This window comes from Chlamydiota bacterium, assembly GCA_016178055.1.
GTDB lineage: Bacteria > Auribacterota > JACPWU01 > JACPWU01 > JACPWU01 > JACOUC01.
In genome coordinates, this window is record JACOUC010000048.1 from 1 (window position 1) to 57,671 (window position 57,671).

A 57,671-nucleotide genomic window follows, 5' to 3' on the forward strand; every position below is an offset into this window, starting at 1 on the left:
CATGGCGCTATAAAGTGAATTTGGGCGATAGAGGACTCGCCCTATCATTCGACAGGGCGCCCTGATGAATATCAGGGCGAACCTCTGGAATGATTCATGGCGCTATAAAGTGAATTTGGGCGATAGAGGACTCGAACCTCTGACATCCACGGTGTAAACGTGGCGCTCTACCCGCTTGAGCTAATCGCCCATTAAAAATCTATTATTTTTGTCCAGACCCCACGGGCAACATTAGTCGCTCTACCCGCTTGAGCTAATCGCCCTTCATTTTGCACTTTTAATTTTCTTTTTAATAATGGGCTACGAACATAATGTTTTTCACGCATGATGTTCAAGTAAATAGTTTGTTTCTGGGTTAAAGATCAATTGGAGCATGATACAATTAAAAGGTTATGCAATCAAATAACATATCTTCCAACAATCATGCTTGTTGCCAAACCACTCCTAAAAAATGGGTCTGGTACAGGGATCAATTGATCATCTCTTTGGTCTTTTTGGCTGTTTTTTTATCCTTAGGGCGTTTCGTTTCGCTGCTCAACCCCTTTCAACTTGCGTTCTGGCATTTTGTTCGAATGATTTGGTGGGCCGTTCTGGCTGGGATGATTTTGGGTGGGTTGATTGATTATTATATTCCTAAAATTTACATCTCAAAATATTTGGCTCGTCGTCGAAAGCAAACCATTTTTTATTCGGTGGGACTCGGTTTTTTAATGAGTGCTTGCAGCCATGGTATTTTGGCCCTTGCGATGGAGCTTCATAAAAAGGGGGCTGGGGGCCCCGCGGTAGTGAGTTTCCTTTTGGCCAGTCCCTGGGCCAATCTACCTGTGACATTCCTTCTTGTAGGATTTTTTGGGATCAAAGGGGTTCTCATTATTTTTTGTGCTTTGGTTGTGGCGATTGTGACGGGGCTCATTTTTCAAAAATTGGAGGCCAGAGGTCTCATAGAGAAAAATATTCATGAAATTTCAGTGGATGAAGATTTTTCGATTTTGGAGGATGTGAAACATCGCTGGCAAGCCTACCCTTTCAGTTCAAAAGCTCTTTGGAAAGATGCCCTAGGCATTGTTCGGGGGATGTGGGAACTTTCAGAGATGATCCTGGGTTGGATTTTAATCGGGTCTATTTTAGCAAGCCTCGTTTCTGCGTATGTTCCCTCCCATTTTTTTCATCATTTTCTAGGATCTTCTTTCATGGGGTTGGGCGTAACGCTTGCCTTTTCAGCTCTTCTGGAAGTATGCTCCGAAGGGACAGCTCCGTTGGCTTTTGAAATTTACAAACAAACAGGGGCCTTAGGAAATAGCCTCGTTTTTCTAATGGCGGGAGTAGCGACAGACTATACAGAAATCGGACTCATTTGGACAAATCTTGGAAAAAAAACAGCGCTTTGGATGATGGGGATTTCTATTCCTCAGATATTATTTTTGGGATGGTTATTAAATCTATTAAGGGTTTAAGAGCTGCTCTTTTTCCTCAGATAAATTTCTCTTAGTTCAGATTCAAGAATTTCAGTGAGTCGATCAAGTTTTTTTCCTAAATCAAAGGTTTCTAATATTTCTTGTTTGGCATGAAAATCAATATTTGAAGTATGGGCTACAATGCTGGAGAGTTCTTCCGAATCGGTCATTTTTTCAAGGGTACGTAGTTCATCTTCGTGACCCTTTTTTGTTCTTAACACTTTTTCAATGAAGAGCTTTAAGAGTTTCTTCGTTTTTGTGACAATCTCTTTAGATTCTGCGGACGTCTCTTCAATGGGATTCACCTTTGCAATTGGATAAGGTTCCCACTGAAGATATTCAGAAATTTTTGCACGGGTAATCCCTTTTAAAATGATGTTGGAATTCCCTTCTGTATTTTGAATCGAGAGTTTGACATATCCAACACCGACCACATCATAAGCCGGAAATGGCTCTTGATAAGCCTCCCATCCTTTTTTGAGAAGAGAAATAGCCATCAGGGAATTCCCCTTCATACAGTCCTCTAGCATTTGTTGGTAACGTGGCTCAAAGATATAGAGCGGTAATTCTACATGGGGAAAGAGAATGGCATTGGGTAGGGGAAAAACAGGAACCTTCTCCCCTGCATGTACTTTTAATCTTTCAACAACCTGAGATTTCATAGTTATAATCTAACCTGATTTGGTAAGATATTCAAGGGAGGATTAAATAAAATTTAGCCTAACCTTCTATTAAGTCCATAACAAAAAGTATGTTTATTTCTTGCAAATTGGTAAAATGAACCCTTGTCTCCAGTTTCCTGTCGACAGGCAACCGTAACTGGTGACCGGTGACTTTTTTGTACTAGAAAGGGGGTTAGAATGAAAACCTTGATGCAAATTTTAGTAGGGATGATCGTTCTCTTTAGCATTTTATTTGTGACAGCCCAAATCGTTATCAACCGCCCTTTCTTTTGTGAAAAAATAACGCATGCTTTAAGTGAAAAGCTTCATCGCCAGGTTTCTCTCGAAGGATTAAGTTTAAGTGTCTTTCCTTCCATCGGCCTCCACTTGAAGGAATTCAAGATTTTAGAGAAAAATAAAAGTGATGTTTTTGCCCGGTTGGGTGATTTACAAATTCGGGCAAAATTCTTTCCTTTATTCAAAAAGCAGGTGATCGTCAATGACATCATTATAGAAGAGCCCGAAATGAATATTGTTAAAGAAAGTCAGGGAATTTTTAATTTTAGTGATTTGGTTTCTTCATCTCCAGCTCCTTCCACTCCTTCTACTCCTGCGAAAGGGATTTTAGAGAGATCTTCTAGTCCTCGTACGGTCTCCGTTGGGAAAATACACATCAACAATGCCAAATTTTCTTACAAAGAAGTTCTTCCTTCAGGGGAAACCCAACTTTTTGAGATCAAAGGTTTAGATATTCATATCGACCATTTTTCTCTAACAGATCCTGTTCAAGTTCGTGCGGTTTCATCCTCAGGAAAAGCCTCTCTTAAAGGGATCGGTTTAAGTCGGTATGATCTAGAAAAAACCCTTACGGGTCATGCTAAACTTGAATCGAAAGAGGGAAAAATTCTTGGCAAAAATATAACACAGGAAATTTTGTCTAAAATGAATCAACCTATTTTAATAAAATTTTTGCCTGGGCTTGCCAAATTGATTCAGGAGAGAGATCAAGTTCTTCCGGAAACTCGATTTACCGATTTTGTTGTCGATCTCGATATTGGAAATGGAAAGATCAATCTCGAAAAAGCAGGTCTTACGACAGCAGATCTTTCTTTAAGGGCCAGTGGCCCCATTGATTTTTCCTTTCAAGCTAATCTCGGTGCCCATATTGTTTTTTCAAAAGAACTCACAGAAAAAATGACACAAGGACAGGACCTTTCCAATAAGCTTCCTTATGAAAATGGAGGTCTTCATATCCCTGTTAGAATTACAGGACCGCTCTCCAAACCGGTTATTGTCCCTGATTTGGGGGTCATTTTAAGTACTCTGACCAAGGGTGAGCTTTCAGACAAAATAGGGGGTTTTTTAAGAGGTGGAAAAGGAAAGAAATGACAATCAATCAGTTCTTAAGCTTTTTCAATTATTCTATTCTTAACTCATTATAAGAAAATGAGTTAAGAAATTTTAAAATGATAATTTTAAGAATATATCGTTCAATATTGAACGATATATTCTTCTTAAGAGTAAAAAAATAAAACTTTACAGCTCTGGGGAGTGTCTATATAAGTGAAAGCTTAAAAAGGAGGCTACCCAAACAAGATGAAAATAACCCAAAGGATTCTAGTATTTGTTACAGCGATGATTTTTTTATATGACATCAGTGCTTCGGCTATTACCACGAATTTTACCTTTAAGAAAAAGGAGATTCAAAGTCACATCAATGTTGCAAATTTTGGCAAATTGAGTGAAGCCGTGGATTATTTCTTAGAGGCTTCTTGCGGGGATAAAATTGATCCAGCCTCTCGTCAGGAATTTGGAGTTCTCTTTGAAACAGAAGCTGTTGAAATGCATCTTTATGGAAAAATTGTTTTTAACGAATTAAATCTTTTGAAAAGCCGTGAAGAACGATTGTCCGTTCGGTACCAACTTTGCAAAAAGATTTTTATTTCCCTCTGGAAAAAAACACACGACAATCCTAGAATGAGAGAGCTTTTTAAAATCCTTAGGGCCTCTCAGAATGCGAAAAGGTAATTTAGATTTGGATGTAAAAATAAAATTTTCTTGTTCGACGCTTTTTTTTCTATTCGCTTTTCTATATTTTAACTGTTTTGGGATAGAGGGGAGCCCCTCGCAAAATGATTACAAAATCTATATCGTAAAGAAAGGGGACACCCTTTTTTCCATTAGCCACAGATGGGGTATTCAATTAACAAGATTAATGGAAGTGAATCATCTTCAAAATCCTAACAAGATTCATCAGGGTCAGAGTCTTATGATTCCTGTTGTTGTGAAAGAGATGGTAAAACCTCCTTTAAAAGTCGATTTATCTCCAAAAAAGGTTGTTGCACCTCTCCCCTCTATTGCCCCTCCTCTTTCTAAAGATGAATTGGATTTAGATCCTTCTATTTCTCCAGAGAAGGACGCCTTGTCTCAAAAAGGAGTACCTGCCTCTCCCAAAATGGATCATTTTGGGGTCGGTTTTGGATGGTGGTTTGGTTTTCTGGATGCGAAGGCCAAGGTTTCTGTCACAGGACTTGAGGGAACGGAGATTGATTTGGCAGATGATTTAGGTGTCGATGATTCTGTGGGGCTTCCCGTGGTGAATTTCTGGCTTCAACCTTTGCCGTACTTGCGTTTTTCAGGTGAGTATATGGAGTTAGGAATGGAGGGCGCGGCCACGATTGATGAGAAAATTGTTTTTGATGGAGAAACGTATTCTATTTCAGATGAAGTCAGTGGAAAGTTAGACATTCAGAGATTCAGTGGTTGGGTTGAAATCAATCCTTTTCGCGGTTCTTGGGGATATGTAGGAGGGATGATTGGAGGAGAATATGTTCAGCTTGATGCAGAGCTTTCATCCCAGTTGGTAGGAAGTGCAAGTCACAGTCTTGATGCTGTAACACTCACATTAGGAGCCCAAATGCGTTTAGATATGACTTCGCATTGGGCTATTGATGGACGGATTCGAGGGATGAGTTTTGAATTTGATAATGCCCAAGTTGATGTTTTTGACGGCCAAATGGGTCTTGTGTGGAGTCCGATCGAACCTTTAGAATTTTCACTGGCCTATCGCTTCCTCTTTTTTGATTGGGTTCAAACAGAGGATTCGGGGGATTTAACCTTACAGGGGCCGGTCATCAGTGGTTTAGTAAAGTTTTAATTTAGCCTTCCATTTTCTTTCAGTAAAGTAGACATTAATCCTAGGAGCGCAGAAAAGATTTTGATCATTTTCTTTGTATTTTGGGTTGGAAGTGTTAAATGGAGAATTTGAGAACGTTCAATGGATTTTTCAATAATATCGTTGATCCCTGTAAGATGTTTAGAAGAACGTTTGGAGGGATGAAGGGTTTGGCGAATAAGACGAGCTTTATTTTTTTCTAAGAATTCGGCCGCAGTCCTTTTCCCACGCGAAATTGAAGAGGGCATTGAAAAAACTTCTTTGAGATGATGATCCAGAAAACCAGTTGCTTTTTGGCGGAAGGACTCAAGATCAAAGGCTCCAAAATATTTTCTAAAAAAAAATTCTAAGGTCTCTTTCATTTCACTTTGAGGTTTGTGAAGATCTTGAGAGGAGGGATGCGGCTTTTTTCGGGCATAGCGATGAGCTATTTTCTCGATGAACTTCAATTTTTTTAGGGCATTTCCTTGGTAGGAAGAGTGATCTTCATGAGGGTCTAACCAGGCTGCAAAGGTATCAGAAAAATCCTCTTCAGGGTGCGTTCTTGAATAGCCCATGGATGCGGCTCCCCAGCGCTCAAGATAATTCACGTAATTTGTAGTCAGGGGGTCAACTTCGCTCAAAGGAATGCGTTTAGAATTGAAACGTCCAAATAGTTTCCGAGCAGTTTTATTTTTCCCAAGGTTATAAGCGTAGAAAAGGGCATGGCCGCATTCATGCCGTAAAAGGGCTTTGATTTGGTGATCTTCTAAAGTCTCCCGCCGCTCACTTCCAACCCATCGATTTAATTCTACCAGTTCGGGACGAGCGAGATAAAAAGGGATTCCAATATTAACGGTATCTTGGACGCATCCAAATTCATCTGAAAGATAGAAAAAAGGTTTATAGATTAAATCATGTTTTTTGAGTTCTTGGCGAATATTTTTAATGAGGGGTTCGTATCTTGAGCCGGCAATTTTTAAGGGAAGAAGAAAAAGGGGGGTCATCAGAAACTCATACTGCAACGTTTCTTTGCTGTAGAGGGTCTTTTGTATGCTCACGTCTTCTATTTTGATCTAAGTTGTAGAAATCGGCAATTAAAAAGAGCACCCTTTTTAAATTTAAAATTCAAAAGTCAAAATGCAAAATGACAACCTAAAATCCAAAATTTATAATGCTATTGCAGGGGAGACATTTTAAGTTTTACATTGTCCGACAAGATTTTTGATGTTTGATTTTTGGATTAGCCCGGATTTCTCATCAGATTTCTTGAGCTCGACCGCCCGAGTCCGCTTTGGATGCTAGGAAGACGCTCCGTGCCGTGTGAGGCGTACTTTACAGTACGTTGAGCAAGGCCGACCTCTCTTGCGAAGCAGACGAGGCGGAATTGGCAAAGAGCAGTAGAAAGGTGACATTTCTAAATTGGCTTTACACAGCCCTATTAGGACTTGAGTTTTAAAATTCATTTTGCTATATTCTTTCCTGTTATTCTCTTGGGGGGATAACGGAATAATATAAAGTGGTGTACCCTAATCGAGGAGGTATGTTTTACATGAAATCTTATCGTAGTTTATTGACAGTGGCCTTGGGGCTTTTATTAGGTTTTTCCGTAATGAGCAGCTATGCGGGTATGACGTGTCCTGCTTGTAAAGCTTCCATGCCGGCTTCTAGTAAGCCCGTTTTGGAGATGCTGAAGGAAGATGCGAAATGCTCCATGTGCAGCGCTGAATTAAAGGTAGGGACCGAAGTGAGCAAGATGACTTGCCCGGCTTGCAAAGCTGAGATGATTGTTTGTTCAACGTGTGCAAAAGCAAACCAAGAGTCCTAAGAATATTTTCTTAGATTCTTCAAGACACCCCTGGGATAAAATCCCGGGGGTGTTTTTTTATGCATTTTCATGTTTCTTAAAGATATTCATCTTGACATTCTTATAATTTTAATTAATACTGAGACTCAATCTCAATGGATAACGCGATACTTTCGCAACAGGATTATAGGATTAAGTTAAAAGAAAGCGGTTTAAAGCCGACGCAGGCGAGATTATTGATTTTTAAAGAGGTTCTTAAAATGCCACATCACTTCAATGCGGATGATTTGGCTTTGCGAGTACGGAGTCAAAACGAAAGGGTTTCTCGGGCAACGGTATATCGGGCGCTTCCTATTCTGGTTGAATTTGGAATTTTAAGGGAAGTCGTTTTTAGTGAAAAACATCATAATTATGAATGCATGCTGGGAAGGAAACATCACGAGCATTTGATTTGTCTTAAATGTGGGACGATTATAGAGTTTTCAGATGAGAGAATGGAAATTCCTCTGGATGAAGCTTGTGAGAAGTATCATTTTAAGGCGGTGGCCCATAAGACGGAAGTGACAGGGTATTGCAGAAAGTGTCAGTGATGAAGAGGAGTTTTTCAGTAAATTTTCTTTACAGCAAAATCATTTCAGTTATTTTGTTATTCTTATTTGAGATTGAGTCTCAATATCTTTTAGATATGATGAACAGGAAGCGGCCTTATTGTGTAAAAAGACAGCTCTTTTGATTGGATTTTCTTAAATGAACAAGCAAAGTTTTGTGGAGAGTATGAAACCCTTTTTAAGTGAAAAATTTGTGTATTCAGAAGAGTTATTCGGCAAGGAAAAAGTTGTTTATATTCAGCATGAAAATTTAGTTTATCGGTTAATGAGGACACGAAACGGAAAATTAATTTTGAATAAGTGATGATTTTACACCGGCACTTAAACAGAGCAAGGGATGGCCGGTAGAAATATCATAAAAAGTACCTAGCTAAAATTGAAAATTTAAGGAGGTTCATATGTTGTGGAAGAAGGGATTTTTAGTCTTTGTTTTTGCCGGAATTTTGGGCGGGCTTGTGCAAGCTGATGAGCGGCATTTTACCTATAGCTATGAGGCGGATTCGATTTTGCCCAAGGGGCATTGGGAATTGGAGCAGTGGGTGACGTTGAAAGAGGGAAAAGATGAGGGGAAGTTTCATCGCTGGGATTTCCGTGAAGAGATTGAATATGGTTTGACGGATCGGCTGACAACAGCCTTGTATCTCAATTTCAGAGATACGACGGTGGATCTTAAAGAGGATGGGAACGATTCAGAGGCCTTTGAATTTAGGGGCGTTTCTTCAGAATGGAAATATATGTTGTTCAGTCCGCATCTTTGTCCCATCGGTGTCCTCTTCTATTTTGAGACACGTTATGATGGTGAGGAGTTGGAACTTGAGGAAAAGCTTATTTTAGAGCATATCTTTTTCGAGAAATGGATCGGGGTCGTTAACGTTGTGGGTGAAGAGGAGTGGGAGTTTGAGGAAGAGGAAACCAAGACGGAAGGTGCGTTGGAGTTTGATTTAGGACTTTCTTATCTGATCAATGGACATTGGTCTGTCGGGGTGGAGGCGAGAAATCATCGTGAGTATCCCGAGTTTGAGGAAGAAGAACATTCTGCGTGGTTTGTGGGACCCAATATTCATTATGGGAGCTCAAAATGGTGGGCAACCTTCACGGTGCTCCCTCAGGTGACGGATGTCCTTGATGAGCATGAGGAGGTTGAAGTGAGGTTTATTGCGGGAGTATTATTTTAAGGATAGAATATTTTTAGTTTTCTTTGCGCAAGGTGCTTTCTCTGGCTATATGAGGGATGGCCCTTGCGTTGTCCATGGTAAATTTTTAGGCTAATGCAGAAGATTCTAGAGAAGAGCCAGATAAAGGGTAACAGGTATGTTTGAGTCTTTAATCATTATGTTGCGAGAGGGGATTGAGGCCTCTCTTGTGATTGGAATTCTTTTGGGGAGTTTAAGAAAAATGGGGCGGATGGACCTTGCCCCTTTTGTTTATTATGGTTTAGGGTTGGCTCTTTTTGGGAGCATACTGGGTGCCGTGCTTCTTCAATTTTTTGTCGTGAGTGAAGAGATTTATGAAGGTTTTCTTTATCTTGGCGCTGCATTATTTGTTTCGACCATGCTTTATTGGATGCTTCAGCATTCAAAGAAATTGAAGGGAGAGATTGAGCAAGCGGTTGAAAGAGCTACACAGGAAAAGGGGGCTCGATCTCAAAAGTGGGGACTTTTTGCGTTTACTTTTTTTATGGTCTTTAGAGAGGGGATTGAGGCCGTTCTTTTTTTAAGTGCGGTGGGCTTAACGACTGAAAAACTTTTATCATTGATCGGAGGTCTTTTAGGATTAGCTCTTGCCATTCTTTTTTGCGTCGCATTTGTCAAGGGAACGGTTAAAGTCGATTTAAATCGATTTTTCAAGGTTAGCACCGTTGTTTTGGTTATTTTCATTGTTCAGCTTTTAATCAATGGATTTCATGAATTATCGGAAGCTCAGATTTTACCCGCAAGCCAGTGGGAAATGGCACTGATAGGTCCTGTGGTTAGAAATAATGCCTTGTTTATTTTGGCCATTTTAAGTATTCCAATTCTCATTTTTTTATTTCCCTCGCGTAAAAAAGAGGAAATTTCTGCTGATTTAGAGGGTCCTCAAAGACGACTTCTTTTAGCCAAATTAAAAGGACAAAAAAAATGGCGTTGGTTTTGGGCTTTTACTTCTATCACGATTATGATTCTTTTAGGAACTCATGCGGTCTATTCAGGGCGTGGTCAGACGCTTGATCCACCTCTTTTGGTGAATGCAATGGGGGAAGAGATTCGCATTCCTTTTGAGGAGGTTTCGGATGAAAAGCTTCATCGATTTGCCTTTAAAGATGGAGAGACTCTGATTCGCTTTCTGGTTATCAAAACCGAAAAAGATCACTATCGAACGGCTTTTGATCTTTGTGAGATTTGTGGTGATTATGGTTACGTTCAAGAAGGGGAGAACGTGATTTGCCTTAATTGCACAGCAGCAATCTATCCGCCTACGATTGGGGTTCCCGGAGGCTGCAATCCTATTCCCCTTAAGTCAATTTTAGAGGGAGAGCAAATTGTGATTCGTAAAAGTGATTTGCGAGAGATGTCGGGTCGTTTTAAACAGAAAATGCTTCCACAAGTCGAATGTGAAATTTGCCGCATGAAACTTCATCTAGAAGAGGCTCATTCAATCGAAATTCAGGGTCGAACATTTTATTTATGCTCGATGGACTCGTGCAGGAAGGAGTTTGAGCGTCGTGCTTCTCAGAATACTCCGTGAGTCTTTTCTTCGGCGAAAACGTCGTAAGACCATTGGAATTTTAGCGGTTGCCTTGGGATCTAGTCTTGCAACGGCCCTCATCGGTATTTCCATTGAGATGGGGGATAAAATAGAGCAGCAATTAAAAGTTTATGGGTCCAATATCCGAGTTCATGCCGTCGAGCCCCCTCTAAAAAGGGAGTGGGGTCCTTCCCTGAAGGAAGCTTATCTTTCCCAGAAGGATCTTCCTAGAATCAAAGAAATTTTTTGGACGAATAATATTATTGATTTTGCACCTTTTTTATCACTTCCTGTGGATTGTCAAGGGAAACGCATCTTTTTATATGGAACTTGGTTTTCAAAAGAACTTTCTAATCAGCAAAAAATGAAAACAGGAATTCAATCCCTATTCAAATTTTGGAAGGTTGAAGGAGCGTGGCCTCAAGATGATCAGGTTTTTCCCCAAGCCCTGATGGGAAAAGATTTGGCACGGGTTTTAAATATTCATGTGGGTGATCCCCTTTCTTTGAAGTATGAGGGAAAAGAACTGAGCGTTAAAGTGGTAGGCCTTCTGGATTCAGGGGAAGAATTTGATACGGCTATTTTGGTTGATTTGACTCAAGTTCAGGTCTTAACAGGTCTTACGAATGCCATCCATGAAATTTTTGTGAGTGCACTGACGATTCCCTCAGATTCTCTTGAAAAGACTTTTCGAAAGAGCCCGACAGCACTTTCTCCCCAAGAATACGAACGTTGGTCTTGTTCCCCTTATGTTTCAAGTATTGCCCGTCAAATCCAAGAGGTTTTTCCTCATTCTGTGGCAGAGCCCATTTTAACAGTGGTTCAAAGGGAGGGGTTGATCTTGAGCAAATTGAAGTTTCTCTTTATTTATATTTGCTTATCGGCTCTTCTAACGGCGGGCATTGGTTTTGCAAGCACCTTAATGGCCACAGTGGTAGAGAGACGTCAAGAAGTGGGCCTCTTACGTGCATTAGGGGCAAGTGTATGGAGTATTCTCCTCATTTTCCTTTCAGAAATGTTGGTGATTGCCATTGTAGGATCCACTTTGGGGGGAATTTTAGGATATCTTTTAGGTCAAATGATTTCTTTTAGAATTTTTGAGACAGGTATTCATCCAAATCTTATTGTAGTTTTTGTGGTCGGGGGAGTGACTTTATTGATTTCCATTCTAGGAGGACTTTTTCCGTTAAGGACTTCTCTTAAATTAGATCCTGCGAGAGTGCTTCATGAAAATTAAGATGTTTATGAGGTTATGCTTTAAGGCCATGCTGCGTGGGAGAAACAAAACACTTTTACTCATGGGAGTTTCAATGATGGCGGTTGCCGTGAGTACAAGCCTTCTTGGACTTATTGATGATATTCGTCTTCAGATGGAAAATGAATTAAAAGTTTTCGGGCCCAATTTTGTGATTCGTCCCTCTTTGGGATATGATCAAGAAGGAATTTCTCGAGGATGTTTTCCTTTTTTAAAGCGAAAGTTAAAGGAGGCCGAGGCGATCTATTCTCCTTGTCTTTTGGGAACGATGCAATTCAAAGGAGAACTTGTGGGGGTCATGGGATTGGAAATTGAATCCTATCAGAAATTTTCCCAAAGTTTTGATCTGGAGGGAAGATGGATTCTCCAACCTCGGGAAGCAATGATTGGGCAGGGCGTTGCTCAAAAATTCGAATTAAAATTAGGGGAACCATTTCAATGGGATGAATATGCTTCTTCTTTTCATGTCTGTGGAATTTTTCAATCAGGAGGGAAAGAAGATGAACAGATTATTTTAAGACTTTCAGAGGCTCAAGAGGTGATGGGTCAAAAAAATAAAGTATCCTCATTCTTAGCTCGGATTCCAGGCTCTTTAAAAGAATTAGAAGAGTTAGCGAGAAAAATTGAAGGGCGTTTTCCTTCTCTTAAGGCAAGTCCTATTCGAAAAGTAGCTCTTTCTGAAGGAGAGATTCTAGATCGGATTGAAGGGCTTGTTTGGATGGTGACTTTGCTGATCTTTATCATGACAGGACTCACGCTGATGGCAACTTCCAATGCACTGGTTTCAGAGCGCCGTCAAGAATTTGGGTTGTCTCGGGTTTTAGGTGCTTCTGGATTTCATTTGAGCCTTCTTTTTTATGTGCAAGCTCTTTTATCAAGTTGGACAGCTGCCCTGCCCGGATTTTTTCTTGGATTCTGGAGTTTAGACCAATTAGTTCAGAATCTTTTTTCAGTTCATGCCTCTTTTCGTTGGGAATTGGTTCCCGTGATTTTAGTGTTTATGCTGGTTGTTGTTCTTTTTGGGGGAAGTGTTGCTGTGAGAAGAATCATTAAGATTGAGCCTGCTATGGTTTTAAAAGGGGAGTAAAATAAATTAAAAATCAAAACGCAAAAATCAAAATGACAAATTAAAATTCAAAAAAATAAATAGCTTTAAAAGTTTTTCATAAATCTCTACCATAATTTTGATTTTTGATGTTTGATTTTTGGATTTTCTTATGAACACACTTATTCATGCAAGGAAATTGACGCGGCGCTATGGGGATCAGGTTTTGGCCCTGGATCAAGTGGATCTTACTATTCATCAGGGGGAATGGCTGGCGATGATGGGGCCTTCAGGATCAGGGAAAACGACCTTGCTTAATTTGCTAGGCTGTTTGGATCAACCTACGGATGGAGAAATCTGGTTTGAGGGTAAGCTTACGACAGCTTTAGATCGAACAGAGCTTACCCGTTTTCGAAGAGAAAATGTGGGGTTTGTTTTTCAGCAATTTCATCTGGTGGATTATCTAACTGCTTTAGAAAATGTGATGGTGGCCCAGTATTATCACAGCATGGTGGATGAAGAAGAAGCAAAAAGGGCCTTAACTGAGGTAGGATTGTCTGAGCGTCTTCATCATTATCCCTGTCAACTTTCTGGAGGAGAACAGCAAAGGGCCTGTATTGCCAGAGCTTTGATTAATCGTCCCAAACTGATTTTGGCTGATGAGCCTACGGGAAACCTGGATGAGAAGAGTGAAGAGGTGGTGCTGGACCTTTTTAGAAGTTTGCATAGAGAAGGTCATACCATTTTGATGGTGACCCACGATATCACCGTCGGTAAAATGGCCGATCGCCAAATCCAGCTTGAACATGGTAAAATCATTGGTTCTTATCTCACTTCTCTTCAAGCCGAAGAGGATATCGAGAATCTCTTAAAAAAATTATGGGAATTAAAAGAGGAGGGCAAACTCTCTTATCAATATTTAGAGAATGCTGATTTTCTGGATCATGCGGGAACATTAAAATATATGGGAATAAAAGGTCTGCTAGAGTTTTCCCCGGGGAAGGTTGCATTGACCGATGAGGGAGAGCGTCGAATGAAAGATGTGATTCGAAGACATCGACTGGCAGAGATCCTTTTTTCTCAAACCTTGCGGATGGATAAGGATCGCTCGGATAAGGAGGCGTGTCAATTCGAACATCTTCTTGATCCTGAAATGACGGAGAAGATTTGCTCTTTTCTTGAGCATCCGAAATTCTGTCCCCATGGCCGTTTGATTCCACCGGGGGAATGCTGTAAAAAATAAATCAAAAATCAAAATGCAAATGTCAAAATGACAAATTAAAGTTCAAAAATCAAATGGTTTCGGAAGTTTTTCATAAATCTCTACCATAATTTTGATTTTGATATTTAACTTTTGGATTTGTTTCTAGATAGAAAGGTCAATATGAAAAAAATGGAAAACGTCTATCAGAAATTATGGACTCAGGCCCAATCGCTTATGCCGGGTGGGGTCAGCAGCCCGGTTCGCGCATTTCGTTCTGTTGGATTGGACCCTTTGATTGTTTCTCATGCAAAGGGATGTAAAATCTATGATGTAGAAGGGCGATGTTTTATCGATCTTGTGATGTCTTGGGGTCCGTTGATGTTGGGACATGCGGATCCAGAAGTGGTGCGTGAGGTTCAGAATGCCGTTCGTGAGGGCTCCACTTTTGGAGCTTTGTCAGAGAGAGAAATTAAACTTGCCCAGAAAATAAAAGAGGCGATACCTTCCATTGAGAAAATCAGGTTTGTTAATTCTGGGACCGAAGCGGCGATGACCGTGATTCGCTTGGCTCGTGCTTTTACGGGGCGATCTAAAATCATTAAGTTTGAAGGTTGTTATCATGGACACTCTGATTTTCTTTTGGCCAAGGCAGGTTCAGGGCTTGCGACTTACAGCCTGCCGGGAAGTTCAGGGGTTCCTGAAGAGGTTCTAAAATCGACATTGGTACTTGCTTACAATGATTTAGAAGCCCTCGAACGATCCTTCCATCGATTCCCAAATCAAATTGCAGCTGTTTTAGTCGAACCTATTGCAGCCAATATGGGGGTTGTTCCTCCTCGAGAGGGTTTTTTACAGGGTCTGCGCAGCTTGTGCAAACGATTTGGATGCCTGCTTATTTTTGACGAAGTGATTACAGGATTTCGTGTCAGTTTTGGTGGGGCTCAGGGGCTTTACAAAGTTCAACCCGATTTGACCATTCTCGGTAAAATTATTGGAGGTGGGTTTCCTGTTGGCGCTGTGGGAGGGCGTGCAAAAATGATGGATCAATTAGCTCCCTCGGGTCCTGTTTATCAGGCAGGAACCCTTTCAGGAAATCCAGTGGCCATGGCAGCAGGCCTCCAAACACTTGAAATGTTACAGGGACAAAATCCTTACCGGAAGTTGGAGCACTTAGGGAGAGAATTGGAAGATGGGCTTTCTAAAATTCTTCAAATGAAGAAAATTCCATTCCGTCTCCATCGAATCGGTTCTTTGATGACACTCTTTTTCACAAGTCATGAGATTGAAAATTATGAGGATGTTTTGAAATCCGATTCTCAAAGGTTCAAACAATTTTTTAAAGAAATGTTCGAACAAGGTGTATTTCTTCCCCCTTCTCCTTTCGAAGCCTGGTTTTTGAGTCTGGCTCATTCTAAGTCAGATATTCAGAAGATTTTAAAAGCGGCTTCAAAAGCGTTGAATTTTAAGCCAAATTCATAAGTTGTTCGTATTTGGACGATTATTTTCAGGATAATTCAACAATAAAAATTGTAAAAATTATTCGTAACATCCCTCTTATTAATACTTTAAAAAATCGTTATTTTTTTAATATTTTTTTTTATCTTTTGCTTATAAAGGGGGTCTATATCTATGGAGGGTGGGAGATAGGATGAGGAAGCCATGTCAACCCGAGAATATATTTTGAACCAGGTAGAGATGATGAGAAAAGAATGTAAGAAGCTTCATATTACCCCTGAAGAGTGGGTCATTCGATATGCCGAAAAATATCATGATGAGCATGTTTCAGAAGTTGCTTTATCATAAACTAATGATCTATTTAAGAAGTTTCTTGTAAAGGGATCTTAAACTTTGGGTTAGGGGGCCGGGTTTTCCACTTCCAATCTTCTTTCCGTTGGATTCAACCCAGGGGACAATTCCCATGAGGGCATTGGTAAGAAAGGCTTCATTGGCTTGAATAATCTCATCAGGGTGAATGGATCTTATCTCAGGTTTAAGATCCAAAGAGGGACATCGTTCTAAAATAATTTTTCGTGTAATGCCACCCAAAATACCATCTTCCTGAGGAGGGGTGATCAGTTTCTTTCCTTGGATTAAGAAGAGATTACTGGCTGTTCCTTCGGTGACACCATTTTTTGTATTGAGGAAAATTCCTTCATCCACTTCTTTTTCGAGGGCCTCCATTCTTCCTAAAATATTATCGAGATAATTAAGCGATTTAATTTGTGAGAGGGGTGAAGTCTCATTTCTGCGGATGGGAAGTGTGAGGGTGCGATAGCCTCGTTCGTAAATTTCTTCACGAAAGGGGAGAAATTTCCTACTAATAATGATGAGGTTAGGTTTCCCTGAAACGATAGGGGGGATAGACCCCATCCATTTTCCGCGTGTGACGCTTAGACGAATGTAACAATCATCCAGTCCACTTTCCAAAACGGTTTTATTAATCAGAGAAAGAATTTCTTCCGGTTTCCAGGCGGGTTCAATTTTGAGAATTTCCATCCCATAGAAGAGTCTTTGGATATGAGCTTCAAGCCCGATCGCTTTTTCATTTATGAACCTGAGACTCTCAAAAATTCCATCTCCAAAGAAAAGTCCTCGGTCTAAAATCAATTCTGGAGCTTCATTTTCCTTGAAAAACCGGTTGTTGAAATAAATAAGATTTTGAGACATTAAAAAAGATACTCCCCTTTGCCAGTGTTTCCTCATACTCCTTTTCAGGATCGGAATCGGCTACGATTCCCCCTCCCACCTGAAATGAAATTTTATTCTGGCTCCGGATTAAGGTTCGAATCAGGATTGAAAGATCACTGACTCCATTGAATCCAATGGTACCGAAGATACCCGTATAAAGATTCCGTCGAGTGGGCTCAAGTTCCTCAATGATTTCCATCGCACGGATTTTAGGAGCGCCCGTAATAGAGCCACCTGGAAAAATAGCTCTGAGGCAATCAAAGGGGTCGACTTTTTGTTTTAAAATTCCTTGAACGGTTCCTACCAAATGGAAAACATTGGGGTGAGACTCGATGCGTTTTTGTTCTAAGACTTGAACGGAGCCATATTCACAAACCTTGCCCAAGTCATTTCTTTCTAGATCAATAATCATGAGGAGTTCAGCCGCATCCTTGCGGCTTTCAAGTAATTCTTGTTTAAGTTGAGAGTCCTCAAGAGGGGTCTTGCCTCGAGGTCGAGTTCCTTTAATGGGACGAGTTTCGATTTGACGATTTTCTATCCTTAAAAATCGTTCAGGGGACAGGCTGACGAGATCAAGCTCTGGAGTATGAAAATAGGACGCAAAGGGAGCCGGCTGATTTGTAGCCAGGGTCTTGAATAAGGAAAAGGAATCTCCCGAAAAAGTGGCTGAGAATCTTTGAGAGAGATTGGCTTGGTAAATGTCCCCTTCAGCAATGTAGTTTTTAATCTTTTGAATGGTGTTGAGATAATTCTCTTTGGTGAAGTTTGAAACAAAGGGTTGAATTTCTAGTTCGTTTTGGTCCTCTGTCTTCTGTCTTCTGTCTTCTTCTGATAGCGCCTGCTTCAGCCATTGAATCTTATTCAGAGCTTGTTGAGAATTTTCTCCTGGAAGTGGAATAGCAATCAACATTCCTTTTTTTTTAAGGTGATCATAAAGATAAGCCCGATCATAAAAACCAACGCAGATATCGGGATAGTTTTGATCGTCTTTTGAAAACGAAGGAATTTTTTCGAGCATTCGGGCTAGATCATACCCAAAGTAACCGACCAGTCCTCCTTGAAAGAAGGGAATGTTTTGAAAAGGAAGGACATATTCTTTAAAAAGATTTTGAAGGATGGAAAGGGGATCCTGAGAAAAAATTTTTTCTATTTTTTGGTCAGAGTTTTCAATTTTGATATGAGGGCCTTTACTTTTAAAGGTTAAGAAAGGATCCCATCCCAAGAGGCAGTACCGCTCATGATGAAGAAAAAAGGCGTAAGGTTTTTTGCTCAGGGTTTGGAAAAGGTTGAATAAATCAATTTCGTTTAAGGGGTCAATGAAGGGGTTAAGCTCTGACATTTTAGTTTTCATCTTTTGTGATGTTGTAATGTCAAATGTCAAGACTTGACCCCAGGTGCGTTTTCTCGAGAAGTTCAAGGATTTCTTTGCGTTTAATTTTGAGGGTGGTTGTTTTGGGGAGTTCATTCCAGATTTCAAAACCTCGGATTTTTTTGTAGTCGGCGAGTCGAAGATTCGCTCTTTTTACAGCCTCAGAAAGAGTTTCTTGAATAAGAGGAAGGTCAATCGACATTTTTTCGAGAGGGGTTCCCTCCGGATAAAAGGAAGTAAGCTTTGGAACGAGAAGGGCATAGACAACCTCATCTCCGGCAAACCCTTTCGAATCTTTCTTGAGGCCGACGATACAAGATTCTTGAATGGAAGAGGAGCGGTTGAGTTCTTCTTCCAATTCTTCAGGGTACACATTTTTCCCTCCCCGCGTGACGATAATATTCTTGAGTCGACCTGAAATATAGAGGTACCCTTTTGAATCAAAAAAGCCAATGTCACCCGTATGGAACCAGCCGTCTTTCATAATTTCAGAGGTCGCCTCAGGATTTTTGTAATAACCTTTCATGATGTTGGGACCCCGTGCAATAATTTCTCCATTCATGATTTTGATCTCGACACCTGGGATGGGTCGGCCCACAGAGCCAATGGTGTTGTGGCTCGGGCTGTTCACGGTCAAGATAGGACTGGTTTCTGTGAGCCCATAGCCTTGATAGATCGGGATTCCAAGGATGAAAAATTCTTCGATGATTTTAGGGTCAATAGGGGCTCCTCCTGAAATGAAAAATCTAAGCCGATGGCTCATTTTATCTCGGAGGGATTTAAAAAGGAGTCGACCCAAGGGAAAACCGGCCGAGAGGGAAATTTTGGAAAGTTTTTTTAAAATCTTAAAAATAATTTTTTTCTTTTGAGGAAGTATTTCAATTTTTGAAATCATTTGGTGATACATCAATTGAATCAGGGCTGGAACAGCAACTAGTAGGGTTCCTCTGTTTTCATGCATTCTTTCTAAAAGAATAGGACCTTTTAAATTCTCAACATAGGTGATGGTTCCCCCGGTATAAAGGGGAATCAGAAAATCGGCTGTGATGGCATAGGTATGGCAAAGGGGTAGAACAGAGATAAAGTGATCATTAGATGAGAAAGGAAAAACGGATGAAACAGATTTGACATTAGAGATGAGATTCCCGTGGCTGAGCATGACCCCTTTAGGAGATCCAGTCGTGCCAGAAGTATAAAGAATAATGGCAAGATCCTCAGATGTTATTTTTTCAAAAGGAATGGATTGATTTTTACCTTCTTTGACAAGTTGATCTAGGGAAAGCCATTTCCCTTTAGAGTCTTTCCCATCTAAAATGATGATGTTGGGATGAATGGGACTTCGCTCAGAAATGGATGAGACCGTATCAAGGAATTTGAGAGAACTGAAAATGAATTTACATTCAGCATGGTCGATGATGTTTTGAATGGAGTGGTCCTTCAGTTTGTTGTCGATCGGGACAACGACCCCTCCACATAAAAGAATGCTGAAAAATGCCATTCCCCAATAGGGAGAGTTTTCCGTGATGATCCCGATACGGTCCCCATGGATTACTTTAAGTTTTTTTAAAGCCGTGGCAACTTGAAAGGCTTTTTCATAGAGATCATGGTAAGTGACGCTAAAATAAGTTTTTCCCTCCTTAATTTGGAGAGCGATTCGTGCACCAAAGGACGAATTGGCCGTTTGAATAAGGTGTGTGAGTGTATCCATTTTTGTAATGACCTTTGAGAGTAGAAATATATCTTTTTTTCAGCTAGAATCATAGGAAAATCGATTTTGGAGATTCGGACTTTCTTTTGTTGAATTCAAAGGGCTTGGTGGTAGAATGAATTCATTTTACCCGTTTAGGAAGTTTGCATATATCCTTGTCTAAAGGGCTATTTTTGCGGATGGTCTTATGCCTTTGGTTTTGACTTTGATTTTCCTTTTGGTGGGTTACGGTATTTCGGAATATTTCTTCCATTTTAGAAATCGAAATTCTATCCCTCTCAGAATCCATGTGAATGGCACCCGTGGAAAATCCAGTGTAACCCGTTTGATTACAGCGGGATTGAGAGAGGGGGGCTTTAAGGTATTGGCCAAGACGACGGGGACAGAACCTAGAGTAATTTTTGAAGATGGTTCTGAAACTCAAATTTATAGGCCAGGGTCGGCCAATATTATTGAGCAGGTCAAATTTTTCTCAAGGGCTCGTTCCAGAGGCGCCAAGGCCGTGGTTGTGGAATGCATGGCCTTACAGCCTGTTCTTCAGTGGTTGACGGAAGATCGGATGGTTTGTGCTCAAATAGGCGTGATTACAAATGTTCGACCGGATCATATGGATGTGATGGGTGAAACGTTAGAGGATGTTGCCAGGGCCCTTTCGAATACGATTCCACTCAAAGGAAAACTTTTTACTGCAGAAAGCAATTCTAAAATTTTGAAGCAATTGGAAGATGAGTGCCAAACCCGTAGCACAGAAATTGTGACCTGTGGGGAAGAAGAAGTTTCATGGGATGCGATGCGGGGTTTTAGCTATATTGAACATCGTGAAAATGTAGCGCTTGCTTTAAAGGTGTGTCAGTCTTGTGGCGTGGAGAGTAAAAAGGCTTTTTCAGGAATGGTGAAGGCTATTCCCGATCCAGGGGTCTTAAGGGTTTATCAGATTCATTTCTTCGACAAAGATATTCAGTTTGTAAATGCCTTTGCAGCCAACGATCCTGATTCTACGCTGCTGATTTGGAAACTCATGGGCGAGAGAATGGAGCCCGATCGTAAAAAAATTGTGATGGTGAATGCCCGTGCAGATCGAATTCAGAGAAGTGAGCAGATGGGAATTTTAATTGCTCAAGCATTAAAGGCAGATGCCTATCTTTTGGTAGGGGATTACACCAAGGCGATAGAAGATGAAGCGATTCGGTTGGGATTAGACGGAGATAAGATTGAAAATTTAGGGGGGCAATCCGTTTCGGATATTTTCGAGCAAGTTTTACATCATACCCCTTTAAAATCAATGGTTTTTGCGATCGGAAATATTGGGGGGCTGGGTCAACAAATTGTAGATTTTTTTAAACATCGAGGGGCATCGGATGATCGAACAGTCAATCGGCTTGGGACTGGTATTGAGCCTTATATTTTCTGAAATTTTTGGACTGGCAGCTGGAGGAATGGTGGTTCCTGGCTATTTGGCTTTGACCCTTCACCGGCCTGAGAAAGTCATCGCAACGATTTTAATCAGTCTTGCAACCTATGGTCTGGTTAAGTTTTTGTCGAATTTCATGTTTATCTATGGACGAAGACGAACGGTACTCACCATTTTAGTTTCGTTTGTTTTTGGGGCGATCAGCCGATCATTTTTTACATGGCATTTGGATGGATTTCACATAGAAATTCATGCCATTGGGTTTGTTATTCCGGGGTTGATTGCCATTTGGATGGAACGTCAAGGCGTTACGGCGACTCTTTCTACAATGATTACGGTGAGTGTTTTGGTTCGACTTGTTCTCATGATTGTTTCAGGAGGCAAGGTCTAATGCAAACGACACATCGGGTTTCTAAAATAACCCTGATCGGGCTCTCTATCATTTCGATCTTCCTTTTTTTACTGGCGTATCACTCCCATGAATTAGTTCGTCAGCCTTGGCATGCTGAGAAATTAAAAGCAGCTCGGTTAAACCTTGTGGCTCAGAATGCAATTAAGACAAGGGCTGTTGAAAAGGGATTGGTGATTGATGCGGTGAATGACCCCAATTTGACGGGCCTCATTGGCCAAGAGTATACAGATATTACGACCGATCGTGGAGTTTTAAAGGCGAAGCTTACAGCGACCAATCCTAATTTTGCGGCGGTCGTTGTGGATATGTTGAAACAGGCGGGGCTCAATAAGGGAGATGTTGTTGCGGTTGGATTTACGGGATCGATGCCGGCCATGAACGTTGCTGTTTTGGCTGCTCTTGAAGCTTTAGATCTAAAGCCCATGATGATTGCCTCGGTGGGAGCCTCAACGTGGGGGGCCACTAACCCGGATTTTAACTGGCTGGATATAGAGTCTTATCTTTTCGAAAAAAAGATTTTTCATTTTCAATCGATTGCAGCTTCCATCGGAGGGGGTAGGGACGAGGGGCGAGGCTTAAGTTCCTTGGCGCGTCAACTCATTGAAGATTCTATTCGACGCTCAGGCGTTATTTTGATTCATGAAAACAGTTTGGAAGAATCCATTCAAAAAAGATTAGAGCTTTATGATCACTATGCTAAAACGAGGTCCATTAAGGCTTATATCAACGTTGGAGGAGGCCTGGCCAGTTTAGGGGCTGCGATCAATGGTCGTTTGATTCCACCCGGTTTGTCAAAAAATTTGGCCATGAAAAATTTGCCTGTCAAGGGAGTTGTTGTCGAGATGGCTGAACGAGGAATTCCGGTGATTCATCTTCTCAATATTGAAAGGCTTGCAAGGGCCTATGGTCTCCCCATTGCTCCTCAGCCTCTTCCTGAAATTGGAGAGGGAAGGGTTTTCTTTGAAGAAAGGCATCATGTGATGATTGCTGTTTTGTGTACTTTGATTTTAATTGGATCCATCACTGTTTTTGTTCGGCTGGATTTATTTCATCGACTTTTTATTCGCAGGGTCACTCGACCCGCTCTTTAATTTTTTTGGAGTTTGATCAAACATGGAAATATTCAATAAGATGTTTTTGGCCATTGGTTTTTTGATTTTTTTTAATGTGAATGTTTTGGATGCTAAAAGCCTTGCATGGGAAGAATATCCCCTTGTTCAGTACCATGAGAAAATAGAGGTCAATATTAAGAAGAATTTAGTGACCTATTATTCTGTCAGTCATGAGAATCCCTTAGAACTCAAAATAAAAGGGCCCCGCCGTCTTTTTGTACAGTTGAGAAATTCTTTTTCCTCTGGAAATGAATCAGAGATTGCTTATCGTATTGATACCCTTCAGGATGAACGGAACTTTGATGAATTTATTTTTCAATCCTCCTCGAGCTCTTCTCTTTTTTTTAAAAGCATCGAAGGGAAGGAGCGTTTTTTAGGACGGCTTCGTAAATTGGTAATTAATATTCCAGAAGGGGTTCACCATTTCAAATTTTTTCTTCCTGAAGGAGAAAGTCAGGAAAGACTTTTCTTGAGGTTCTTCCTTTCTGAACCTATTTCTGGAAAGGCCCATCGCACTTTGATGAGTCCTGATCAGTATGACAAGGTCGTCGATTTAGTTTATAAAGAAAAAGAATTCACGTATTATCGGTTTAGCCCAGAAAAGCCTCTTCAAATTTCTGTGACGGGCTCAACGGAATTAAAGGTGATTAGCCGTTTAGAATTTCATCAGAGGATGAAAGGAAAGTTTTCTTATCAAATTCAAGTTTTCGAAGACGAAAAATTAATTCAAACCCGGCAGTATCGAACCTATAAATCAGATGTTGCTTCCTATCGGGAAGTAACCCATATGACTCCTGGGAGGTCACGCTCTTTTTTTATTTCTGTTTCAAAAGGTAAACATATTTATCGCTTAGTTCCAGTTGTTTTGAGTAGTGAAACAGTGATTGCGAAGGTTTTGATTCCAAAAAAAGATGTAGGGATTAAGAGAGAATAGATTTTGTTTTTGTCGCCTGGCGCTCAAGGTTAAACGTTGAACATTTAACCTTGAACTTTGAACAATGTTCTTATTTTGTAGGGGGGACGATATGAGATTCCGAGATTTTCTAAAACTGGAGGGAATTAAGATTCATTTGAAGGCAATCGACAAAAAAGAAGTGATTGAAAAATTGGTGGATACTCTGGTCGAGACTTATCATTTAAATAATCGTCAAGAGGTCTTGACTTCTGTTCTTGAGCGGGAAGCGCTGATGAGTACGGGGGTCGGTAAGGGGGTGGCTATTCCCCATGGAAAAGTGGATTCTGTTCAGGAGGTGATTGGAAGTATGGTCATTTTGGATTCGGGGGTTGATTTTGAAGCCCCTGATGGTGCCCCTGTCGAAATGGCGATACTCCTTGTAGCGTCTGCCAAGGAAACGGGTCCCCACATTCGTGCCCTGGCCCATATTTCAAGGGTTCTTCAAGATGAAAAAGTTCGCCAAGGTCTGGTCAGTTCCCTTCAACCCAAAGAAGTTTTTGAAATTTTGGAACGCAAGGAAAAAGAACTGTAAAACAAGTTTGGATTATTTGATAAAATAGGGCGAAAAGCAAAGGATATGAAAATGAAAAAAAGCATGGTTTTTGTTCTTATTCTTTTAGGGATTTTATTTCCCCTCAATATTTTTTCTGAAGGACGGAAGGCCCCTGATTTTACCTTGACGGATTTAGAGGGTAAAACGTTTAAACTTTCTGATTTAGCAGGAAAAATCGTTGTTCTCGATTTTTGGGCTACGTGGTGTCCTCCTTGCCAAGATGAAATTCCTCATTTTGTAGAGTTAAAAAATCAATATGGCTCTAAAGGTCTTGAAATTGTGGGGATTGCCTTGGATCGTCAAGGGGTACGGGTGGTCAAACCCTTTGTTGAAAGATTTAAAGTGAATTATACCATTTTAATAGGGGATTATGATCAAGTGATCAACGACTACGGGGGTGTGGTGGGCATTCCAACAACTTTTTTGATCAATCGAGAAGGCCATATTGTGAAACAGTTTGTGGGGTATATTGAAAAAGAAGAATTTGAGGAGGAAGTTAAGAAACTGCTATGATGGAATATTGACATGCCTGAAATTTGTAGATTTTTCGGAATCATTGTTAGAATGTTTTATAATGAACACGATCCCCCTCATTTTCATGTTGAATATCAGGGAAATAAGGCGGTCTTTGATTTTCTGGGTAATTTAATTAAAGGAAACTTAAAATCTCGTACGGCTGTAAAACTTGTAAGAGAATGGATAGATTTACGCAATCAGGAATTACAAGTGGACTGGAATTTGGCGAAAAAGGGAAAACCCTTGAATAAAATTGCACCCCTTGATTAACTTGGAGTTTTTGTGTGGAATCTAAATGATGTAATCCTGATCAAATATAAAAAAGATTATATCTATTTTGTCGAATTTGATGATGGGAAAAAAGGGGAGATTAATTTTCAAAATATTGATCGCTGGGGCCCTATTTTTAAACCTCTCAAGGACAAAAATGTATTTAAAACTGCAAGAATCCAGGGCGGTACTTTGTCTTGGCCTAATGGAGCAGACATTGCTCCCGAGACTCTCTATGAAAGATTAGATGTTTCCTTCAAATAAGGTGATAGCAGATTGTATGATATGTGAATTTCGTCTGCATTTCTATTCGTAAAGTCCAGAGGAATTGTGGGAAATGCGAAAAAGAGAAAATCAAATCATTCTTGTTTAGATGTAAAGTTCTTAAAAGATAATCTCCTCTCTGGGAAGTACACCTCTCAAATTAGCCGTTTCCTTCGTCAATGTGGTTTTTCTGATCCTGATCAAGCTTTTCGTGACCTCGCTTCATTAATTAAAGAAACCCGTTCTCAAGAAGAAGGTCTGGATCTCATTCATTTTCTTTTACCTCTTTTTGGAAAAATTCCTTCTCCCAATCAGGCCTTAAATTATTTCGAGCGATTTGCCTGCGTTCATACCCATCCCGAGATGTTGTATTCTTTTTTGAAAAAGGTTCCGCGTACGCGTGAGATTCTAGTCCATCTTTTCTCAATGAGTCCTGCCCTTTCTGAAAGTTTAATTAAAAACCCAGAATATTTTTCTTGGGTTTTTGACCCCCAAATTCTTGAGGTTTCGTGGGATAAAGAGGCCTTTCGTCAAGATATTGACAATACCCTTAAGAATCTGATGTCCTGGCCTGCCCGGCTCAATGCGCTTAAAAGGTTTAAACGTCGTCACATGCTTCGAATCGGTCTTAAGGATTTGCTTCAAAAAGAGTCAATCGAAGAAACAATATGCGAGCTATCCCTTCTTGCCGATATTTGCTTGGAATGGGCGTATCAATTTTCCAAAGAGGACATGGAAAAGAAATTTGGTTCTCCCAAAAATGAAAATGAACCTCATCAAATTTCTAATTTGGCTGTGATTGCGATGGGGAAATGGGGAGGGCTTGAACTGAATTTCAGTTCGGATATCGATATGATGTTTGTTTATTCCTTTGAGGGGAAAACATCCGGAGGAAATTTGGGAGTTTTAGATAACCATATTTTTTTCACTCAGTTGGCTCAAGGCATTTTAAAAATATTAAGCGAGAGAACTCAAGAAGGCTATCTTTATCGTGTGGATACGCGTCTAAGACCTGAAGGGCCGACCGGACCCTTGGTCAGGTCTCTCGAGAGTTATGAACATTATTATGCAAGTTGGGGAGCCAGTTGGGAAAGGCAGGCCTTGATGAAGGGAAGATGTGCGGCTGGAGATGAACAGATGGGCGAGGAATTTTTAAAGAGGGTAGAACCTTTTATCTATCGAAAGTACATGGATCACATGGCCCTTGAGGATATGAGGCTTATTAAAACAAAAATTGATGAGGAGGTCGCAGGTCGAAACAAGAAGGGGAGGGATGTTAAATTGGGGGAAGGGGGTATTCGTGAAATTGAATTTGGGGTCCAAATTCTCCAGCTTCTTTATGGCGGAAAGAGGGAGTCTTTAAGACAAAGAGGCTCGCTTGACGCCCTTTTTTATTTGGCCAAATCAGGTCTTCTTCAAGAAAAAACATCGCAAAATTTGAAGCGCGCTTATCTTTTTTTGAGGCGTGTTGAGCATGCACTTCAACTTGAATTTGAAAGACAGACGCATGTCTTGCCAGAAGATTCAAAAAAACTTTTTCTTTTTAGTCAATGTTTAGGTTATTCGACTCCCGAGGCCTTTTTAAGAGATTATGATCGAGAGACTCAATGGGTTCATCAATTTTATCAGGATCTTTTTAAGTCTTTGAGCTTTTTAAAAAGTGGGGATCATTCGTCTATTTTATTCGGACATCTTTTTGAGAGAAAGCGTCTTTCCGAAGAGGAGGAAGTTCTCTTAACAAATTGTGGGTTCAAGAATATTGAAAGTGCTAAGCGCAATTTGCTTCTCCTTCGAAATGGAACCGAGGAAGTTCTTGTATCAGCCGATTCAAAAATCTTTCAAGAAATCCTTCCTCAATTCATCGAGTCTTTAAAGAAGGCATTGGATCCAGATCAAGCCCTCATTGGCTTTGAACGTTTTGTCTCTTCCTATAAAGCCAGGCATGTTTTCTATGAAATGTTGAGAGCTTCCCCTCGTATCTTAGATCTTTTAATCATGCTTTTTGGAACCAGCCTTCTTTTAACAGAAATTTTAATCAGAAATCCAAATTATTTTGACTGTCTTACCTCCGGGATTTTAGACGAGAAGGGTTTAGACGAGGCAAGGCATTCAGGTCTTTTAGAAGTGATCGATAGCTCCATCTCTTTGGAAAAAAAGATTATGGCTTTGAGTGATTACAAAAATTTAGAGATGTTAAAAACAGGCTTAAGGGACATTTTAGGTTTTAATCTTTGCATGGAAATCCTCGAACAGTTGAGTCTCTTAGCTGAAAGAATGGTAGGGGATGCTTTTAAGATGGCCGTTCAAATTTTTAGAAAAAGGTATCGAAAAAAACCCCCTTCTTTTGGAGTGGTCGGACTTGGAAAGTTAGGGGGAAGGGAATTGGGGTATGGTTCTGATCTAGATATTGTTTTTGTTTGTGAAACGGATGCAGCTCATTTGGAGGATGCAAATAGACTGGGTTCAATTATCTTAGAGATTCTTGAGAGGAGTTCTTTAGAGGGACCGATTTATAAAATGGATCCTCGACTAAGACCGGATGGAAGCAAAGGTCCTTTGGTTCAAGACATTGAAACATTTAAATCTTATTATCAGAATTCTAATTCAATTTGGGAAAGAATGGCCTTGACGCGTGCCCGATGGATTGTGGGAATAGATTCTTTAGGGAAAAACATCATGAAAATTCTAGGAGATTTTATCTTCAAATCTCCCGTGAGTCAGAGTCAGGCACAAGAAATTAGAAGTATTCGAGACCAGATTGTCCAGGAACGTTGTCGAGGGGTTCGAGAAGGTTTTGAACTAAAATCAGGGCTGGGAGGTTTATTGGACATTGAATTTTTGGCCCAATTTCTTCAATTAAAATGGGGTCGAAAATATTCAGAGTTAAAAGAGACACATACCTTGAAATTACTTGAGAAACTTTCTTCTAGAAATCTTATTTCAGGTGAAGAAGTTGATTTTTTGATGAAAGCCTATCTTTTTTATCGGGAGGTGGAATGCACTTTGCGTCTCATTAAAAATCGTCCAACGGATTTTCTTCCAAAGGATGAAGAATTAGTGATTAAAATTCAAAGGAAGATGAATAGGGCTCTTGATCCCGAGCAATTTTATAAGTTGTTAGACCATTTTGCAACAAGGGTCAGACATATTTATGATCAAAATTTGATTGTAAAAAGGAGTGAGAATGAAAATTAAAAAAGTGTTGAGAAGTTTTTTTTTAAAGAGGGGGTTGATAGGGTTTTTATTTTTCTTGTCCTTTTTGCATATAGGAAAATCAGACGATAAAAATTATTACGTGACTCGAGTGATTGATGGAGACACGATTGAGCTTGAGACTGGGGAGCTTGTCCGATATATCGGAATCGACACCCCTGAAGTCAGAGAAAAAAAGAATGGACGTTGGATTTATCGACCTCAGCCTTTTGCTGAAGAGGCAAAGGCCCTTAATGAAAAATGGGTAGAAGGGAAAAAAGTTCATCTTGAACGAGATGTTGAGAAATTTGATAAATATGGTCGCGTGCTCGCTTATGTGTATGTCGATGACTTTTTTGTTAATGAAGCATTGGTTCGTCAGGGATATGCGAGGCTTTTAACCATTCGTCCTGACGTGAAACATGCCCATGATTTTAAGAAGGCCTTGGAGGAAGCTAAAAAAAATCACCGAGGGATGTGGAAGTGAAAAGGCGTTTTGGAATAGTTTAGTTTCGGGAACCGAGGCAGTTTCTGTCGGGGACGCTCGTCTGAGACCAGCGATCGGGACGAGCTCGGGCTGAGTCGTTCGCTCTAGCTCGACTATTTGTCGAAGTACCCTGCTCGCGAGCGACTTCAACGCCCCCAAAAACCGCCTCGGTTCCCTTGAAGGAGAATGGCATTTATAAACTATTACGGTGTTTTGTAAGATTGACATATATCCAAAATTCTGCGATAGAAAAATTAAATTGGGTGGAAAACCTTTGAAGATGAAGTCTCCCGCTTGTCATTGCGAAGCAATCTTGGGCGGACAGACGAGATTGATTCGGATCTGCCTCGCAATGACGGCTTTCTATCGCTGTTTTCGGGTATATATTTTCCGAGCTATATCTCGGAAAATATATTGATTTTCATAACCTATTGCAGTAGAAGATGATTTGTGAATAGAGTTCTTCAAAAATCTCTATGAATAATAAGGGGTATGGTATGTACGAGGTAAGAAAAAAAGACAGCGGATATGTTTTTCTCTCGAACGCTATCCGCTGTCCGCTAAACGCTATACCTTAAGCATCATAATACAAGAAGAATTCATAAGGATGGGGTCTTAAACGGACCGCATCAAACTCATTTCTGGTCTTGTACTCGATCCATGTATCAAGCACATCCTGTGTAAAAACATCTCCCTTGAGTAAGAATTCATGATCCTTTTCTAAGGCTTTCAACGAAGCGTCAAGAGAAGAAGGAACACTGGGTACCTTCTTTAATTCCTGAGGAGGAAGATCATAAATGTTCTTGTCCAAAGGTTCCCCGGGATGAATCTTATTTTGAATTCCATCGAGCCCGGCCATTAACATGGCTGAAAAAGCCAAGTAAGGGTTGCAGGAAGGATCCGGAAACCGGACTTCAATGCGTTTGGCTTTGGGATTGGCCGAATACATTGGAATACGAATGGAAGCACTTCGATTTCTCGAAGAGTAAGCGAGGTTGACCGGAGCTTCATAGCCCGGAACCAATCTCTTGTAAGAGTTGGTTGTGGGTGCAACAATCGCGCAGAGCGCTGCTGCATGCTTGAGAATGCCTCCGATATAATAAAGACACATATCGCTTAAACCTGCATAACCCTTTCCAGCAAAGAGGGGTTTTCCACCCTTCCAAATACTTTGATGGGTATGCATTCCTGAACCGTTATCTCCAAAGAGAGGCTTGGGCATAAAGGTCGCTGTTTTTCCATACTTCCAGGCGATATTTTTAACAACGTACTTGTAAAGCATGGTTTTATCAGCCATACGTGTTAGTGAATCGAACCGAAGATCAATTTCAGCCTGACCGGCCGTTGCAACTTCATGATGCTGGCGTTCAATGGTAATTCCACATTGTTCCATGACCATGATCATTTCATTTCGAATGTCCTGAAGTTGATCCGTTGGGGCAACAGGAAAATAACCTTCTTTATGCCGGGGCTTATAGCCGAGATTTGGAAGATCACTTCTTCCACTTTCCCAAATACCTTCTCGAGATTCGATGTGGTAATAACCTTCATGGCTATTTTGATCAAAACGAACACCGTCAAAAATAAAAAACTCAGGTTCAGGTCCAATGTAAGCAGTATCGCCCAGTCCTGTGCTCTTAAGATAACTTTCGGCCTTCTGAGCAATATTGCGAGGATCTCGGGTATAACGCTCCTTGGTAATGGGGTCAATGATGTTACATAATAGAGAGAGGGTAGGTCTTTGATTAAAAGGATCGATCATAGCGGTGTCAGGATCTGGCATCACCAACATGTCACTGGCGTGAATGGCTTGCCAGCCACGGATACTGGAACCATCAAATCCAAGTCCTTCTTCAAAAACTTCTTCTGTCAATTCATGAGTTGGGACAGAAAAATGCTGCCACGTCCCTGGGAAATCGTTGAATTTCAGATCAACGATTTGAATTTTTTTTTCCTTGAGCATCTGTATCACTTCTTTTGCTGTCATCTTAAAGCGCCTCCTTTTTAGACTCAATTAAATAGCCTTTTCCCCTTTTTCACCCGTTCGAATCCGAATGGCTTCTTGAATAGGATAGATGAAAATCTTCCCATCTCCAATGTTTCCCGTCTTGGCAACATTCAGGATGGTCTGAATCGCTTTTTCTACGAGATCGTCCGGTAAGACAATTTCCAGCTTGATCTTGGGCAAAAAATCGACTGTATACTCACTTCCTCGGTAAAGTTCTGTATGACCTTTTTGTCGACCAAATCCCTTTACTTCGCTCACCGTCATACCGCTGACGCCTAATTCGGACAACGCTTCTTTAATCTCTTCGAGTTTAAACGGCTTCACAACACATTCAACCTTCTTCACCTTAACCTCCTATTCTAACGGGCCAGAAAAACCCGAACATCCTAGCAACTTTTGTTTTTAAGTTAAACAAATTTATTTGTTTAATAATAAACACTGCATAAATTCATTAGCAATTTTAAGCAATTTTAGTGCCGAAATTTTTGAGCTAAATTTACTTATGCTTACGAAATATTTTTGATGTTTTTTGATCAGGTTGGAGAAAAAGGAACAGCTTAAAAAAGTTAAAAGTTTAAAGTTGAAAGTTAAAAGAACTACTCTTCTAACTCCTGCTTCTCACTTTTTTTAAATAAATTTAGTATCGTCTTGAACCAATTATTCTTTGATGAAAGATTTTTTTGGCGTAGGGCCTCAAAGTCAGGGCGATAAAAACGCCTTTTATCCAATTCTTTCTGCTCTTTTTGAATCTTTTCGATCGTTCGCCTTTCGGATAACGATGGATCCGAGATTAGGGCTTTTTCCATTTGTTGATGTCCTTTGGCAATAATCCCCAGACGGTAATAGAGCTGACCGAGCTGAATGTATCCTCGAACATATTTTGGATGATTTGAAAGTAAGGCGTCAAAAACTCCAATCGCTTCATAAATCTTGTTATGCATGGCCAGACTCATCGCTACTCCAATCCAATTTTCCAGATTGTCGGGATTAAGTTCTTTGGCTTTAGAAAAATCAGAGAGGGACAAAGACCAGTTTTTAAGTTGAAAATAGGCTTGTGCACGTCCCTCGTAGGCATTCGCCTGAAGGGAATTTTGAGCGACACATTCGCTAAAAGCTTCAATCGCTCTTTCGAAGTGTCCTTCTTTTAATTTTTGATAGGCGTTTTCAATCATATAAATTTCAATAATCTTTCTAGATTATCGTTTGGAAGCGAAAGTTCTCCCCATCATACTTTTTTTGTAGTCGCCCGATTTATCGGGCAGTCCATGTAACGGCCCCATAAATGGGGCGACTACAAATCAAAATGGGTCTAATTTAAATTAAATTCTTTTAGAAAAGAAAAAGGGCGTGTGGGTCTCCTCACACGCCCTTCATCATATCACATCCCTTTATTTACTGAATATGCTCTTCCCTGACTTATATACGCCTAGAGCAATGAAGAGCACAATCGAGACAACTAAAGTAAGTAATGTTCCGTTCATATATCCTCCTATTCAGCTTTTAATTGGAAATCAGGATAGCACAGAGCGCCCATTTCTGGAATATCGAGTCCTTCCATTTCCGCCTGAGCACTCGAACGCTGCCCAACCACAGCATCAACAATCCAATTAAACACGAAGGACAGAGTAAATATAATTCCCACGAGTGTAGCGACACCAATGAGCTGTGCGACGAGCTGACCTGGATCTCCATAAAACAAGCCTTTGACGCCTCCGCTAACCCCATTCCAACTTCCACCGTAATTGCTTCGTCCATCGGCAAAGAGTCCTACGGAGACAACACCCCATAAACCGTTAACTCCATGAACGGACATAGCTCCGACCGGATCATCGATTCTTGGAACACGGTCAAGGAATTCAACCGATAAGCATACGAGAATGCCAGCGATCCAACCGATGACGGCTGCAGCCAAGGGATTCACAAAACCACTGGGTGCGGTAATTGCAACGAGTCCTGCCAGTAAGCCATTTCCGGCCATTGATGCATCGGGCTTTCCATAGCGCATCCACATGTAAAGAAGAGCTCCGAAAGAACCCGTGCACCCTGCTAACATGGTGTTGACAGCAATGCTTCCAATGCGTAAGGCTCCATTACCCGAAGCTCCGAGGGTGCTTCCTGGATTAAATCCAAACCAACCAAACGCAAGGATAAAACATCCGCAAAGGACTAAAACGATGTCATGTCCCGGGATGGCATTGGGTGTCCCGTTTTTGTTGAATTTTCCGATGCGAGGACCCAGAATCATTGAGACTGCAAGTGCGGTGACGCCTCCGATAGAGTGCACAACACCGGATCCTGCAAAATCACAATATCCATGACCCAGATTAAAGTTAACTCCAAGCTGAGAAAGCCATCCGCATCCCCAAGCCCAGTTGCCGAATAAAGGATAAACCAGGGCTCCTAAGAAAATGGTGGAAATGCAAAAGGCTGAGTATTTCCAGCGTTCTGCGCAAGAACCTGTCACGATGGTGGTGGTGGTATCCATGAATACCATTTGGAATAAGAAAAGAACCAGGGCACCGACATCATAGGTAGTCCCGCTCAAGAAAAACCCCTTTGTGCCAAATAAAGCCCATGGCTTTCCAAAAAGATTCATCGTAAATTCACCGTTTAGGGGGTAAACGCCCCCCAAATTTGCGATCGGTGCGCATCCCCCCATTTGAATGGCAAATCCACAAACGTAATAAGCAAACAACCCTAAGCCATAGACCATAAAATTCATCATCATGGTATGGTTCGCATTTTTTGCTCTTATGAGACCCGTTTCAACGAGAGCAAAACCAGCCTGCATGAACATCACCAAAAATCCAGCGATCAGTGTCCATACAAAATTAATTGCGATCTTATTTTGTCCCACCTGATTGACGAGATCTGCCAGTGACAAACCTTTTTTTGTGTCAGAGATAGTGACATCATTGGCTGTTCCTGTCATCTCTGCTCCAGGATCACCTTTGGCCGCTATTTCAGTCGTATCAGGACCTTTGACTGCACTTAAATCTTCCTCTGTTAATGCACCTGCCCTTAAGGAAGCAGCGCACGATAAAAATGTGCCGATTCCAATAACGGCTAGAAGGATTCTGGCCTTCATCTTTAACGATTTCATATCAATTATTCTCCTTTTTTATTTCTTCCAGATGGCACGTGCTAAATAATAACGGTTCAAGATGCCTAAAATTCCAAAGATCGATACAGCGATACCCGCACAAGCAAAAATAAGCCGGCCGGCATTAGAAGAGGTCATGAATAAGCCAGACATGGCCAGGACCCAGCCTCCTAATACAAAGAGAATTCCGATCAGTCTCATACACCCTCCTCTCTTCGGGCAGCTCTAAAGGTAAAGCCCGACAATACAATCAATGCTGATCCTGCAAGTAAGCCGATGATGCCTGTGCCTACCGCAGCCGTTCCAAAAATCGTAAATCCCAGTAAAAACCAGAACACTGCCCACCCGGATTTTTTAGTTGTTCCTACTACTGCCATAAGTCCTCCTTCTTTCCTTGAAGATTTTAAAACCTGACCCCTTAGAAAAGCCAACAACGACAGGAAAACTCTTCGGTGCTTTAGAGAGCCTTCTCGCCGCTCTCCCCCGTCCTGATTCGTATTGCACTCTCAATCGGAATGACGAAAATTTTTCCGTCCCCGATCTTTCCCATCCGAGCCGCCTCCGTAATGGTTTGAACGACTTTATCTGCAATATCGTTGGCCACCACCGTTTCAATTTCGACTTTGGGAATAAATTCTAGTTCATATTCATTCCCTCGATACATCTCATGATGACCCTTCTGACGTCCAAAACCCTTGACCTCAGTGACTGTCATTCCCTGGACTCCGAGATTATGAAGGGCATCCTTCACATCATTTAACTTGAACGGCTGAATAATTGCTTTAATCAGTTTCACGATCCATCTCCTATTCTTTTAACAGAAAGCCGTCATCCAGTGATTTTGGATGACAGAACATGTGATCATTGTTAACAGAGCTAATAATCTAGCATCTTTTATACCAACTGCAATAAACTTTTTTTTGAATATAAAAAAACTTTGAAAAAATTTTAAGAGTGGCGATTTTCTGACAATCTGCTGTAGAAGTAACATTTTTTAGAAACAGATAGAACTTGAAAATCAATTTTGATAAACTGCTTTCTCAATGATCCAGCTAACACGGGACACACGACATCTCAATTGGATTTTAGGATGGGCGGTTGTATTTTGCGATATTGGAACCTCCATTTACTATGTCCCTGGGATTCTTTATGGACATGTAAAGGATGCCACTCCTTTTTTTGTCCTTCTCACCGCATTTGGTTTTATCCTTTTAGGGATTAAATACAGCGAAATTTCTTGGCGAAATCCTGAAGGAGGTGGGGTTGTCACTGTTGCCACCAAGGCATTTGGACCGATGTGGGGCTGCTTGGGAGGAATGCTCATCATCGTCGATTATTTTCTTACGACGGCGATTTCTTCTGTGTCGGGGTTTCAATACCTAGGGAGTCTTTTTCCATTGGCCGATCATCATATTGTTCTTTTGGCCTGTATTGGAACAGTTTTCCTTGCCGTTTTAAATATCATCGGAATTAGAGAAAGTGCGGCTCTCTCTTTGGTGATGGCTGTGGGTGCCCTGATCGCTGATTTATTGGTGGTAGCGATTGCATTTGCTGTGATGGACAAGACCCAATGGACGAATGCGTTTCATTCGCTCTCTCATGCAGTTCATCCTTTGTCATCTTACGAGATTCTCGTTGGGTTTGCTTCGGCCTGGCTTGCTTTTTCAGGCCTGGAAAGTATCAGTCAATTAAGTCCGGCCATGCGTTTTCCCTTAAGAAAAACTGCATGGATGACCATGCTTGCGGTCATGATCACCATGATGATCACCAGTCCTATTTTAACGACGCTCTCCATTGCTGTTTTATCCCCCGAAGTTAAAATTCACGAAAGCGAGCGATTTATTTCAGAGCTTGCCTTTGCGGTGGGTGGGCTTTGGCCCAAGCTGGCCGTGGTCTTTTCGGCTTCTTCTCTCCTTCTCTTTGCTTCCAATACCGCTATTATTGGAACTTATCATGTCTTTCTTTCTCTGGCCAATCGTGGATTTCTCCCCAAGTTTATTACGCTACGTAATACACGATTTAATACTCCCCATGTTGCAATTATCATTGCAACGCTCGTCCCTTTGGGGGTGATTATCATGACTCAAGGGAAATTAAGCATCCTTGGCGATTTATATGCCTTTGGTCTTTTGGGGGCCTTTGTTTTTTCTTCCCTGGGGCTCGATGTGGTCCGGTGGCAGTTACGTCTTCGAGGATTTGGTTTTTGGATTGGACTCCTGACAACAGCGGTTGTGATTGTTGCTTGGGGCATTAATCTTAGAGAAAAGGAATTGGCGACCTTTTTTGGCGGTTCTGTAACAGCGATTGGGATGTTAACCGCGGTGGGGGTTCGCAATGGTTGGTTTTTAGATGCACTTCAGCGGGTTCCAGCTATTCAGCGGATACAAGCAAGGGCTTTTCAGGCCTCTGAAGATTTTGCAGAAGAGGTCAGCAAAGATATTGTGAGTGTATCTCAAGCCGTCGATCTTCGTCCGCTCTATTCTTCGACGACTTTAATTGCCTTGAGAGGAGAAAATGTGAATCTCATTCAAGAGGGGGTCAACCGGGCAAAAGGGAAAGGGGAGCTTGCCATTTATTGTCTCTATGTCGAAGAATGGCCAGGTCTTTTTGCTGGGGATACACCGCATCGGCCCAATGAAGAGGGGATTAGGACCTTAAAATTTGCACTCGAGGCGGTACAGGATAAAGATATTCAGATCATTCCGATCTGGACCATTTCCCATAATTCTTCAGAAGCCATTGCGAAGGCAGCTCGAGATCTTTATGTCGAGGCTGTGATGGTTGGGACCAGCCGTAGGTCCGCATTTTATCACATGCTTCGAGGCCATGTTGTGAAGGGGTTGGCTCGGAAGCTTCCCCTTAACTGCAAGCTGATGATTTGTAATTAGACAGATAAATTCTTAGAATAGGGTTTCTCGAATGGCTTTTTCTATCTCTTCAGAAATGGTTTTTTGGACTTGGGGCTGGCTGATCTTTGCCCCTTTGGGATCGGTCAGATAAAAGATATCAAGGGCTTGATTTTTTTCTGTGGCAATTTTTGACAGATGGATATTGAGTCCTAACTTTGAAAAGGTTCGTGTGATTTTATAGAGAAGTCCAATTTGGTCATCGGCTTGAATTTCAACGATGGTGGTTCCAAGAGAGCTTTCATTGTCAAACTTAATAAGAGGAGAGCTGATGCTTACAGGCTTTTCTCTTTGAGAATATGCTTTTGATTTTAAGAGCCCTTCAATGGTGATTTGTTTTTGGATAATCTGTTTCATTCCTTCTTCAATTTTCTTACGGGTTCTTTCGGGTAGAATTCCTTTTTCATAACGGTTTTCAAGCGAGAATTTATCCAGGATAATTCCATCTTTTCTTGTAAAGATATTGGCACTTAAAATATTGACCTCTTGGCTCGCAATCACTCCGGTCAGTTCAGAGAAGAGCCCGATGTGATCCTTGGTGCAAACGGTCAGTTCAGTGGTATTGGTCTTTTCTAAAAATTCCCAGAGAATTTTAGGATCCTCTTTTTTAATTTCAGCGATGATCTTTAAGTGTTCTAAAATAGTCTCTGGTCGGTACGATTGAAGATAATTCAGAGGAAGCATTTCAAGATGTTGAAGCGTCTCATCGGGTGGAATATTTTTTCGGGTTAGGATTTCCACATAAGAATTTTTAATGGCTTCGATTTCAGAAGGAAGAAGAATGACTTTTTCTTCTAAATATCGCTTGGTCTTGTAAAAAAGTTCCCAAAGAAGAGACTCTCGCCACTCGTTCCAAACCTCATCACTGGTGGCTCGCCAGTCGCAATAGGTCAAAAGAACGAGCATTTTCAGATTTTCGACATCGACCACCTTTTTCGAAAAATCGACAATCACCTTTTCTTCTGAAAGATCTCGTCTTTGAGAAAGATGAGACATGACGAGATGATGTTCTACGAGGAGTCGGATTCGCTCTCTTTTTTCAGAATCGTATTCTAGTTTTTTTAAAATTTCCTGCGTTATTTTAGCCCCGGTGACCGAGTGATTGTGCCCTTGAATTTTGCCAATGTCATGAAAAAATATGGCGAGAAAAAGAACTTCTCGATCTTGCACTTTTTTCAAAATTTCCGAGAAACCACTCAGGCGAGGATCCTGGGTTTTTTTTAAGTCGTCCATGAAAGAGAGGGCTTTAAGCGTATGTTCATCCAGCGTATATTTGTGATAAAAATCATGTTGAACCAGACAAGTTGCCCGTCCAAATTCAGGAATGTATTTTCCCAAGAGACCGCAAGTATGCATGGCTCGCAGTGCAGGGATGATTTCTCCCTCATAACCCATTAAGTTAACAAAAATATCTCGAATTTGAGGTGAAGTTCGAACTTTTTTATCAACGAGATGGAGATTTTCCCTGATTTGTTGAATGAGGCTTTGGCTGAGTTGATATTTTCCTTGGGCACAGTAGAGAAAAAGTTCGAAGAGTTTTTGGGGTTCTTCACGAAAGAGATTTGGATTTGTTCCAGGAAAGATTTCTTCTGTGGTAAATGAAAACCCATGTCGATGGATGAATTTCTCTGGGAATTGAATTTTGAGTTGAGTTTGAATTTCTTCTCTGGCCAATAAGGCACGGACAACGAGATCGACATTCCGTGCATGAAGGTAGTAATCTTTCATGAAGCCTTCGGACATTTTTAAAAGGGGGGTATCTTGATAGCCTAGATTCTGAGCAACTTTGACCTGCAGATTTAAAGATAAAATATCAAAACATTTTCCTGTTAAGAAATGGAGTTCATTTCTGACCCGGTGGAGAAAATCAAGTGACTTTTGAATCATTTTGAAGTCTTTTTGAGAAAGAATTCCATTTTCTAATAATGTTTCGAAATGGTTGTATCGCGAAAGGGCTTGATAGAGCCAAAGGATGGATGAAAGATCTCGTAATCCGCCCACGCCTTCTTTAATATGGGGTTCTTGCAAATAAACGGTCCCTTGATACTTTTCATGGCGAAGACGTATTTCTTCCAATTTGAAAGAAATGTAGGACGAGAGATCATAAGCCAAACAGTTTCGGGAAAAATTTTCTTTAAATTTTTGAAAGAGAATTTCATCCCCTGTGATAAAGCGGGCCTCCATCATGGCCGTGCGTGATTTAAAGTCTCGTCGTCCTTCTTCAACGGTTTCAGGAATGGTTCTCACTGCGTGGCCTACTTTAAGGCCACTATCCCACAGAAGGTAGAGAATAGGCTTGATCATTCGATCTTCTAATGCGTTAGATTTTTCTTTGAGAAGAAAAAGAATATCGATATCCGAAAAAGGATTTAACGTGGCTCGACCATATCCTCCCAAGGCAACGAGAGAAAAAGGAGCCGTTGTTTGAGGTCGGCCTTGTTGCAGTTCTTCTTCTTTACAGGCAAGTTCAAAAATGTGTTGGATCAGAATATCCATGAGATAACTTCGATCTTGCGCAATCTCAAGGCCTGAAACCCCATAACGATGCGCCATTAAAAGGCGCTGCATCTCTATGTGAAGAAATTTTTTATAAAGCGAAAGCCAGTCTTGATCTCCGGATTCTGGCAGGACTTTGAGTTTTGACTCGGCGTGCTTAAGGACTTTTTCAGGATTAATCTTCATTTTATCGCCTGTCACCAGTCTCCAGTCTTCAGTGACCGATGACCGGTGACCCTTTAAGGTTTTTCATCGACTACAATTTCTTTGATGATTTTATAAGCTTCAATTTTTTTACGTAAAGTAGATCGGTTCATGCCTAGTATCTGTGCTGCCTTGAGTTGATTTCCCTGGGTCTGTTTCAATGCCAGTTTAATGAGTTCTTTTTCGATATGATGCATGATTTCGCCTTGTTCACCACGGGCTTGAACTTCCAAAATGATGTCTAAAATAGATTGGGCGATGGCTTGAAGATTCCCTTTCGTAACGGATCCTTTAGAGGAAATGGAAGAGGGCTCTGTCATTTGAATATCTTCTAAAAGGATGAGATTTCCCTTGGTTGTAATAACGGCTCGCTTCAGCGTATTTTCAAGTTCTCGAATGTTCCCAGGCCAAGGATAATGGATGAGGGCCTTGAGTGCGGCGGTATGAATTCCTTGAACTTCTTTATTAAATTCTAGTGAAAATCGTTTTAGAAAATATTGGCAGAGTTCTGAAACATCATCTTTTTTTTCTCTTAACGGGGGAAGCCAGATGGTAATCGTATTGAGCCGATAAAAAAGATCCTCACGAAATTCATTTTTTTGAATAGCCTCCTCTAAATTTTTATTGGTAGCAGCGATCACTCTTACATTCACTCGAATGGTGGCGATTCCTCCCACTCTTTGAAATTCCTTTTCCTGAAGAACGCGAAGGAATTTGGCCTGAGTCGATGGGGCAAGATCTCCGATTTCATCCAGGAAAATAGTTCCCTCGTCACATTGCTCGAATTTTCCAATTCTTTGAGCAGAGGCCCCCGTAAAGGCTCCTTTTTCATGGCCAAAGAGCTCGCTTTCTAACAAGGCTTCTGGAATGGCCGCACAGTTAATCGGTAAAAAGGGCTTCTCTTTTCTTCCACTATGGTGATAAATAGCTCGGGCGACAAGCTCTTTTCCGGTTCCACTTTCTCCTCGGATCAGAACCGAGACATCTTTAGGAGCAATTTGCCCAATCATTTTATAAACTTCTTGCATTTTTTTTGAAGATCCCACAATCAAATCTTGTTCGAGATTGACAGTTCGTCCAGATTCAAAAATGACTTTTTGATGCATGGAGACTCTGGCATGAATGGCTTTTTGAATGAGATCTTTGAGTTCAGCAGGTTCAAAGGGTTTTAGGATATAATCAAAGGCGCCCCGCTTCATTGCTTCGATAGCGGTTTGAGTGGTTCCAAAGGCTGTCATTAAAATAACAGGAAGTTTTTCATCTGCCTTTTTTAGCTCACGCAAGGTTTCAAGTCCGGAAGTCGTGCCCATTCGAATGTCCATTAGAACGGTGTCGGGTAAGCTCGCGAGAGTCATCTCCAATGCCTCTTTCCCTGAAGAGGCGCAAAAGGTCTTATAACCTTCCTCAGAAAGCATTCTCGAAACCGAATAGCGAATCGATTCATCATCATCGACAATCAATATTTTGAAAGACATTATTGCTCCTTAGACCACAGACCACGGACCACAGACCATTGTACGGACTGTCGACCGTCGACCGTGGTCTCGCGTCTATCTTCTTGACTTCCGAGTATGTTTCCTCTTAAATTCTTACAGGTTTTATAGGGAAAACAAGTGGAAAACAAGAAAAAACGGATTTTCATTTGAAGATTGGCATTTTAGGTTCAGGGAGAGGAACGAATTTCGAAGCGATTGCAGACGCTATTGACAGGGGTGTCCTTAAGGCTGAAATGGTCGTTGTGATTTCAGATGTTGAAAATGCCTTGATTCTTGAAAAGGCAAAACAAAAAGGGATTCCTCATTTTTATATTCCTCCTGGAAAATATCAAACACGATTAGATCCTCAGGCAGAAAAAAAATATGTAACGTGTTTAAAAGAGCATGGGGTTACATGGGTGGTGCTTGCTGGATTTATGAGAGTTTTGAAAGAGATTTTTTTTGAAAATTATTCAGGGAAGATTTTAAATATTCATCCTTCTCTTTTACCTTCTTTCAGGGGATTAAAAGCCTGGTCTCAGGCCTTAGACTATGGAGTCAAAATCACAGGTTGTACGGTTCATGCAGTCGATGGAGGAGTAGACACCGGGCCGATTATTCTTCAGGAAGCGGTTCGGGTGGAAGATTCGGACAATTCAGAAACCTTGCACGCTCGGATTCAAGAGCTTGAGCATCGACTCTACCCTCAAGCACTTCAATTGATTGCTGAAGGTAAGGTTGAATTTAGGGGAAGGCGAGTCGTGATGAAGAGATGAACATGAATATCGAGCTTACACATGAAGAACTCAAAGGCCTGCGTGTTCAGGTTTTAAAAGTTCATGATCTTTTACAAGATCAATATGGAAAACAAGAAAGAGAGGGAAAGAAAAATCCCTTGGATGAATTGATCCTGACCATTCTTTCTCAGAATACAAGTCGGGCTCATGCCCAGGAATCCTTTGATAAGTTATGGAAAAAGTATAAAGGATGGGAGGCCTTAATGAACGCCCCTTCTTTAGAAATTTCTAAAACCATTCAAAATGGGGGCCTACATCATACCAAGGCCATCCGAATGAGACGGATTTTAAAAAGAATTTATAAGGATCGCGGCGATCTTTCTTTAGATTTTTTAAGGGAGAAAGATCAAAATGATGCGATGAAATATTTGATTTCCCTTAAAGGTCTGGGGCCCCGAACGGCAAGTCATATTCTTTTGTATTCGCTCAATCAACCCGTGATGCCTGTCGATACGCATGTGACGAGGGTATCGAAAAGATTGGGCTGGGTTTGGGATGGAGCAAATCGAGAGGTGATTCAGCAAGTGATGAATCGTGCAACTCCACGATATTTGATTTTGAGTCTCTATTCTCAACTGATGAAGCATGGACAGGTTACGTGTAAATTAAAGGCCCCGCGTTGCATGGGTTGTGTGATTCGAAACGATTGTGAATATTATAAAAATAGGGATAAGCGTTAAGGTTTAAGGGAAAAGTTCTAAAAGAGAGGATGATCTACGATGAAGTTAAAACTCGGTTTACCTAAAGGAAGTTTGCAGGAATCAACCTTTGCTATTTTTAAGAAAGCAGGATATGCCATTCGTGTCGGGGAAAGGTCTTATAAGCCTTCGGTTGATGATCCTGAAATTGAAGCCATACTCATTCGGGCTCAGGAAATGTCACGTTATGTTGAGTCAGGTGTTTTAGATTTGGGGCTGACCGGAAAGGATTGGGTTGTTGAAAATGGTTCGGATGTGCATGAAATAGCGGAATTGATTTATGCCAAACAGGGTTTGCGACCTATTCGGTGGGTCATTGCGGTCCACAATGATTCTAAATTCCAAAAAGTTGAAGATCTTGTGGATAAGAAAATTGCAACGGAGGGGGTGAATCTTACCCGAAGTTTTCTTGAAAAGCGAGGCGTGAAGGCCCATGTAGAATTTTCATGGGGGGCAACGGAAATCAAGGTTCCTGAATTGGTAGACGCGATTTGTGAAATTACAGAAACCGGCTCGAGTTTAAGGGCTAATCATTTGCGCATTATCGAAACGGTTTTAGAATCAACCACACGTGTGATTGTCAACAAAAAGGCTTGGGAAGATCCATGGAAGAGAAAGAAAATTGAAAATTTGGCGCTTCTTTTAAAAGGGGCTTTGATGGCGGAAGAAAAAGTAGGGGTTAAGATGAATGTCCCTTCGGAGAAGTTGAAAGAAATTACCTCTTTACTGCCTGCGCTTCGAGAACCTACTATTTCAGAATTGATGAAGAAACCAGGTGAAAAGAGTTGGTTTGCCATTGAAACCATTGTGGACGAAAAAATTATTCGAGAGCTTATTCCAAAGTTGAAATCTAAAGGGGCTGAAGGGATTATTGAATATCCATTGAATAAAGTGATATACTAAACGACAGTTTAAAGTTAGAAGTTGAAAGTTTAAAGTTCACCCGCCTCGCCTGCGGCGGGAGGCTGGGAAGATAAAAGAGTTTAAAAAGGAGGTTTGTGATGCCATGTGGTCGTAAGAAAAGAAAATCAAAGATGAATAAACACAAAAGAAAAAAGAGAAGTCGTCAAGATCGACATAAGAAATAATCCTTTTATCAATCCCTGTTTTAGAGTGGAATACCCTCTCTGAAACAGGGGTTTGTGTTTTCTTATAGATTCTTAAGGAGAGAAAAATCAACTATGAAAACGAGCCCATAGTCAACGATCTACAGTCCATAGAAAATAAATGATTCCTTTAAAACTGTCGACCATTGACTGTGGACTGTAGACCATTTTCATCTGCTGTAGATGAAAATTTATGATGACAAATTAAACGAGAAAATAGTTATGACTCAAAGTGTGCATGTTCGCTCACCCGCGAAGGTCAATCTTTTCTTAGAGGTGATTAGGAAAAGAGAGGATGGCTATCATGATCTCAAAACCGTTTTTCAAGAGATTGATTTATGTGATGAGATTGAGGTCAGCCTATGGGACAAAAAGGAAATTAGGATTAGCACGAATGTTTCGGATATTCCTACCGACTCGACCAATTTAGCCTATCGGGCCGCTCAGGCTTTTTTAGAGATAGTAGGGATCGACAGGGGCGTTCATATTCGAATCGATAAAAAAATTCCCGTTGCGGCTGGATTGGGTGGAGGTTCTAGTAATGCTGCGGCTACTTTAAAGGCCTTAACAAAGCTGTTTCAAACAGATTTGCCAAAAGATAAAATTTTCCAAATAGCCCGTCAATTAGGGGCTGATGTCCCTTTCTTTTTAATGGGTGGAACAGCTTTGGGAGAGGGGATTGGGGATCAATTAACACCGCTTGATATTTCTCCATCGCTTGATTTTCTCTTAGTGAATCCCAATTTTAAAGTTCCAACACCTAGGGTTTATCGGGCTTTAAAATTGGGCGAAACGAAAATAAATTTAGACATTCATCGGATGGTGGCCTCCCTTAAAAAAACAAATTTGCGGGAGTTATCATCTCTCCTTTATAATCGCTTGGAAGAGGTTGTCTTTGAATCTTTTCCTCAATTAGGAGAAATAAAGGAAGTCTTGAAACGTTTAGGGGCTGAGGGTGTCCTTTTGTCGGGAAGCGGTCCGACCCTTTTTGCATTGGTGGGTTCACCCGAAGAGGGTTTAAAAATACAAACTCAATTCCATAAAAATTTTTCTTCTAAATTTTGGACCGCTTTAACTAAAACAAACTTCACTTTTCCGTCTTAGAAGGAGTATACTGGGCGTGTGTGGCTTTCCCAAACACAAAGAAAGGTGAACCCCATGGAAATCACCAATGTCAAAGTTCATCTGAAAGAATCTCATGGGAGTAAGTTAAAAGCTTTTGTAACGATTACCTTTGATGAAATGTTCGTCGTCAGGGATTTAAAGGTGATCGAAGGTAAAAATGGCCCTTTCGTTGCTATGCCTAGCATCAAGATGAAAGAGCCCTGTGTTAAGTGTAGTCGAAAGATTCCCATCCGAAGTAAATTCTGTCCTGAGTGTGGAGCAAGGCTTCCCGAAGTATCATTCCATAATTATCATGATGAAGAGCATCGAGAAGACCACAAAGACATTGCCCACCCCATTACCGCCGAAGCCAGAGACATTATCCAAAAGAAGGTCCTCGAGGCCTATTACGCTCTAACAGACAGTTCAAACAAATACGGTTCAAAGTCTAAGGTTTAAAGTTCAAGGAAAAGACCTGAGCATGCAGAATCTTTAAACTTTGAACTTTAAACTTTAAACTTTGAACTGTATTGATGGCTGCCCGGCTAGGACTCGAACCTAGAAAAGCAGACCCAAATTCTGCTGTGTTACCATTACACCACCGGGCAGTGGGAGACAGTATAAACGAGAAAGAGAAGATAAAAAAGTAGAAAGTGATTTTTCCGATGAAGAGAATATTTTAAAATGTTATATTGTCGTCCCGTCTCGAAAGACAGTTGAAGGTTTAAAGTTCAAAGTTCAAGGATTTCGAGGTCGGTTTTTTTCTTTAAACTTTCAACCTTAAACTTTAAACAGTTTTAAGAGGAAGAATGAACTCTCAAGATTTTGTTGTTGTTGTTTTGGCCGCGGGTCGTGGAACACGGATGAAATCGTCTCTTCCAAAGGTGTTGCACCCTTTATGTGGAAAATCTTTGATTAGAAGGACCCAAGAGTTATTAAAGGGGTTCAGCTTTAAGCATCAGATTTTTGTTCTTCCCCCGGATGGGGATAAAATTCGAGAAGAACTCCCTCAAACTGTTGAGTTTGTGATTCAAGAAAAACCTTTGGGGACGGCTCATGCAGTGCTGGCTTCGAAGCCTTTTTTAAAGGATTGGAAAGGCTCTGTTTTGATTCTTTGTGCAGATGTGCCTCTTCTTTCGAGAGAGACCATAAAAAAATTTATTGAAAAACATGAAGAAGATCACTATGATGGGACGGTTTTGACGGGGAGATTGGCAAATCCTACGGGTTATGGCCGCATTGTACGAAAGGCCTCTGGAGAAGTTAAAGCTATTGTAGAAGAGCTAGAGGCAACGGTTTACGAAAAGGCTATCGAAGAGATTAATTCTGGAATTTATTGTTTCAACTGGCCTGCCTTGTCTTCTGCCCTGAATGAGATAGCGCTTCATCCAGAAAAAAATGAGCTTTATCTTACCGATGTGATTGAGATCATGACGGCTCGTCATCAATCTGTAGGCGCTTTTGAGGTCAAGGATTTTCGGGAGGTGATGGGAATTAATTCTCGTCATCAATTGGCCGAAGCTGAACGAGTTCTGAGGCGAAGAGTCTTAAATCATTGGATGGATGAGGGCGTCACCCTTCTTGATCCTGATTCCATTTTTATTGATGAGACCGTGGTAATCGGTCAGGATACCATCATTCATCCTTTTACGGTGATTGAAGGTGAAGTGGTGATTGGAAAAAATTGTGTGATTGGACCTTTTGCTCACTTAAGAGGAAAATGCCATTTAAAAGATAAGGTCGAGATTGGAAATTTTGTGGAAGTGAAGTCCTCTCAGATAAGCGGGCGTGTTAAGGCAAAGCATTTGACTTATTTGGGAGATGCTGTGATTGGTGAAGGCGTGAATGTAGGGGCAGGAACCATTACGGCTAATTATGATGGGACTCATAAGTATCCGACGCATATCGAAGAGGGCGCTTTTATTGGAAGTGGGACCATTTTAGTCGCACCCGTGCGAGTGGGAAAGAAGGCTGTAACGGGGGCGGGCTCTGTAGTCACCCGTGGCAAGGATGTTCCAGAGGGGGAGACAGTTGTTGGAGTCCCCGCAAAAGTTTTGGCGAAGAGAATTAAAAGCTGATAACGAAATTGACAATAACAATAAAGGTAAAATAAATAAATTCCTAAATTATCCATTTTCAATTGTTAATTATCAATTAAGAATTATCAATTAAGTACGATGGGAGTTGTGATGAAGGAGATGGCGGTTTTTTCAGGCACTTCGAATCCTGAATTGGCAAAAAAAATTGTCGATTATCTCAATATACCTCTTGGAGAAGTCGAGATCTCTCGATTTAGTGAGGGAGAGATTTTTGTTCGGGTGAAACAGGATGTTCGGGGACGCGATGTTTTTCTTGTTCAATCGACGTGTCCTCCGGTGAATGAAAACCTGATGGAACTTTTGATTATGATGGATGCTTTTTTGAGGGCCTCTGCGGCTCGTCTGACCGTGGTGCTTCCTTATTATGGCTATGCCCGTCAGGACCGTAAGGATCAGCCCCGTGTTCCGATTTCTGCGAAGCTTGTGGCCAATCTTATTACTGCCGCGGGGGCAGATCGAGTGCTGACCATGGATCTTCATGCGGACCAGATTCAAGGTTTCTTTGATATTCCTCTCGATCATTTATTTTCGGCGCCTGTTTTCATTCGTTATCTCAAAAGTTTAAAATTGGACAATATGGTCATTGTCACTCCGGATGTAGGAGGAATTAAACGGGCCAGGGCCTTTGCAACTCGTTTGGGAGCCGATTTGGCGATTGTCGATAAAAGACGGGTCAATTCAGTTGATGCAGAAGTTCTTCATCTGATTGGAGATGTCCGAGGGAAAACAGCGATCATTGTGGACGATATGATTGCAACGGCTGGCTCTCTGGCGGAGGCAGCAAAAATTGTGGATGAAAATGGAGCAAGCCAGATTTATGCGACCGGGGCTCATGCGATTTTGTCGGGTCCAGCCACTGAGAGAATTCAGAAAACCCGTTTAAGAGAGTTGGTCGTGACAGACAGCGTTCCTTTAGGGGGAAAGGCCCTCGATCATAAAATCAGGGTTCTCACCGTTGCAGAGCTCTTGGGAGAAGCGATTCGAAGAATACATGAGAATGAATCCGTCAGCTCACTTTTCATATAAGTTTAAACTGTTTTTGATTTTGTTTTTTCTTTGAACTTTAAACTCTTGCCCCGTTGAATAACGGGGTTAAACTTTTAACTGTTTTTGAAGGAGGAATTTATGTCAGAAATGTTAGCGTTGGGAGTTGAGGAACGTGTAGAAAAAGGTAAGTCCGTTAAAAGACTTAGAAAGAGCGGGTTGATCCCTGCCGTGATTTATGGAGAAGGAAAGCCAGGGATTTCTGTTAAAGTCGAAGCGAGGGAATTCACGCGTGCGATTAAAGGTCATTCGATTGAAAATTTAATTTTCAGTTTGAATTTATCTAATGAAAAAAATAAAAAAGGAACCACCGCCTTGGTTCGCGATGTTCAGATCGATCCTTTGAAAGATTGTGTTCTTCACGTGGATTTTCTGCAAGTTTCGATGAAGAAAAAGTTAAGGACGAGGGTCAGAATTGAATCGAAGGGAGAACCCATGGGTGTTTCTCAGCAGGGAGGAATTTTGGAATGTACCTTGCGTGAAATTGAAATTGAGTGTTTTCCTCTCAATATTCCAGAAGCCCTGGTGGTCGATGTCTCTCAAGTAGGATTAGGTCAATCTTTCTTTGTTCGTGATATCGAGCCCCCAGAGGGAGTCACGATTTTAACGGCTCCAGACATCAGCGTTTTCTCAGTGGCTATACCTAAGGTTGAAGAAGAAGTTCCCAAAGAGGGAGAGAAGACTGAACCTGAAGTGATTGCGAAGGGTAAAGAGCCTGCTCCCGGAGAAGCGGCTGAAGGAGCCCAGGTAGCAGCCCAAAAGAAAGAGGCTCCCGCACAGAAAGAAGCTGAGAAAAAGAAGGAGAAATGAAACTTATTATAGGGTTAGGGAACCCGGGGGAGAAGTATCAGTATACCCGTCATAATATTGGTTTTTGGTTGTTAGAAGAATTGGCAAAGGATTGGAAAATTCACTTTCATCGAAAAATGGATTGTGAATCTTTGTTAGCCGAAGGAAAGATTGGAGAAAAATCTTTTATTTTAGCAAAGCCGCTCACGTATATGAATAACAGCGGTCGGGCGGCTGAAAAGCTCCTTCAATCTTTTGGATTGTCTCATCAAGATACTTTGGTTATACTGGACGATGTTTTTTTGAAATTGGGCATGCTTCGATTTCGGTTGCAAGGAAGCTCAGGGGGACATAAGGGATTGGCATCTATTTTGAGTATGTGTCAATCAAATGAATTTCCCAGACTTCGCTTGGGTGTTGGACTTCCTCAAGAAGAGGGAAAAGATTATGCAGATTATGTTTTGAGCCCCTTTGAGTTGGAGGAGTTGGAAGAGACGAGGAGAATGATTGAGACCGCACAGACTTGCGTCTCAATTTTTATTTCGCAGGGATCTATGGCTCTTCAAAAGTGGTTAAGCGATTATCAGTCAAGAAAGCAGATATAAGCTGTAGGTTGTAAGCGATAAGTTTTAAAGGAATTTTTTTTCTACTTACTACTTACTATTTACTACTTACTATTCTAAACGGAGGTATTCAGTGAAGCATTATGAAGCAATGGTCATTTTAGATCCAACGGTTGTAGACGCGGAAGCGGAAAAACTTGTCAAAGGGTTTGAAAGTGAATTGGTAGGCTCTGGGGGTTCCATTGTGTCTCGTGACCTTCAAGGGAAGCGTGCTCTTGCCTATAAGGTTAAAGGTTTTCGGGAGGGGATTTATGCTCTTTTACTTTTTCAAGCTCCTTCTGATGGAATATTAAAGATCGAAAAGAAATTTAAAATAACTCCTCAGGTTTTAAGATATCTTTTGATAAAGAATTGACATTTTGATGAAAAAGCCCAATCTGCTTCGTTGCATGCGGCGCTCCTTTGTGCGGCGTACGAAAAAATGTACGCCTCCGCAGTCGCTTGCATGCGCCTCGCATCTTGGGACTTTTTGATCAAAATGTTCGTGTAGAGTATGTAAGGATTAAGTATGACAGGCGACTGTAGTCCAAGGGGAGGGTACAATGGCAGATCTTAATAAAGTTTTTTTGGTGGGTCGATTAACGCGGGATCCTGAAGTAAGATATACCTCAGGAGGTCAGGCAGTAGCAGATCTTGGGCTTGCGACTGGGAGAACTTATTTATCAAAAACAGGGGAAAAGAAGGAAGAGGTTTGTTTTGTTGATGTTGTGGTTTGGGGACGTCAGGCAGAAACATCAGGTCAATATCTGACAAAGGGTTCTCCCATTTTGGTTGAAGGAAGATTGCAGTTGGATAGTTGGGAGACCAAAGAAGGTGAAAAGAGAAATCGTTTAAAGGTTGTTGCCTTGAGGGTTCAATTTCTAGGCCGTCCGCCTTCAAAAGGGACTTCTCCTGTCTCAGAGGAAGTAGGGGTCTCCTCTAAATCTGAAGAAGGGGTAGAGAGTTCCGACGAAGCAGAGGATGATATCCCGTTCTAAGTCGATGTTGTCATCACTGAAAAGTAAATTTTGATATAAATTCAAAGTAAGTGTTCAACGTTTCTTTACTTAAGTCGAAAATCAAAAATTAAATATCAAAATGACAAATTAAAAATCAAAAATTAAATTGTTTCAGAAGTTTTTCATAAATCTCTACCACAATTTTGATATTTGATGTTTGATTTTTGCTATTTTAAAAAGAGGGAGTTTGTTATGCCGTATATGGAAGAACGTCGTGAGCGAAGAGATGATCGGGATCGGCGCAGTGAGAAAACAGAACGCGAAGAGAAGGTTATTCGGAAGAAAAAGTGTAGATTCTGTATCGATCAAGTTGAAGGGATTGATTATAAGGATACCTTAAAACTTCGAAAGAATTTGACAGAGCGCGGGAAAATTATTCCTCGTAGAATTACAGGTAATTGTTCTTTTCACCAAAGACAGATTGCAAGTGCGGTGAAGCGAGCAAGATTTATTGCACTGATTCCGCCGATCATTGATCAATAAGTTGGTTTTTTTATTTATCGGAAAATTTATAATGGCCGCGACTGGTGACAGGCGACCGGTGACCATTTTTAGAGGAAAATCCTATGGAAATATTACTGTTACAGACAATCGAGAAATTAGGTGAAGCAGGAACGGTTCGAAAAGTTTCGGATGGTTATGCAAGAAATTACCTTATTCCAAGACATTTTGCGATTCCCGCCGTAGAAGGTGTTGTTGCTATGGCTAAAACTTTGGCAGAAAATCGGCAGGCCGAGGAACATGAAATTTTGGAAGAAGCAAAGGCTTTGAAAGAACGCTTGGAATCAATGACATGTAGTATTTCAGTTAAAGTGGGTCGCAATGATCAATTGTTTGGGTCAGTCACCCATCAGGATATTGCAAAGGTTTTAGAAGAGGCTGGAGTAACGATTGACCGAAGAAGAATTCTGTTGGATGGACCCATCAAGCATCTTGGAGATTTTTCCGCTGTGGTGAAGTTGCATCCCCAGGTCGAAGCTTCTTTGAAGGTTTCTGTTGTTCGTAAGTAACGATGAAAAACGAGTCCACGGTCAACGGTCAACAGTCTACAGAAAATAAATAATTCTTTTAAACTGTCGACCATTGACTGTCGACTGTAGACCCATTTTCATCCACTTGGGTGGACAACACGTTTATGGCTACAGCTATGAAAATGAGAGCTTACAACTCGCCGCTGTTTTTAGCATGGGAAGCTTTTTTTGATGAAATCAGTTTCAGGTGTTTCGATTGAAAAGTTACCTCCTCAGAATATTGAGGCCGAAATCGGGGTCTTGGGTTCTATTCTGATTGACCGTGAAGTCGTTCCAACCGTGCTTGCCCAGTTAAGGTCGGAGAGCTTTTATCTAGATACCCATCAAAAAATTTTTAATGCATTGATCACGCTTTATGATCATAATCGCCCCTTGGACCTGATTACCTTGACGGAGGCGATTGAAAAGGCAGATGGGCTCGATGCGGTGGGAGGGGCCAGTACCTTGGTCGCTCTTCCCCAGGCGGTTCCGACCTCTGCACACGTGGAGGAATATGTTCGAATTGTTCATGAGAAAGCTGTTTTAAGAAACCTCATTCACACGTGTACAGAAATCATCACTCATAGTTACAGTACCGAAGAGGAAGTCGATCAGCTTTTAGATATGGCTGAACAGCGTATTTTCGATCTGGTTCAGAATCGGGCGAAAATTGATCAAAATGCGTCTTTCAAAGATTTGGTTCGTCAAACGATGGAATCGATTGATCGGGCCTATCAAAAGAAGGGAGCCCTTTTAGGGATCTCTTCTGGATTTAAAGATTTTGACGAGATAATGTCGGGCCTTCAGCGTTCAGATATGATTGTGGTGGCAGCCCGTCCTTCCATGGGGAAAACGGCTTTTGCACTGAATATTGCAGAGCATGTGGTGGTGAATGAAAAATTACCCGTGGGCATTTTTAGTTTAGAAATGTCGAGGGAGCAGCTGGTTCAAAGAATGTTGTGTGCTCATGCCAAGGTTAATCTTCAGCACGTTCGGCGGGGTTTTATATCACACGAAAATTGGCGTCAACTGGTTCATTCGGCGAACGCTCTTTCAGAAGCTCCGCTTTATATTGATGATACACCGGGATTGTCAGCCACAGAGCTTAGGGCCAAGGCAAGGCGTTTTAAGTCTGCTTATAACATTGAACTTTTGATTGTAGATTATCTTCAACTCATGCAGAGTTTTCAAAGTAACAGGTCAGAGAATCGGCAGCAGGAAATTTCTGAAATTAGCCGTTCATTAAAAAGTTTGGCTCGGGAACTAAATATCCCGATCATTGTTCTTTCTCAGCTCAATCGTGCGGCTGAGAATCGTCCTGAAAATAAACCGAGGCTATCCGATCTGAGGGAATCAGGTGCGATTGAGCAGGATGCCGATGCTGTGATTCTCTTGCTTCGACGCGAATATTATAATCCGGAGGATTCTCCAGGAGAGGCCGATATTATTATTGCTAAACAAAGAAATGGTCCGACAGGGGATATGAAATTGACCTTTGTCAGTGAGTTTACTCGTTTTGAGAACCATAGTCCAAGAGAGGAAGGGGAATAATCATGAAGAGATTAGTTTATATCGTATTGGCTGTGTTTGGAATTTTATCGCTGGGGTTCTCCTTTGCTCAAGAAAAGGAGAAGGTTGTAAAAAAAGTAGAGGTTGCAGGAAATCTTTCAGTCAATAAAGACCTTATTCTATCTCGTGTAAAGACGCATTCAGGAAGTGCTCTTCTCCAGTCGGACTTGGACGATGATTTAAAACGCCTTTATTCCATGGGCCATTTTTCGGATGTCGAAGTGGATGTCAAAGATGAATTCGATGGTTTTATCGTGACCTTTGTGGTTGTTGAAAAAGCGATTGTGAAGGAAATTGTTTTTGAGGGGAATAAGGCCTTTAATGAGAAAAAGCTAAAGAAACAGATGAAATTAAATATGGGGGATCGCATCAATGAAACTCAGCTTAAAGAAGATGTTCAGGCCATTAAAGACTTTTATAAAGATAAGGGTTATCCGAATACCAAGGTCGACTATTCTTTAAGTGTGGATAAGGAAATTGGCCATGCAGCGATTGTGATTCATGTTCAAGAAGGGGTTCGAGTCAAAGTCGATCGAGTCGCGTTTGTTGGGAATAAGGCCTTTCGTGAAAAGCGCTTGAGAAAAGTGTTGAAGACCCGTCGTCCGATTCTTTTCTTTGGAGGAAATTTCAAAGAAGATGTGTTTGAAGAGGATAAAGACCGATTGCTTGATTTCTATCGCTCTGAAGGATATATCGATGCCAAGATTGATGATGTTAAGACAAGTTATGATGCCTCTGGGAAAAAAATGACTTTAACGATTTATGTGACAGAGGGAAAACAGTATCAGGTAGGAGAAGTGGTTTTAGAAGGAAATACGACCTTTCCCTCTGCGGATATTGCAAAACTTTTTAAGATGACCTCAGGAATTATTTTTACTCCAGATAGGCTCAAAACGGATGTGAATCAAATTCGAGATTATTATTTGTCGAAAGGTTATGTGGATGCAACGGTTCGGCCTCAAACGGTCTTAAATGAAAAAACTCAAAGGATCGATGTTCTTTATTCCATTGAAGAATTGGGTATTTCTTATTTGGATCAGATTAAGATTCGAGGCAACACTAAAACGAAAGACATTGTGATTCGTCGTGAATTGGCTGTCAAGCCGGGCGAGGTTTTTAATGGCGTCAAAGTCCGTCGCAGTCAGGAACGGTTGATGAATTTGGGATATTTTAAGACGGTTTTAATGGATATTGAGCCGACGGACCGTCCTGAAAAGAAAAATCTTTTGGTGGATGTTGAGGAAACAAAGACAGGAGAAATTGGATTTGGCGTTGGATTTAGCTCAATTGATAATCTGATTGGATTTGTAGAAATGACTCAGAAAAATTTTGACTGGAAAAATTTTCCAACTTTTACCGGTGACGGTCAAAAATTGAGAATACGGGCTCAGGTTGGAACTAAGAGACAGGATTACACCTTGAGTTGGACAGAGCCATGGCTTTTTGATCGGCCTATTTCTTTTGGAATGGATCTTTATCGAAGGGACAGCCGTTTTTTGAGTGACGTCTACGACGAAAGAAGGACCGGAGGAGATCTTCGATTAGGGAAAAAGATTGTGGAGTTTGTAAGGGCAGATTTGACGTATAAATTAGAGGAAGATGAAATTCGACATGTCTCGGACAGTGCTTCAGATGCGATTAAACAGGAGGCAGGGACTTTTGATGTCAGCAGTATGGAATTTTCACTGACCCGGGATACACGCAATAGTCCTCTTTCAGCCACTCAAGGAATGCGTAATTCGATTAGTTTAGAGGTGGCCGGAGGTCCTTTTGGTTTTGATCGTGATTTTACAAAATATACGACCCGTAACAGTCTATATATTCCTCTTCCACTGGATTTAGTGTTGCGTTTGAGTGGTCAGGCGGGCCTCGTGGATAACTTTGGGGATTCAGATCGAGTCCCACTTTTTGAGCGTTTCTTTTTGGGAGGGGCAAACACCATTCGAGGTTTCAAATTTAGGGATGTGGGGCCTAAGGATGAAGAAGGAGAGCCCATTGGAGGTAAGTCGATGATTACGGGAAGTGCAGAGTTGACTTATCCTATTTTTGAAAAATTGAGAGGGGCCGTATTTTATGATACGGGAAATGTATACGAAGATTATGCCGATTTTGATCTGGGTGATTTAAGAACCGGTGTAGGTGTAGGATTAAGGTTAGACCTTCCTATTGGACCGATTCGGTTGGACTATGGATGGCCGATTGATCGGGATGAATTTCAGGATAGCGATGGTCGATTTGATTTTAACATTGGATATTCATTTTAAACTAACGATGATAAAGGAGAGAAAATCGGATGAAAAAAATGGCAATGTGGGCCGCGGTGTTGTTACTAGGATGTGCTGGGGTTTCTCAAGGGGAACTTAAGATTGCTTATGTGGATGTAGAGAAGGTTTTTAATGAATATGATGTCACTAAACAAAATGATGCAAAGTTGAAAGAAGAAGGAAAAGGTAAGACCCAAGAAAGAACAGGCATGGTTGATGAGATTAAGAAGTTGAAAGATGAGGCAGAACTTTTAAGCGAAGGAGCTCGTAAAGAAAAAGAGGCCGCCATTGAAGAAAAATTGAAAACCCTTCGTGAATTTGATGAGAAAACGAAAGGGGAATTAAAAAATAAAAGAGATTATCTTCTAAAGAAAATTTTTGACGATATTCGAGTGACCATTGAAGAAATTGGGAAAAGTGAAAAATACGATCTTATTTTTAATGATCGGGCTTTGCTTTATAAAACCGCTTCTTTCGACATTACGGATAAAGTGACTCAAGCCATGAATGAAAAGGCAAAGAAAGAACCTGCTTCATCTGAGAAATCTTCTGAAGAAAAAGCAAAGGTGGAAGCAAAGGAAAAGAAGAAATAACTTTAAAAATCCAAAAATCAAATATCAAAAATCAAAATGACAATCTAAAACTTAAAATGTTTCCCTTGCAATGGCACTGGAGATTTTGGATTTTGATATGTCATTTTGCATTTTGATTTTTGTCATCATGAACTTTCAGTCCACCCAAGTGGATGAAAATAAAGAACATTATTGTACATTTTTTCTATTTTCATGACTGGATTTTAAATTAAAAATGAAAATAGCTATAGGTTGTAAGTTGTAAGTAAAAAATAATATGTAGGAAAATAATATGCAGGGTAGAGAAGAGAGAAATAGAATGGTTTTTACACTCAAAGAACTCACAGAACTCGTTGATGGACGTTTAATTGGAGATGGACAGATTTCCATTAAAGGAGTTAGTGGAATTAAAGAAGCTCAAGAAGGCGATATTACCTTTCTTGCAAATTTGAAATATCTTCCTTTTTTAGATGGGACACAGGCAAGTGCTGTCATCTTGGGTGAGGACATTTCTTTTAATGGGAAAAGGCCGCTCATCATTTGTAAAAATCCCTCTCTTGCCTTTTCAAAGGTTGTTGAAAAATTAAAACCATCAACGAATGGGTTTCATAAGGGAATTCATTCTACTGCTGTTATAGGAGAGCGTGTTCAGTTAGGGAAAGATGTTTCTGTGGGTCCTCATGCGGTGATTGAGGATGAGATCTCGATAGGTGATCAGACCGTTATAGGTGCAGGTTCTTTTGTGGGATATGGTTCTCATATTGGGAGGGAAACTTTGATCTATCCTCATGTGACGGTTCGTGAGGGAACTCAAATAGGTGCTCGCGTGATTATTCATAGTGGGACAGTGATTGGCAGCGATGGTTTTGGATTTGAAACAGTGAATGGGGTTCATCACAAAATTCCTCAAGTTGGAGTTGTTGTGATTGAGGATGATGTTGAAATAGGTGCAAATGTAACCGTTGACCGTGCGCGTTTTGGAAAGACGATGATTAAAAAGGGAACTAAAATTGATAATTTGGTCCAGGTGGCCCACAATGTTGAGATTGGTGAGCATTGTTTGATCGTCGCACAGGTTGGAATTTCTGGAACGACTAAGATTGGGCATCATGTGATCATTGGCGGCCAAGCAGGGCTTGTGGGACATGTTGAAGTAGGAGAGGGTTCGATTTTAGCTGCTAAAACGGGAATTTCTAAAGATGTACCCAAAGGGTCTATCATGTGGGGAAGTCCAGCCCTTCCCATTCAAGAAGAAAAGAAAAACATTGCCTATGTGCGTCGTTTAGGAAAGATGTTTGAAAAAATAAAAGAATTAGAAAAAAGAATTCAGGCTTTTGAAGGGAAATAACGTCATGTTTCAGCGGCAGAAGACGATTAAAAAGAAGGTAAGTTATTCGGGTATTGCCCTTCATACGGGCAATAAGACACGCGTTTCTTTTCTTCCGGCCCCTCATAATTATGGAATTGAGTTTGTTCGAATCGATCTTGCGAATCGTCCTGTCGTTAAAGCCAAACTTGAAAATGTAACAGGAGTAACGAGGGGAACAACGATTGAGGAAAATGGGGTGAAGGTTCATACCGTTGAACATGTCCTGGCGGCCCTCATGGGATGCGGCATTGACAATCTGATCATTGAAATGGAGGCCAATGAACCTCCGGTTGCCGATGGCAGTTCTCTGGCTTTTGTTGAAATGATTAAGGAGGCAGGGATTCAAGAACAGTCTTCTCCTAAAAAAAGTTTAAAGCTGATGAGACCGATTTATTATGAAGAAGGGGGAGCCAGTCTCGTTGCTCTTCCTTACGAAGGCTGCAGGATTTCTTTCACCCTTTCTTATAAAGATACGAGGATTAAGGATCAATATTATACCGTTGAGGTGAATGAGGAAAATTTTATTAAGGAAATTGCTCCGTGCCGCACCTTTTGTTTTTACCATGAAGTTGAGTATTTGATGAAAG

57 protein-coding genes and 2 tRNA genes (1 of these 59 running past the window's edge) are annotated in these 57,671 nt (G+C 41.0%); 43 read left to right on the forward strand and 16 right to left on the reverse strand.

All coding sequences use genetic code 11. The features are described from left to right. Positions 1-116 precede the first annotated feature (116 nt). Positions 117-190 (reverse strand) — tRNA-Val (locus HYS07_07500). 202 nt (positions 191-392) lie between these two features. Between HYS07_07500 and HYS07_07505 the strand changes: the two genes are divergently transcribed. After that, positions 393-1,454, forward strand: coding sequence for a permease (locus HYS07_07505; protein ID MBI1871020.1), 1,062 nt, complete (start codon positions 393-395; stop codon positions 1,452-1,454). Here HYS07_07505 and HYS07_07510 read toward each other — a convergent pair. After that, on the reverse strand, positions 1,451-2,116 hold the full coding sequence (locus tag HYS07_07510; protein MBI1871021.1) for an LON peptidase substrate-binding domain-containing protein: 666 nt from the start codon (positions 2,114-2,116) through the stop codon (positions 1,451-1,453). The genes HYS07_07505 and HYS07_07510 overlap by 4 nt on opposite strands. A 198-nt stretch (positions 2,117-2,314) precedes the next feature. Between HYS07_07510 and HYS07_07515 the strand changes: the two genes are divergently transcribed. From HYS07_07515 to HYS07_07525, 3 genes are all read left to right on the forward strand, one after another. Continuing rightward, complete coding sequence (locus tag HYS07_07515; GenBank protein ID MBI1871022.1) at positions 2,315-3,505, forward strand: AsmA family protein; 1,191 nt, start codon at positions 2,315-2,317, stop codon at positions 3,503-3,505. A gap of 207 nt (positions 3,506-3,712) precedes the next feature. Further along, positions 3,713-4,144: a hypothetical protein gene (locus HYS07_07520; GenBank protein ID MBI1871023.1), complete on the forward strand. Its 432-nt coding sequence runs from the start codon at positions 3,713-3,715 to the stop codon at positions 4,142-4,144. After that, entirely contained in the window at positions 4,131-5,273 is a 1,143-nt protein-coding gene (locus tag HYS07_07525) for a LysM peptidoglycan-binding domain-containing protein (protein MBI1871024.1), read from the forward strand. The genes HYS07_07520 and HYS07_07525 overlap by 14 nt, the downstream gene beginning before the upstream one ends. On the opposite strand, the gene HYS07_07530 is transcribed toward HYS07_07525, so the two are convergent. After that, complete coding sequence (locus tag HYS07_07530; protein MBI1871025.1) at positions 5,270-6,331, reverse strand: hypothetical protein; 1,062 nt, start codon at positions 6,329-6,331, stop codon at positions 5,270-5,272. The two genes, HYS07_07525 and HYS07_07530, sit on opposite strands and share 4 nt — an antisense overlap. 491 nt (positions 6,332-6,822) lie before the next feature. Between HYS07_07530 and HYS07_07535 the strand changes: the two genes are divergently transcribed. The 10 genes from HYS07_07535 (at position 6,823) to HYS07_07580 (ending at position 15,716) form a co-directional block, all read left to right on the forward strand. Further along, entirely contained in the window at positions 6,823-7,098 is a 276-nt protein-coding gene (locus tag HYS07_07535) for a hypothetical protein (protein MBI1871026.1), read from the forward strand. Between the two features lie 134 nt (positions 7,099-7,232). Continuing rightward, positions 7,233-7,667, forward strand: a complete 435-nt coding sequence (locus HYS07_07540) for a transcriptional repressor (protein ID MBI1871027.1) — start codon at positions 7,233-7,235, stop codon at positions 7,665-7,667. Between the two features lie 157 nt (positions 7,668-7,824). After that, positions 7,825-7,989: a hemin uptake protein HemP gene (locus HYS07_07545; protein MBI1871028.1), complete on the forward strand. Its 165-nt coding sequence runs from the start codon at positions 7,825-7,827 to the stop codon at positions 7,987-7,989. A gap of 94 nt (positions 7,990-8,083) precedes the next feature. Then, on the forward strand, positions 8,084-8,860 hold the full coding sequence (locus tag HYS07_07550; GenBank protein ID MBI1871029.1) for a hypothetical protein: 777 nt from the start codon (positions 8,084-8,086) through the stop codon (positions 8,858-8,860). Between the two features lie 136 nt (positions 8,861-8,996). Beyond that, positions 8,997-10,409 (forward strand): DUF2318 domain-containing protein, encoded by a 1,413-nt coding sequence (locus HYS07_07555; protein ID MBI1871030.1) that lies wholly within the window; start codon positions 8,997-8,999, stop codon positions 10,407-10,409. Beyond that, on the forward strand, positions 10,387-11,646 hold the full coding sequence (locus tag HYS07_07560) for an FtsX-like permease family protein (GenBank protein ID MBI1871031.1): 1,260 nt from the start codon (positions 10,387-10,389) through the stop codon (positions 11,644-11,646). Before HYS07_07555 ends, HYS07_07560 begins: the two co-directional genes overlap by 23 nt. After that, positions 11,636-12,751 carry an ABC transporter permease gene (locus HYS07_07565; protein MBI1871032.1) on the forward strand — a complete coding sequence of 372 codons (1,116 nt, stop codon included), beginning with the start codon at positions 11,636-11,638 and terminating at the stop codon, positions 12,749-12,751. Before HYS07_07560 ends, HYS07_07565 begins: the two co-directional genes overlap by 11 nt. Before the next feature lie 130 nt (positions 12,752-12,881). After that, positions 12,882-13,952 carry an ATP-binding cassette domain-containing protein gene (locus HYS07_07570; GenBank protein ID MBI1871033.1) on the forward strand — a complete coding sequence of 357 codons (1,071 nt, stop codon included), beginning with the start codon at positions 12,882-12,884 and terminating at the stop codon, positions 13,950-13,952. Between the two features lie 150 nt (positions 13,953-14,102). Further along, entirely contained in the window at positions 14,103-15,392 is a 1,290-nt protein-coding gene (gene hemL, locus HYS07_07575) for a glutamate-1-semialdehyde 2,1-aminomutase (GenBank protein ID MBI1871034.1), read from the forward strand. Between the two features lie 180 nt (positions 15,393-15,572). After that, positions 15,573-15,716, forward strand: coding sequence for a hypothetical protein (locus HYS07_07580; protein MBI1871035.1), 144 nt, complete (start codon positions 15,573-15,575; stop codon positions 15,714-15,716). Between the two features lie 9 nt (positions 15,717-15,725). Here the strand turns inward: HYS07_07580 and HYS07_07585 are convergent, their stop codons facing one another. Genes HYS07_07585 through HYS07_07595 form a run of 3 tightly spaced genes read right to left on the reverse strand, consistent with a single transcriptional unit; the run spans position 15,726 to position 19,678 of the window. Beyond that, the gene (locus HYS07_07585) at positions 15,726-16,580 is read right to left on the reverse strand and encodes an aminotransferase class IV (GenBank protein ID MBI1871036.1); all 855 of its coding nucleotides are present in this window, start codon (positions 16,578-16,580) and stop codon (positions 15,726-15,728) included. Beyond that, positions 16,531-17,940 carry an aminodeoxychorismate synthase component I gene (pabB, locus tag HYS07_07590; protein ID MBI1871037.1) on the reverse strand — a complete coding sequence of 470 codons (1,410 nt, stop codon included), beginning with the start codon at positions 17,938-17,940 and terminating at the stop codon, positions 16,531-16,533. Before pabB ends, HYS07_07585 begins: the two co-directional genes overlap by 50 nt. Before the next feature lie 31 nt (positions 17,941-17,971). Continuing rightward, a complete protein-coding gene (locus HYS07_07595; GenBank protein ID MBI1871038.1) occupies positions 17,972-19,678 on the reverse strand; it encodes an AMP-binding protein in 1,707 nt (568 codons plus the stop codon). Positions 19,679-19,865: 187 nt separating this feature from the next. On the opposite strand from HYS07_07595, the gene pgsB reads away from it, so the two are divergent. The 10 genes from pgsB (at position 19,866) to HYS07_07645 (ending at position 28,850) form a co-directional block, all read left to right on the forward strand. Continuing rightward, on the forward strand, positions 19,866-21,089 hold the full coding sequence (pgsB, locus tag HYS07_07600; GenBank protein MBI1871039.1) for a poly-gamma-glutamate synthase PgsB: 1,224 nt from the start codon (positions 19,866-19,868) through the stop codon (positions 21,087-21,089). Beyond that, positions 21,037-21,480, forward strand: coding sequence for a poly-gamma-glutamate biosynthesis protein PgsC (gene pgsC / locus HYS07_07605; protein MBI1871040.1), 444 nt, complete (start codon positions 21,037-21,039; stop codon positions 21,478-21,480). Before pgsB ends, pgsC begins: the two co-directional genes overlap by 53 nt. Continuing rightward, entirely contained in the window at positions 21,480-22,592 is a 1,113-nt protein-coding gene (gene pgsW / locus HYS07_07610; protein MBI1871041.1) for a poly-gamma-glutamate system protein, read from the forward strand. Before pgsC ends, pgsW begins: the two co-directional genes overlap by 1 nt. Before the next feature lie 22 nt (positions 22,593-22,614). Then, entirely contained in the window at positions 22,615-23,547 is a 933-nt protein-coding gene (locus HYS07_07615) for a hypothetical protein (GenBank protein ID MBI1871042.1), read from the forward strand. Between the two features lie 91 nt (positions 23,548-23,638). Then, positions 23,639-24,100: a PTS sugar transporter subunit IIA gene (locus tag HYS07_07620; GenBank protein MBI1871043.1), complete on the forward strand. Its 462-nt coding sequence runs from the start codon at positions 23,639-23,641 to the stop codon at positions 24,098-24,100. Positions 24,101-24,151: 51 nt separating this feature from the next. Continuing rightward, entirely contained in the window at positions 24,152-24,634 is a 483-nt protein-coding gene (locus tag HYS07_07625; GenBank protein ID MBI1871044.1) for a TlpA family protein disulfide reductase, read from the forward strand. 12 nt (positions 24,635-24,646) lie between these two features. Next, complete coding sequence (locus tag HYS07_07630; protein MBI1871045.1) at positions 24,647-24,907, forward strand: DUF4160 domain-containing protein; 261 nt, start codon at positions 24,647-24,649, stop codon at positions 24,905-24,907. Positions 24,908-24,919: 12 nt separating this feature from the next. Beyond that, on the forward strand, positions 24,920-25,171 hold the full coding sequence (locus HYS07_07635) for a DUF2442 domain-containing protein (protein MBI1871046.1): 252 nt from the start codon (positions 24,920-24,922) through the stop codon (positions 25,169-25,171). A gap of 66 nt (positions 25,172-25,237) precedes the next feature. Continuing rightward, positions 25,238-28,366 (forward strand): bifunctional [glutamate--ammonia ligase]-adenylyl-L-tyrosine phosphorylase/[glutamate--ammonia-ligase] adenylyltransferase, encoded by a 3,129-nt coding sequence (gene glnE / locus HYS07_07640; protein MBI1871047.1) that lies wholly within the window; start codon positions 25,238-25,240, stop codon positions 28,364-28,366. Further along, the gene (locus HYS07_07645) at positions 28,356-28,850 is read left to right on the forward strand and encodes a thermonuclease family protein (GenBank protein ID MBI1871048.1); all 495 of its coding nucleotides are present in this window, start codon (positions 28,356-28,358) and stop codon (positions 28,848-28,850) included. The genes glnE and HYS07_07645 overlap by 11 nt, the downstream gene beginning before the upstream one ends. 574 nt (positions 28,851-29,424) lie before the next feature. Here HYS07_07645 and glnA read toward each other — a convergent pair. From glnA to HYS07_07680, 7 genes are all read right to left on the reverse strand, one after another. Then, entirely contained in the window at positions 29,425-30,837 is a 1,413-nt protein-coding gene (glnA, locus tag HYS07_07650; GenBank protein MBI1871049.1) for a type I glutamate--ammonia ligase, read from the reverse strand. Positions 30,838-30,864: 27 nt separating this feature from the next. Then, entirely contained in the window at positions 30,865-31,203 is a 339-nt protein-coding gene (locus HYS07_07655) for a P-II family nitrogen regulator (protein MBI1871050.1), read from the reverse strand. Between the two features lie 251 nt (positions 31,204-31,454). Next, on the reverse strand, positions 31,455-32,030 hold the full coding sequence (locus HYS07_07660; protein MBI1871051.1) for a tetratricopeptide repeat protein: 576 nt from the start codon (positions 32,028-32,030) through the stop codon (positions 31,455-31,457). Positions 32,031-32,347: 317 nt separating this feature from the next. Beyond that, positions 32,348-33,961 carry an ammonium transporter gene (locus HYS07_07665; GenBank protein MBI1871052.1) on the reverse strand — a complete coding sequence of 538 codons (1,614 nt, stop codon included), beginning with the start codon at positions 33,959-33,961 and terminating at the stop codon, positions 32,348-32,350. Positions 33,962-33,979: 18 nt separating this feature from the next. Further along, positions 33,980-34,162 (reverse strand): hypothetical protein, encoded by a 183-nt coding sequence (locus HYS07_07670; GenBank protein MBI1871053.1) that lies wholly within the window; start codon positions 34,160-34,162, stop codon positions 33,980-33,982. Next, complete coding sequence (locus tag HYS07_07675) at positions 34,159-34,338, reverse strand: hypothetical protein (protein MBI1871054.1); 180 nt, start codon at positions 34,336-34,338, stop codon at positions 34,159-34,161. Before HYS07_07675 ends, HYS07_07670 begins: the two co-directional genes overlap by 4 nt. Before the next feature lie 80 nt (positions 34,339-34,418). Then, positions 34,419-34,757 carry a P-II family nitrogen regulator gene (locus HYS07_07680; GenBank protein ID MBI1871055.1) on the reverse strand — a complete coding sequence of 113 codons (339 nt, stop codon included), beginning with the start codon at positions 34,755-34,757 and terminating at the stop codon, positions 34,419-34,421. Positions 34,758-35,004: 247 nt separating this feature from the next. Here HYS07_07680 and HYS07_07685 point away from each other — a divergent pair, with 247 nt between their 5' ends. Next, a complete protein-coding gene (locus tag HYS07_07685) occupies positions 35,005-36,849 on the forward strand; it encodes a universal stress protein (protein MBI1871056.1) in 1,845 nt (614 codons plus the stop codon). A 12-nt stretch (positions 36,850-36,861) separates the two neighbouring features. On the opposite strand, the gene glnD is transcribed toward HYS07_07685, so the two are convergent. Then, positions 36,862-39,549 (reverse strand): [protein-PII] uridylyltransferase, encoded by a 2,688-nt coding sequence (glnD, locus tag HYS07_07690; GenBank protein MBI1871057.1) that lies wholly within the window; start codon positions 39,547-39,549, stop codon positions 36,862-36,864. 53 nt (positions 39,550-39,602) lie between these two features. Then, positions 39,603-41,042, reverse strand: coding sequence for a sigma-54-dependent Fis family transcriptional regulator (locus HYS07_07695; protein MBI1871058.1), 1,440 nt, complete (start codon positions 41,040-41,042; stop codon positions 39,603-39,605). A gap of 125 nt (positions 41,043-41,167) precedes the next feature. Here HYS07_07695 and HYS07_07700 point away from each other — a divergent pair, with 125 nt between their 5' ends. The 5 genes from HYS07_07700 (at position 41,168) to HYS07_07720 (ending at position 45,206) form a co-directional block, all read left to right on the forward strand. Beyond that, positions 41,168-41,818: a phosphoribosylglycinamide formyltransferase gene (locus HYS07_07700; GenBank protein MBI1871059.1), complete on the forward strand. Its 651-nt coding sequence runs from the start codon at positions 41,168-41,170 to the stop codon at positions 41,816-41,818. A gap of 2 nt (positions 41,819-41,820) precedes the next feature. Beyond that, positions 41,821-42,519 (forward strand): hypothetical protein, encoded by a 699-nt coding sequence (locus HYS07_07705; protein MBI1871060.1) that lies wholly within the window; start codon positions 41,821-41,823, stop codon positions 42,517-42,519. A gap of 39 nt (positions 42,520-42,558) precedes the next feature. After that, on the forward strand, positions 42,559-43,440 hold the full coding sequence (locus tag HYS07_07710; protein ID MBI1871061.1) for an ATP phosphoribosyltransferase: 882 nt from the start codon (positions 42,559-42,561) through the stop codon (positions 43,438-43,440). A 425-nt stretch (positions 43,441-43,865) separates the two neighbouring features. Then, complete coding sequence (locus tag HYS07_07715) at positions 43,866-44,747, forward strand: 4-(cytidine 5'-diphospho)-2-C-methyl-D-erythritol kinase (protein MBI1871062.1); 882 nt, start codon at positions 43,866-43,868, stop codon at positions 44,745-44,747. 54 nt (positions 44,748-44,801) lie between these two features. Then, on the forward strand, positions 44,802-45,206 hold the full coding sequence (locus HYS07_07720; protein MBI1871063.1) for a septation protein SpoVG family protein: 405 nt from the start codon (positions 44,802-44,804) through the stop codon (positions 45,204-45,206). 75 nt (positions 45,207-45,281) lie between these two features. Here the strand turns inward: HYS07_07720 and HYS07_07725 are convergent. Continuing rightward, positions 45,282-45,355 (reverse strand) — tRNA-Gln (locus HYS07_07725). 201 nt (positions 45,356-45,556) lie between these two features. Between HYS07_07725 and HYS07_07730 the strand changes: the two genes are divergently transcribed. The 13 genes from HYS07_07730 to lpxC all read left to right on the forward strand — a co-directional run. Continuing rightward, the gene (locus HYS07_07730; protein MBI1871064.1) at positions 45,557-46,825 is read left to right on the forward strand and encodes an NTP transferase domain-containing protein; all 1,269 of its coding nucleotides are present in this window, start codon (positions 45,557-45,559) and stop codon (positions 46,823-46,825) included. A gap of 108 nt (positions 46,826-46,933) precedes the next feature. After that, positions 46,934-47,872: a ribose-phosphate pyrophosphokinase gene (locus HYS07_07735; GenBank protein MBI1871065.1), complete on the forward strand. Its 939-nt coding sequence runs from the start codon at positions 46,934-46,936 to the stop codon at positions 47,870-47,872. A gap of 99 nt (positions 47,873-47,971) precedes the next feature. Continuing rightward, a complete protein-coding gene (locus tag HYS07_07740; protein MBI1871066.1) occupies positions 47,972-48,700 on the forward strand; it encodes a 50S ribosomal protein L25 in 729 nt (242 codons plus the stop codon). Then, positions 48,697-49,284, forward strand: a complete 588-nt coding sequence (locus HYS07_07745; GenBank protein MBI1871067.1) for an aminoacyl-tRNA hydrolase — start codon at positions 48,697-48,699, stop codon at positions 49,282-49,284. The genes HYS07_07740 and HYS07_07745 overlap by 4 nt, the downstream gene beginning before the upstream one ends. A gap of 91 nt (positions 49,285-49,375) precedes the next feature. Further along, positions 49,376-49,657 carry a 30S ribosomal protein S6 gene (gene rpsF, locus HYS07_07750; protein MBI1871068.1) on the forward strand — a complete coding sequence of 94 codons (282 nt, stop codon included), beginning with the start codon at positions 49,376-49,378 and terminating at the stop codon, positions 49,655-49,657. A 187-nt stretch (positions 49,658-49,844) separates the two neighbouring features. Continuing rightward, on the forward strand, positions 49,845-50,279 hold the full coding sequence (ssb, locus tag HYS07_07755; protein ID MBI1871069.1) for a single-stranded DNA-binding protein: 435 nt from the start codon (positions 49,845-49,847) through the stop codon (positions 50,277-50,279). Positions 50,280-50,501: 222 nt separating this feature from the next. Continuing rightward, a complete protein-coding gene (locus HYS07_07760) occupies positions 50,502-50,783 on the forward strand; it encodes a 30S ribosomal protein S18 (GenBank protein MBI1871070.1) in 282 nt (93 codons plus the stop codon). 83 nt (positions 50,784-50,866) lie between these two features. Then, positions 50,867-51,310 carry a 50S ribosomal protein L9 gene (locus HYS07_07765; protein MBI1871071.1) on the forward strand — a complete coding sequence of 148 codons (444 nt, stop codon included), beginning with the start codon at positions 50,867-50,869 and terminating at the stop codon, positions 51,308-51,310. 192 nt (positions 51,311-51,502) lie between these two features. After that, positions 51,503-52,861, forward strand: coding sequence for a replicative DNA helicase (gene dnaB / locus HYS07_07770; GenBank protein MBI1871072.1), 1,359 nt, complete (start codon positions 51,503-51,505; stop codon positions 52,859-52,861). Positions 52,862-52,863: 2 nt separating this feature from the next. Next, entirely contained in the window at positions 52,864-55,143 is a 2,280-nt protein-coding gene (gene bamA, locus HYS07_07775; protein MBI1871073.1) for an outer membrane protein assembly factor BamA, read from the forward strand. A gap of 29 nt (positions 55,144-55,172) precedes the next feature. Continuing rightward, complete coding sequence (locus HYS07_07780) at positions 55,173-55,736, forward strand: OmpH family outer membrane protein (GenBank protein ID MBI1871074.1); 564 nt, start codon at positions 55,173-55,175, stop codon at positions 55,734-55,736. A 298-nt stretch (positions 55,737-56,034) separates the two neighbouring features. After that, entirely contained in the window at positions 56,035-57,063 is a 1,029-nt protein-coding gene (gene lpxD / locus HYS07_07785; protein MBI1871075.1) for a UDP-3-O-(3-hydroxymyristoyl)glucosamine N-acyltransferase, read from the forward strand. Positions 57,064-57,067: 4 nt separating this feature from the next. Then, positions 57,068-57,671: the 5' portion of a UDP-3-O-[3-hydroxymyristoyl] N-acetylglucosamine deacetylase gene (gene lpxC, locus HYS07_07790; GenBank protein MBI1871076.1), read on the forward strand. It continues 266 nt past the right edge of the window; 604 of the gene's 870 nt are visible here — the first part of the coding sequence; it begins with the start codon at positions 57,068-57,070; the stop codon falls past the right edge of the window.

Excerpts from the sequence above, each read along its gene's own strand:
- HYS07_07505 (MBI1871020.1), top strand. The coding sequence starts at position 393 with ATGCAATCAAATAACATATCTTCCAACAATCATGCTTGTTGCCAAACC.
- HYS07_07510 (MBI1871021.1), bottom strand. The coding sequence starts at position 2,116 with ATGAAATCTCAGGTTGTTGAAAGATTAAAAGTACATGCAGGGGAGAAG.
- HYS07_07515 (MBI1871022.1), top strand. The coding sequence starts at position 2,315 with ATGAAAACCTTGATGCAAATTTTAGTAGGGATGATCGTTCTCTTTAGC.
- HYS07_07520 (MBI1871023.1), top strand. The coding sequence starts at position 3,713 with ATGAAAATAACCCAAAGGATTCTAGTATTTGTTACAGCGATGATTTTT.
- HYS07_07525 (MBI1871024.1), top strand. The coding sequence starts at position 4,131 with ATGCGAAAAGGTAATTTAGATTTGGATGTAAAAATAAAATTTTCTTGT.
- HYS07_07535 (MBI1871026.1), top strand. The coding sequence starts at position 6,823 with ATGAAATCTTATCGTAGTTTATTGACAGTGGCCTTGGGGCTTTTATTA.
- HYS07_07540 (MBI1871027.1), top strand. The coding sequence starts at position 7,233 with ATGGATAACGCGATACTTTCGCAACAGGATTATAGGATTAAGTTAAAA.
- HYS07_07545 (MBI1871028.1), top strand. The coding sequence starts at position 7,825 with ATGAACAAGCAAAGTTTTGTGGAGAGTATGAAACCCTTTTTAAGTGAA.
- HYS07_07550 (MBI1871029.1), top strand. The coding sequence starts at position 8,084 with ATGTTGTGGAAGAAGGGATTTTTAGTCTTTGTTTTTGCCGGAATTTTG.
- HYS07_07555 (MBI1871030.1), top strand. The coding sequence starts at position 8,997 with ATGTTTGAGTCTTTAATCATTATGTTGCGAGAGGGGATTGAGGCCTCT.
- HYS07_07565 (MBI1871032.1), top strand. The coding sequence starts at position 11,636 with ATGAAAATTAAGATGTTTATGAGGTTATGCTTTAAGGCCATGCTGCGT.
- HYS07_07570 (MBI1871033.1), top strand. The coding sequence starts at position 12,882 with ATGAACACACTTATTCATGCAAGGAAATTGACGCGGCGCTATGGGGAT.
- hemL (MBI1871034.1), top strand. The coding sequence starts at position 14,103 with ATGGAAAACGTCTATCAGAAATTATGGACTCAGGCCCAATCGCTTATG.
- HYS07_07580 (MBI1871035.1), top strand. The coding sequence starts at position 15,573 with ATGTCAACCCGAGAATATATTTTGAACCAGGTAGAGATGATGAGAAAA.
- HYS07_07585 (MBI1871036.1), bottom strand. The coding sequence starts at position 16,580 with ATGTCTCAAAATCTTATTTATTTCAACAACCGGTTTTTCAAGGAAAAT.
- pabB (MBI1871037.1), bottom strand. The coding sequence starts at position 17,940 with ATGTCAGAGCTTAACCCCTTCATTGACCCCTTAAACGAAATTGATTTA.
- HYS07_07595 (MBI1871038.1), bottom strand. The coding sequence starts at position 19,678 with ATGGATACACTCACACACCTTATTCAAACGGCCAATTCGTCCTTTGGT.
- pgsB (MBI1871039.1), top strand. The coding sequence starts at position 19,866 with ATGCCTTTGGTTTTGACTTTGATTTTCCTTTTGGTGGGTTACGGTATT.
- pgsC (MBI1871040.1), top strand. The coding sequence starts at position 21,037 with ATGATCGAACAGTCAATCGGCTTGGGACTGGTATTGAGCCTTATATTT.
- pgsW (MBI1871041.1), top strand. The coding sequence starts at position 21,480 with ATGCAAACGACACATCGGGTTTCTAAAATAACCCTGATCGGGCTCTCT.
- HYS07_07615 (MBI1871042.1), top strand. The coding sequence starts at position 22,615 with ATGGAAATATTCAATAAGATGTTTTTGGCCATTGGTTTTTTGATTTTT.
- HYS07_07620 (MBI1871043.1), top strand. The coding sequence starts at position 23,639 with ATGAGATTCCGAGATTTTCTAAAACTGGAGGGAATTAAGATTCATTTG.
- HYS07_07625 (MBI1871044.1), top strand. The coding sequence starts at position 24,152 with ATGAAAAAAAGCATGGTTTTTGTTCTTATTCTTTTAGGGATTTTATTT.
- HYS07_07630 (MBI1871045.1), top strand. The coding sequence starts at position 24,647 with ATGCCTGAAATTTGTAGATTTTTCGGAATCATTGTTAGAATGTTTTAT.
- HYS07_07645 (MBI1871048.1), top strand. The coding sequence starts at position 28,356 with ATGAAAATTAAAAAAGTGTTGAGAAGTTTTTTTTTAAAGAGGGGGTTG.
- glnA (MBI1871049.1), bottom strand. The coding sequence starts at position 30,837 with ATGACAGCAAAAGAAGTGATACAGATGCTCAAGGAAAAAAAAATTCAA.
- HYS07_07660 (MBI1871051.1), bottom strand. The coding sequence starts at position 32,030 with ATGATTGAAAACGCCTATCAAAAATTAAAAGAAGGACACTTCGAAAGA.
- HYS07_07665 (MBI1871052.1), bottom strand. The coding sequence starts at position 33,961 with ATGAAATCGTTAAAGATGAAGGCCAGAATCCTTCTAGCCGTTATTGGA.
- HYS07_07670 (MBI1871053.1), bottom strand. The coding sequence starts at position 34,162 with ATGAGACTGATCGGAATTCTCTTTGTATTAGGAGGCTGGGTCCTGGCC.
- HYS07_07675 (MBI1871054.1), bottom strand. The coding sequence starts at position 34,338 with ATGGCAGTAGTAGGAACAACTAAAAAATCCGGGTGGGCAGTGTTCTGG.
- HYS07_07685 (MBI1871056.1), top strand. The coding sequence starts at position 35,005 with ATGATCCAGCTAACACGGGACACACGACATCTCAATTGGATTTTAGGA.
- glnD (MBI1871057.1), bottom strand. The coding sequence starts at position 39,549 with ATGAAGATTAATCCTGAAAAAGTCCTTAAGCACGCCGAGTCAAAACTC.
- HYS07_07695 (MBI1871058.1), bottom strand. The coding sequence starts at position 41,042 with ATGTCTTTCAAAATATTGATTGTCGATGATGATGAATCGATTCGCTAT.
- HYS07_07705 (MBI1871060.1), top strand. The coding sequence starts at position 41,821 with ATGAATATCGAGCTTACACATGAAGAACTCAAAGGCCTGCGTGTTCAG.
- HYS07_07710 (MBI1871061.1), top strand. The coding sequence starts at position 42,559 with ATGAAGTTAAAACTCGGTTTACCTAAAGGAAGTTTGCAGGAATCAACC.
- HYS07_07715 (MBI1871062.1), top strand. The coding sequence starts at position 43,866 with ATGACTCAAAGTGTGCATGTTCGCTCACCCGCGAAGGTCAATCTTTTC.
- HYS07_07720 (MBI1871063.1), top strand. The coding sequence starts at position 44,802 with ATGGAAATCACCAATGTCAAAGTTCATCTGAAAGAATCTCATGGGAGT.
- HYS07_07730 (MBI1871064.1), top strand. The coding sequence starts at position 45,557 with ATGAACTCTCAAGATTTTGTTGTTGTTGTTTTGGCCGCGGGTCGTGGA.
- HYS07_07740 (MBI1871066.1), top strand. The coding sequence starts at position 47,972 with ATGTCAGAAATGTTAGCGTTGGGAGTTGAGGAACGTGTAGAAAAAGGT.
- HYS07_07745 (MBI1871067.1), top strand. The coding sequence starts at position 48,697 with ATGAAACTTATTATAGGGTTAGGGAACCCGGGGGAGAAGTATCAGTAT.
- ssb (MBI1871069.1), top strand. The coding sequence starts at position 49,845 with ATGGCAGATCTTAATAAAGTTTTTTTGGTGGGTCGATTAACGCGGGAT.
- HYS07_07760 (MBI1871070.1), top strand. The coding sequence starts at position 50,502 with ATGGAAGAACGTCGTGAGCGAAGAGATGATCGGGATCGGCGCAGTGAG.
- HYS07_07765 (MBI1871071.1), top strand. The coding sequence starts at position 50,867 with ATGGAAATATTACTGTTACAGACAATCGAGAAATTAGGTGAAGCAGGA.
- dnaB (MBI1871072.1), top strand. The coding sequence starts at position 51,503 with ATGAAATCAGTTTCAGGTGTTTCGATTGAAAAGTTACCTCCTCAGAAT.
- bamA (MBI1871073.1), top strand. The coding sequence starts at position 52,864 with ATGAAGAGATTAGTTTATATCGTATTGGCTGTGTTTGGAATTTTATCG.
- HYS07_07780 (MBI1871074.1), top strand. The coding sequence starts at position 55,173 with ATGAAAAAAATGGCAATGTGGGCCGCGGTGTTGTTACTAGGATGTGCT.
- lpxD (MBI1871075.1), top strand. The coding sequence starts at position 56,035 with ATGGTTTTTACACTCAAAGAACTCACAGAACTCGTTGATGGACGTTTA.